At 63.1% G+C, this 56,753-nt stretch carries 51 protein-coding genes and 6 pseudogenes (1 of these 57 running past the window's edge); 33 read left to right on the top strand and 24 right to left on the bottom strand.

The features are described 5' to 3' along the window. The coding region (locus tag HV744_RS02000) for an ATP-binding protein (protein ID WP_246278912.1) at positions 1 to 199 on the top strand (199 nt) is incomplete at its 5' end. Between the two features lie 47 nt (positions 200 to 246). Here the strand turns inward: HV744_RS02000 and HV744_RS02005 are convergent. Next, on the bottom strand, positions 247 to 1,209 hold the full coding sequence (locus HV744_RS02005) for a LysR family transcriptional regulator (RefSeq protein ID WP_175147904.1): 963 nt from the start codon (positions 1,207 to 1,209) through the stop codon (positions 247 to 249). Between the two features lie 140 nt (positions 1,210 to 1,349). Here HV744_RS02005 and HV744_RS02010 point away from each other — a divergent pair, with 140 nt between their 5' ends. The 6 genes and pseudogenes from HV744_RS02010 to HV744_RS02035 all read left to right on the top strand — a co-directional run. Beyond that, entirely contained in the window at positions 1,350 to 2,645 is a 1,296-nt protein-coding gene (locus tag HV744_RS02010) for an MFS transporter (protein WP_175147905.1), read from the top strand. Positions 2,646 to 2,747: 102 nt separating this feature from the next. Beyond that, the gene (locus HV744_RS02015) at positions 2,748 to 4,256 is read left to right on the top strand and encodes a M81 family metallopeptidase (RefSeq protein ID WP_175147906.1); all 1,509 of its coding nucleotides are present in this window, start codon (positions 2,748 to 2,750) and stop codon (positions 4,254 to 4,256) included. A 137-nt stretch (positions 4,257 to 4,393) separates the two neighbouring features. Continuing rightward, a complete protein-coding gene (locus HV744_RS02020; protein WP_175147907.1) occupies positions 4,394 to 5,440 on the top strand; it encodes an alpha/beta fold hydrolase in 1,047 nt (348 codons plus the stop codon). A 279-nt stretch (positions 5,441 to 5,719) separates the two neighbouring features. After that, positions 5,720 to 6,064, top strand: coding sequence for a DUF4148 domain-containing protein (locus HV744_RS02025; RefSeq protein WP_175147908.1), 345 nt, complete (start codon positions 5,720 to 5,722; stop codon positions 6,062 to 6,064). Positions 6,065 to 6,146: 82 nt separating this feature from the next. Beyond that, positions 6,147 to 6,926 carry an alpha/beta fold hydrolase gene (locus HV744_RS02030; RefSeq protein WP_175147909.1) on the top strand — a complete coding sequence of 260 codons (780 nt, stop codon included), beginning with the start codon at positions 6,147 to 6,149 and terminating at the stop codon, positions 6,924 to 6,926. Positions 6,927 to 7,241: 315 nt separating this feature from the next. Further along, positions 7,242 to 7,453, top strand: a pseudogene (locus HV744_RS02035) (LysE family translocator); the annotation flags it as partial. A gap of 56 nt (positions 7,454 to 7,509) precedes the next feature. On the opposite strand, the gene HV744_RS02040 reads toward HV744_RS02035, so the two are convergent. The 8 genes and pseudogenes from HV744_RS02040 to HV744_RS02080 all read right to left on the bottom strand — a co-directional run bounded on the left by HV744_RS02040 (position 7,510) and on the right by HV744_RS02080 (position 12,350). Then, on the bottom strand, positions 7,510 to 7,881 hold the full coding sequence (locus HV744_RS02040) for a hypothetical protein (RefSeq protein WP_175147910.1): 372 nt from the start codon (positions 7,879 to 7,881) through the stop codon (positions 7,510 to 7,512). Positions 7,882 to 8,117: 236 nt separating this feature from the next. Then, entirely contained in the window at positions 8,118 to 8,360 is a 243-nt protein-coding gene (locus tag HV744_RS02045) for a hypothetical protein (protein WP_175147903.1), read from the bottom strand. A 181-nt stretch (positions 8,361 to 8,541) separates the two neighbouring features. Continuing rightward, positions 8,542 to 8,697 (bottom strand): DUF3309 family protein, encoded by a 156-nt coding sequence (locus HV744_RS02050; protein WP_168668593.1) that lies wholly within the window; start codon positions 8,695 to 8,697, stop codon positions 8,542 to 8,544. Positions 8,698 to 8,872: 175 nt separating this feature from the next. Then, positions 8,873 to 9,073, bottom strand: a pseudogene (locus tag HV744_RS02055) (MFS transporter); the annotation flags it as partial. 261 nt (positions 9,074 to 9,334) lie between these two features. Continuing rightward, positions 9,335 to 10,981: an MFS transporter gene (locus HV744_RS02065; RefSeq protein ID WP_175147911.1), complete on the bottom strand. Its 1,647-nt coding sequence runs from the start codon at positions 10,979 to 10,981 to the stop codon at positions 9,335 to 9,337. A gap of 7 nt (positions 10,982 to 10,988) precedes the next feature. Then, on the bottom strand, positions 10,989 to 11,273 hold the full coding sequence (locus HV744_RS02070) for a DUF3303 domain-containing protein (protein ID WP_175147912.1): 285 nt from the start codon (positions 11,271 to 11,273) through the stop codon (positions 10,989 to 10,991). Between the two features lie 305 nt (positions 11,274 to 11,578). Continuing rightward, positions 11,579 to 11,785, bottom strand: a complete 207-nt coding sequence (locus tag HV744_RS02075) for a hypothetical protein (protein ID WP_175147913.1) — start codon at positions 11,783 to 11,785, stop codon at positions 11,579 to 11,581. Between the two features lie 346 nt (positions 11,786 to 12,131). Continuing rightward, entirely contained in the window at positions 12,132 to 12,350 is a 219-nt protein-coding gene (locus HV744_RS02080; protein ID WP_175147914.1) for a hypothetical protein, read from the bottom strand. A 535-nt stretch (positions 12,351 to 12,885) separates the two neighbouring features. Here HV744_RS02080 and HV744_RS02085 point away from each other — a divergent pair. Beyond that, positions 12,886 to 14,979: a serine/threonine-protein kinase gene (locus tag HV744_RS02085; RefSeq protein ID WP_175147915.1), complete on the top strand. Its 2,094-nt coding sequence runs from the start codon at positions 12,886 to 12,888 to the stop codon at positions 14,977 to 14,979. A gap of 75 nt (positions 14,980 to 15,054) precedes the next feature. On the opposite strand, the gene HV744_RS38390 is transcribed toward HV744_RS02085, so the two are convergent. Together HV744_RS38390 and HV744_RS38395 are read right to left on the bottom strand one after the other, a co-directional pair. Beyond that, complete coding sequence (locus HV744_RS38390) at positions 15,055 to 16,149, bottom strand: formylglycine-generating enzyme family protein (protein WP_425497672.1); 1,095 nt, start codon at positions 16,147 to 16,149, stop codon at positions 15,055 to 15,057. Between the two features lie 150 nt (positions 16,150 to 16,299). Continuing rightward, positions 16,300 to 17,064 (bottom strand): annotated as a pseudogene (locus HV744_RS38395) (caspase family protein); the annotation flags it as partial. A gap of 392 nt (positions 17,065 to 17,456) precedes the next feature. Here HV744_RS38395 and HV744_RS02095 point away from each other — a divergent pair. The 9 genes from HV744_RS02095 (at position 17,457) to HV744_RS02135 (ending at position 30,269) form a co-directional block, all read left to right on the top strand. Next, positions 17,457 to 17,963 (top strand): DUF4399 domain-containing protein, encoded by a 507-nt coding sequence (locus HV744_RS02095; RefSeq protein WP_175147917.1) that lies wholly within the window; start codon positions 17,457 to 17,459, stop codon positions 17,961 to 17,963. A 46-nt stretch (positions 17,964 to 18,009) separates the two neighbouring features. Next, complete coding sequence (locus tag HV744_RS02100; RefSeq protein ID WP_175147918.1) at positions 18,010 to 18,447, top strand: DUF4399 domain-containing protein; 438 nt, start codon at positions 18,010 to 18,012, stop codon at positions 18,445 to 18,447. 291 nt (positions 18,448 to 18,738) lie between these two features. Then, complete coding sequence (locus HV744_RS02105) at positions 18,739 to 19,020, top strand: hypothetical protein (protein ID WP_175147919.1); 282 nt, start codon at positions 18,739 to 18,741, stop codon at positions 19,018 to 19,020. Positions 19,021 to 19,251: 231 nt separating this feature from the next. After that, positions 19,252 to 20,769 (top strand): efflux transporter outer membrane subunit, encoded by a 1,518-nt coding sequence (locus HV744_RS02110; RefSeq protein ID WP_425497666.1) that lies wholly within the window; start codon positions 19,252 to 19,254, stop codon positions 20,767 to 20,769. Between the two features lie 228 nt (positions 20,770 to 20,997). After that, positions 20,998 to 23,625 (top strand): FHA domain-containing protein, encoded by a 2,628-nt coding sequence (locus tag HV744_RS02115; RefSeq protein WP_175147920.1) that lies wholly within the window; start codon positions 20,998 to 21,000, stop codon positions 23,623 to 23,625. Further along, entirely contained in the window at positions 23,603 to 24,976 is a 1,374-nt protein-coding gene (locus tag HV744_RS02120; protein ID WP_175147921.1) for a beta-barrel domain-containing protein, read from the top strand. Before HV744_RS02115 ends, HV744_RS02120 begins: the two co-directional genes overlap by 23 nt. A gap of 37 nt (positions 24,977 to 25,013) precedes the next feature. Further along, the gene (locus tag HV744_RS02125; RefSeq protein ID WP_175147922.1) at positions 25,014 to 25,766 is read left to right on the top strand and encodes a peptidylprolyl isomerase; all 753 of its coding nucleotides are present in this window, start codon (positions 25,014 to 25,016) and stop codon (positions 25,764 to 25,766) included. An 82-nt stretch (positions 25,767 to 25,848) separates the two neighbouring features. Further along, positions 25,849 to 28,905, top strand: coding sequence for a peptidase domain-containing ABC transporter (locus HV744_RS02130; RefSeq protein ID WP_175147923.1), 3,057 nt, complete (start codon positions 25,849 to 25,851; stop codon positions 28,903 to 28,905). Next, positions 28,905 to 30,269 (top strand): sigma-54 interaction domain-containing protein, encoded by a 1,365-nt coding sequence (locus tag HV744_RS02135; protein WP_175148193.1) that lies wholly within the window; start codon positions 28,905 to 28,907, stop codon positions 30,267 to 30,269. Before HV744_RS02130 ends, HV744_RS02135 begins: the two co-directional genes overlap by 1 nt. A gap of 31 nt (positions 30,270 to 30,300) precedes the next feature. Here HV744_RS02135 and HV744_RS02140 read toward each other — a convergent pair whose 3' ends face one another. Together HV744_RS02140 and HV744_RS02145 are read right to left on the bottom strand one after the other, a co-directional pair. After that, the gene (locus HV744_RS02140) at positions 30,301 to 31,071 is read right to left on the bottom strand and encodes a PP2C family protein-serine/threonine phosphatase (protein WP_175147924.1); all 771 of its coding nucleotides are present in this window, start codon (positions 31,069 to 31,071) and stop codon (positions 30,301 to 30,303) included. Between the two features lie 5 nt (positions 31,072 to 31,076). Beyond that, positions 31,077 to 31,364: a hypothetical protein gene (locus tag HV744_RS02145; RefSeq protein ID WP_175147925.1), complete on the bottom strand. Its 288-nt coding sequence runs from the start codon at positions 31,362 to 31,364 to the stop codon at positions 31,077 to 31,079. 463 nt (positions 31,365 to 31,827) lie between these two features. Between HV744_RS02145 and HV744_RS02150 the strand changes: the two genes are divergently transcribed. Then, entirely contained in the window at positions 31,828 to 32,331 is a 504-nt protein-coding gene (locus tag HV744_RS02150; protein WP_175147926.1) for a lecithin retinol acyltransferase family protein, read from the top strand. Between the two features lie 55 nt (positions 32,332 to 32,386). Beyond that, positions 32,387 to 32,638 carry a hypothetical protein gene (locus HV744_RS02155; RefSeq protein WP_175147927.1) on the top strand — a complete coding sequence of 84 codons (252 nt, stop codon included), beginning with the start codon at positions 32,387 to 32,389 and terminating at the stop codon, positions 32,636 to 32,638. Here the strand turns inward: HV744_RS02155 and HV744_RS02160 are convergent. Then, positions 32,635 to 33,513, bottom strand: a complete 879-nt coding sequence (locus tag HV744_RS02160) for a LysR family transcriptional regulator (protein WP_175147928.1) — start codon at positions 33,511 to 33,513, stop codon at positions 32,635 to 32,637. The genes HV744_RS02155 and HV744_RS02160 overlap by 4 nt on opposite strands. 99 nt (positions 33,514 to 33,612) lie before the next feature. Here HV744_RS02160 and bla point away from each other — a divergent pair, with 99 nt between their 5' ends. The 5 genes and pseudogenes from bla to HV744_RS02185 all read left to right on the top strand — a co-directional run bounded on the left by bla (position 33,613) and on the right by HV744_RS02185 (position 38,234). Beyond that, the gene (bla, locus tag HV744_RS02165; RefSeq protein WP_175147929.1) at positions 33,613 to 34,548 is read left to right on the top strand and encodes a class A beta-lactamase; all 936 of its coding nucleotides are present in this window, start codon (positions 33,613 to 33,615) and stop codon (positions 34,546 to 34,548) included. Positions 34,549 to 34,828: 280 nt separating this feature from the next. Next, positions 34,829 to 35,320: a DUF4126 family protein gene (locus tag HV744_RS02170; RefSeq protein WP_175147930.1), complete on the top strand. Its 492-nt coding sequence runs from the start codon at positions 34,829 to 34,831 to the stop codon at positions 35,318 to 35,320. Between the two features lie 421 nt (positions 35,321 to 35,741). Beyond that, positions 35,742 to 36,473: pseudogene (locus tag HV744_RS38205) on the top strand (AMP-binding protein); the annotation flags it as partial. Between the two features lie 165 nt (positions 36,474 to 36,638). After that, positions 36,639 to 37,685: a squalene/phytoene synthase family protein gene (locus HV744_RS38210; RefSeq protein ID WP_175148194.1), complete on the top strand. Its 1,047-nt coding sequence runs from the start codon at positions 36,639 to 36,641 to the stop codon at positions 37,683 to 37,685. 300 nt (positions 37,686 to 37,985) lie between these two features. Further along, positions 37,986 to 38,234 carry a hypothetical protein gene (locus HV744_RS02185; protein ID WP_175147931.1) on the top strand — a complete coding sequence of 83 codons (249 nt, stop codon included), beginning with the start codon at positions 37,986 to 37,988 and terminating at the stop codon, positions 38,232 to 38,234. Positions 38,235 to 38,566: 332 nt separating this feature from the next. On the opposite strand, the gene HV744_RS02190 is transcribed toward HV744_RS02185, so the two are convergent. The 9 genes from HV744_RS02190 to HV744_RS02230 form a co-directional block, all read right to left on the bottom strand. Beyond that, the gene (locus tag HV744_RS02190; protein ID WP_175147932.1) at positions 38,567 to 38,884 is read right to left on the bottom strand and encodes a DUF4148 domain-containing protein; all 318 of its coding nucleotides are present in this window, start codon (positions 38,882 to 38,884) and stop codon (positions 38,567 to 38,569) included. A 233-nt stretch (positions 38,885 to 39,117) separates the two neighbouring features. Beyond that, entirely contained in the window at positions 39,118 to 40,641 is a 1,524-nt protein-coding gene (locus HV744_RS02195) for an alkaline phosphatase family protein (protein WP_175147933.1), read from the bottom strand. Positions 40,642 to 40,832: 191 nt separating this feature from the next. Then, entirely contained in the window at positions 40,833 to 41,525 is a 693-nt protein-coding gene (locus HV744_RS02200) for a hypothetical protein (protein ID WP_175147934.1), read from the bottom strand. Next, complete coding sequence (locus tag HV744_RS02205; RefSeq protein WP_175147935.1) at positions 41,525 to 41,881, bottom strand: glycosyl hydrolase 108 family protein; 357 nt, start codon at positions 41,879 to 41,881, stop codon at positions 41,525 to 41,527. Before HV744_RS02205 ends, HV744_RS02200 begins: the two co-directional genes overlap by 1 nt. Before the next feature lie 54 nt (positions 41,882 to 41,935). Next, entirely contained in the window at positions 41,936 to 43,423 is a 1,488-nt protein-coding gene (locus HV744_RS02210; RefSeq protein ID WP_175147936.1) for a tetratricopeptide repeat protein, read from the bottom strand. Positions 43,424 to 43,776: 353 nt separating this feature from the next. Next, positions 43,777 to 44,043 (bottom strand): hypothetical protein, encoded by a 267-nt coding sequence (locus HV744_RS02215; RefSeq protein ID WP_175147937.1) that lies wholly within the window; start codon positions 44,041 to 44,043, stop codon positions 43,777 to 43,779. A gap of 454 nt (positions 44,044 to 44,497) precedes the next feature. After that, the gene (locus tag HV744_RS02220) at positions 44,498 to 45,361 is read right to left on the bottom strand and encodes an ABC transporter permease (protein ID WP_175147938.1); all 864 of its coding nucleotides are present in this window, start codon (positions 45,359 to 45,361) and stop codon (positions 44,498 to 44,500) included. A 16-nt stretch (positions 45,362 to 45,377) separates the two neighbouring features. Next, on the bottom strand, positions 45,378 to 46,172 hold the full coding sequence (locus HV744_RS02225) for an ABC transporter ATP-binding protein (protein WP_007178237.1): 795 nt from the start codon (positions 46,170 to 46,172) through the stop codon (positions 45,378 to 45,380). Positions 46,173 to 46,212: 40 nt separating this feature from the next. After that, a complete protein-coding gene (locus tag HV744_RS02230) occupies positions 46,213 to 47,232 on the bottom strand; it encodes an ABC transporter substrate-binding protein (protein WP_175147939.1) in 1,020 nt (339 codons plus the stop codon). A 270-nt stretch (positions 47,233 to 47,502) separates the two neighbouring features. Here HV744_RS02230 and HV744_RS02235 point away from each other — a divergent pair, with 270 nt between their 5' ends. The 5 genes and pseudogenes from HV744_RS02235 to HV744_RS02255 all read left to right on the top strand — a co-directional run. Continuing rightward, complete coding sequence (locus tag HV744_RS02235) at positions 47,503 to 48,180, top strand: response regulator (RefSeq protein ID WP_175148195.1); 678 nt, start codon at positions 47,503 to 47,505, stop codon at positions 48,178 to 48,180. Continuing rightward, positions 48,170 to 49,564, top strand: a complete 1,395-nt coding sequence (locus tag HV744_RS02240) for a sensor histidine kinase (protein ID WP_175147940.1) — start codon at positions 48,170 to 48,172, stop codon at positions 49,562 to 49,564. The genes HV744_RS02235 and HV744_RS02240 overlap by 11 nt, the downstream gene beginning before the upstream one ends. A 153-nt stretch (positions 49,565 to 49,717) precedes the next feature. After that, positions 49,718 to 50,758 (top strand): ABC transporter substrate-binding protein, encoded by a 1,041-nt coding sequence (locus HV744_RS02245; protein ID WP_175147941.1) that lies wholly within the window; start codon positions 49,718 to 49,720, stop codon positions 50,756 to 50,758. Between the two features lie 64 nt (positions 50,759 to 50,822). Further along, positions 50,823 to 50,972, top strand: a pseudogene (locus HV744_RS02250) (sensor histidine kinase); the annotation flags it as partial. Beyond that, positions 50,967 to 51,095: pseudogene (locus tag HV744_RS02255) on the top strand (GlxA family transcriptional regulator); the annotation flags it as partial. The pseudogenes HV744_RS02250 and HV744_RS02255, both read left to right, overlap by 6 nt. A 38-nt stretch (positions 51,096 to 51,133) precedes the next feature. Here HV744_RS02255 and HV744_RS02260 read toward each other — a convergent pair. Then, positions 51,134 to 51,958, bottom strand: coding sequence for a DNA-binding transcriptional regulator (locus tag HV744_RS02260; RefSeq protein ID WP_175147942.1), 825 nt, complete (start codon positions 51,956 to 51,958; stop codon positions 51,134 to 51,136). A 246-nt stretch (positions 51,959 to 52,204) separates the two neighbouring features. On the opposite strand from HV744_RS02260, the gene HV744_RS02265 reads away from it, so the two are divergent. The 4 genes in view from HV744_RS02265 to HV744_RS02280 are tightly spaced (at most 24 nt apart) and all read left to right on the top strand, a layout consistent with a single transcriptional unit that may run on beyond the window. After that, the gene (locus tag HV744_RS02265; protein ID WP_175147943.1) at positions 52,205 to 54,064 is read left to right on the top strand and encodes a bifunctional 3-(3-hydroxy-phenyl)propionate/3-hydroxycinnamic acid hydroxylase; all 1,860 of its coding nucleotides are present in this window, start codon (positions 52,205 to 52,207) and stop codon (positions 54,062 to 54,064) included. Between the two features lies 1 nt (position 54,065). Next, positions 54,066 to 55,022, top strand: a complete 957-nt coding sequence (locus HV744_RS02270) for a 3-carboxyethylcatechol 2,3-dioxygenase (RefSeq protein ID WP_175147944.1) — start codon at positions 54,066 to 54,068, stop codon at positions 55,020 to 55,022. A gap of 18 nt (positions 55,023 to 55,040) precedes the next feature. Then, on the top strand, positions 55,041 to 55,850 hold the full coding sequence (locus HV744_RS02275; protein WP_175147945.1) for a fumarylacetoacetate hydrolase family protein: 810 nt from the start codon (positions 55,041 to 55,043) through the stop codon (positions 55,848 to 55,850). 24 nt (positions 55,851 to 55,874) lie between these two features. Next, positions 55,875 to 56,753, top strand: the 5' portion of a protein-coding gene (locus tag HV744_RS02280) for an acetaldehyde dehydrogenase (acetylating) (RefSeq protein ID WP_175147946.1). The gene runs 63 nt beyond the window's last position; only the first 879 of its 942 coding nucleotides appear in the window; the start codon lies at positions 55,875 to 55,877; its stop codon lies beyond the right edge, outside the window.

Here is a 56,753-nt window from a genome sequence, read left to right on the forward strand (position 1 = left end):
CATCCCGGCTGAATCGCTGGACGCGGTGTTCGAGCCGTTCTACCGGCTGGAGACATCGCGCAACCGGCATACGGGCGGGACGGGGCTCGGCCTCGCGATCGCACGGCAGCTCGCGCTGGCGATGGATGCGACGCTGACGCTGCATAACCGTGCGGGCGGTGGGCTGGAAGCGAGGCTGACGCTAAGGACGCTGAGTTAGATCGCGTATTGACTGGCCGGCTATAGCGCCACATCGCTTCCGGTCCCTCAACCCTTGCTTCGTTGACGCGTCCTCCTCTTGCGCGATTCCTCCGCTTTAACCGTCGAGAACATCGGCATGCGTTCCTGAATCCATTTGAGCAACTCCAGCGGACCCGGCGCAAGCGGTCTGTCGGCTTTGACCAGCACTCGCGCCTGCGCGCCTTCAAAAAGCGGATGGGCGATCGGCACCGTCGTCAGTTCGCCGCTCGCGAGTTCACGGTACGCCGCAAACTCGCCGATCAGCGTCATGAAGTTATCCGCCGTGACAAAACGCTTCAACGCGCTTAGCGAGTTCGTCGTCATGGTCGGGCGGATCGTGATGTTCTCGGCCAACTCCGCCATCTTCACGACATGGCCGATCCCAAATGTTGGCGGCATCAGCGCGAGCGGGTATGCGCGAAGATCGTCGAGGCTCGCCGGTCCTTTTCTTCTCGCCAGCGGATGATCGCTTCTCAACAGCAGCACCACGGGTTGAAGCGAACTCGCCCGATACTCGATGCGCGGATGAGGCGGCGGGTTGTACGCCAGCCCGATATGAGCGCGGCTTTCCGCGACTTCGTCCAGGATTGCATCGACCGCCAGCATGTCCATGCCGATGTCCAGGTTCGGATATTGGGCACAGAACGGCGCCAGCACGTCGTCGACCAGCGTATCGACATAACCCTCGCTGACGGCCAGTTGAATATGCCCTTGCTGAAGGCCTTTCAGCGCATGAAGCTGGTCTTCGAACTTCTCCTGCTGCGACCGGTAGCCTCGCCAGAACTCCAACAGATGTGCCGCGGCTTCCGTAGGCTGCACACCCCGCGCCTGACGCTCGAATAGCGTCGCCCCCAGTTCGTCTTCGAGCAACTTGATCTGCCGCGTGATCACGGACGGCGACGTATTGATGCTTTCCGCGGCGCCGCGAATGCTGCCGTGCGTTAGCACCTCGTTGAAATACCGAAGGCGTGTTTGATTGATCTCTCGCATTCCATCGCTCCCGTGCGGTTGTTGCGTTGCTCACAAGGCAACGATATGTGAACTTAGTTGCTCTTGCTATCAGTGTTTTGCCCTGCCACCATCAACTCAACCCTGATGGCAGGTCCAGTGAAGGGAACCGGGAGACAAGCATGTCAGCAATCCATCCATCGACAGCCGGCGATGCCGCCTCAGCGCTCTACAGCAAGCTCAACTGGCGGCTGCTGCCGTTTCTGGTCGCCTGCTACATGTTTGCTTATCTGGATCGCGTCAACGTCGGGTTCGCCAAAATCCAGATGCAAAGCGATCTGGGTTTCTCCGACGCGGCTTACGGCGTCGGCGCCGGCATCTTCTTTCTCGGCTATGTCCTTTTCGAAGTGCCGAGCAATCTGATGCTGCCGAGAATTGGCGCACGCTTGACGTTCAGCCGGATTCTCGTGCTTTGGGGCATCACGTCGGCCTGCATGCTGTTCGTCCAGAACGTGCCAACCTTTTACGCGATGCGCTTCCTGCTCGGCGTTTTCGAAGCGGGCTTTGCTCCGGGCATGATCTATTACCTGTCGTGCTGGTATGGGCCGGCTCGCATGGCGCGTGCGATTGCGCTCGTCTTCGTGGCCGGGCCGCTCGGCGGTATCGTCGGCGGTCCGACCTCGGCATGGCTGATGACGACGCTGTCCGGCGTGTGGGGTTTGGCCGGCTGGCAGTGGATGTTCCTGGTCGAGGGAATCCCGTGCGTTGCGCTTGGCCTGCTCACGCTGCGCGTTCTGTCCGATCGGCCCGCGGACGCGGGCTGGTTGAGCGACGACGAAAAGCTGCTGCTGCAGCGCGAAACCGCGCCGGCCCAACACCGCGCACATTCATTCAAGGACGTACTGCGCAGCCCGCGCGTCTATGTACTCGCCATCGCTTACTTCTGCCTCATTTTTCCGATCTATGCGATCAGCTTCTGGCTGCCGTCTCTGCTGAAAGACCAGGGTGTCAACGACACGATCCGGCTTGGCTGGTACGTCGCGATTCCTTATGTGGCGGCCGCGCTCGGCATGTACGTCGCGGGCCGCCGCTCGGACAGAGCGGGCGAGCGCCGCTACCACTGCGCGATTCCGGCGCTCGGCGCCGCGACCTGCCTGATCGCGACGATCTTCTCCGATGGAAATTTGACGCTGACGCTCGTCGCGATGACCGCGGCAACCGCATGTCTGTGGATGGCGTACACGGTCTTCTGGGCGATTCCTTCGCAGTTGGTCGAAGGAACCGCGGCGGCGGGTGGCATCGCACTGATCAACACGGTCGGATTGTCAGGCGGATTCTGGGGGCCGGCCGTTTTCGGCTGGACCAAGACGTGGACGGGAAACATGCACTTGGGTCTCGTCGTGATGGCGTGTACGGCGACGGTGTCGGCCATTCTGATACTGACCGGCAAGCTGACGCTCGAGAAGAAGCCGGCCTGAAAGATCGTGTCCCGGTCATTGCGTGTTGCCAGATGAAAACCAACGTGTGCTGAGTTCTAGAGCCGCGAGCTGTCTTTACCATTCTTGGAGAGAGTGAAGAACATGAAAATCCTGATCGCCGGTTTCCAGCATGAAACCAATACGTTCGCACCGACCAAAGCGTCTTATACGAGTTTCATTCAAGGGGAAGGCTTCCCGCCGTTGGCACGCGGCATCGATGTCATGGCGCTGCGCGACGTCAACGTGCCGATCGGTGGATTTATCCAGGTGGCGCAGGCGAATGGCCACGAGCTGATTCCGGTGATCTGGGCCGGCGCCAGCGCTTCCGCGCATGTCACGACCGATGCGTTCGAACGCATCGGCGGCGAGATTCTCGACGCTGTGGCGAAGGGTGGATTCGATGCGATCTATCTCGACTTGCACGGCGCGATGGTGACCGAGCAGTTCGACGATGGAGAGGGCGAGATTCTGGAACGGGTGCGCCGGATCGTCGGCGACCGGATGCCGGTGGTCGTTTCGCTGGATCTTCATGCGAACGTCACCGGACGAATGCTCAAGCATGCGAGCGCGCTGGTGGCCTACCGGACCTATCCGCACGTCGATATGGCCGAAACCGGCGAACGTGCCGCGCGGATTCTCGAGCGGCTGGTGGCCGAAGACCGTCCGTTGCATTGCGCGTTTCGCCGCGCGCCGTTCCTCATTCCGGTGAACGGCATGTGTACTCTGGTCGAGCCGGCAAGCGACATGTACGGAATGCTGGCGGCGCTCGAAGCAGATCCTGTGGTGTCGTTGTCGTTTGCACCGGGTTTCCCGGCAGCCGATTTCCCCGAGTGCGGGCCGACGCTCTGGGCGTATTCGTTCAGCAAGGATGCCGCCAATCGCGCGGCCGACGCATTGTTTTCGAAGCTGGTCGGCGACGAAGCGCGCTGGGACGTGCCGTTCCTGACGCCGGACGAAGCGGCGCTCGCGGCAATCGATTTGAGTCGCACGGCAGCGAAGCCGGTGATTGTCGCCGACACGCAGGACAACCCCGGCGTGGGCGGCGATTCGAACACGATGGGCATGGTTCGGGCTCTGCTGCGCAACGGCGCAACGGATGCGGCAGTGGGCGTGATCTGGGATGCGGATGCGGCGGCGGCCGCGCATCGCGCGGGCGTCGGCGCGCGCATTTCGGTGCCGTTGGGCGGCCGTTCCGGTGTGCAAGGCGATGCGCCGCTCGAAGCCGTCTTCGAGGTCGAACACCTGTCGGATGGACGCTTCCGTTTCGATGGTCCGATGCTCAATGGCATGCAGGGCGAGCTAGGCCAGGTCGCCTGCTTGCGAATCGAGGGTGTCAGGATTGCAGTAAGCTCCATCAAGATGCAGGTGTTCGATCGCAACCTGTTCCGCGTAGCGGGTATCGAACCCGAACGGATGAGAATCCTCGTGCTCAAGAGCTCGGTTCATTTTCGCGCGGACTTCGAAGCGATTGCCGACACGATCCTCGTGGCGAAAGCGCCGGGACCGATGGCCGCCGATCCGGTCGACTTGCGCTGGGAGCGTCTGCATCCGGACATTCGCGTGCGACCGATGGGGCCATCGTTCGAATCTTTCCGCACGGTTATCCTCTGACCTTAAAATCAGCCGGCCTGCACACAGCTTGATCGCGGCCGCGCGATCGTGCGGCCGCGAGAGGTTCGGGCCTCTATTTCTTTGTGCATCAGGAGCGTGTGCATTGCGTAGCGCTCCCATCGTTAAGGAGAATAGTCATGTCGGACCAGATCAATAGCCGGCGTCGCCGCTTGCTTGGGACAACGATTGCTGGTTTCAGTTTGCTGGAGTTGGGGCTAAGCGGACTCGCCCACGCGCAGTCCGCTGAAACGACGGGCGGCGCGAAGGCGGCGACGCGCGTCCCATCGTTCGGGACCATTCGGCAGATCAACGCCGGAACGCTCAGTATCGGCTATGCGGAAGCGGGCCCGCAGAATGGGCCGGTCGTGATTCTGCTGCACGGCTGGCCTTACGATATCCACGCCTTCGCTGAAGTCACGCCATTGCTGGTGGCTGCCGGCTATCGGGTGATCGTCCCGTATCTGCGTGGTTATGGTTCGACGCGCTTCCTGTCCGCGGATACGCCCCGCAATGGTCAGCAGGCGGTGGTCGCGGTCGACATCATCGCGTTGATGGACGCGTTGAAGATCGACAAGGCGGTGCTTGGCGGCTTCGACTGGGGCGGACGCACGGTGAACATCATTGCCGCGCTGTGGCCGGAACGATGCAAGGCGATGGTGTCGGTGAGCGGCTATCTGATCGGCAGTCAGGAAGCGAACCGGGCGCCGCTGCCGCCGAAGGCGGAACTGACGTGGTGGTATCAGTTCTATTTCGCCACGGAGCGCGGCCAGGCGGGTTATGACGCGAACCGTCACGACTTCAACAAGCTGATCTGGCATACCGCATCACCGAAATGGGATTTCGACGACGCGACGTTCGAACGCTCGGCACAGTCGTTCAACAATCCGGACCATGTTGCGGTGGTGATTCACAACTATCGCTGGCGTCTGGGTCTGGTCAAAGGCGAGCCGCAATACGACGAACTGGAAAAGCGTCTGGCGATGGCGCCGACCATCGGCGTGCCGACCATCACGCTCGAAGGCGACGCGAACGGCGCGGCGCATCCCGACCCGGCTGCCTACGCGAAGAAGTTCACCGGCAAGTATCAGCACCGGAATATCAGCGGCGGCATCGGACACAACCTGCCGCAAGAGGCGCCGAAGGCATTTGCCGACGCGATCATCGACGTCGCACGCCTCGCATAACGCGTCGGTCGGACACTGACGACAAACCAGCCGCTCTGAACTCCGGAGCGGCTTTTTTGTATCGCAATGTATCCGTGCCGTACGCAGACAAACAAGCTTGCATTAACGGGGTTCACGAAAACATTCCAGATACGTCGGCGGGTTTAAATATCTACACGCAAGGTTGATTCACAACAGTGCGTTTGAATCAGGCGGGACATGACGGCTCACATCCTCAACGACGTCGCGCTCCGCCCCAGCCCTTGAACTTTCAATGCCTTTGATATCTGGAGAAACCTCATGAAACTCGTTCAATCGCTCATCGTCGCCGCGCTTGTTGCCGTTCCCGTCGTCTCGTTCGCGCAGTCGCAAGAACATTCGCTGACCCGTGCCGAGGTGCGTGCGGAATTGGTCCAACTGCAGAAGGCCGGCTACAACCCCTCTAGCGACAATACGCAGTACCCGCAGAACATCGAGGCCGCGCTGGCGCGTGTCAATGCCGATAACGGTTCGGCCGCGGCGGCATATGGCGGCGTCGCGAAGAGCAACTCGGCCTCGGGTTCACGCACGCCGATGAGTCATGCGCAGGCGAGCGGATCGGAGTCGGACGTCATCGGCCTCGGCCCGATCTACGCGCATTCGTAATCGATGTGCCGCGCTGGCCGTCCGCGTGCTTTCACACGGACGGTCGATCCAACACTGTTTCCATCCTGTCGAGACATACACAATGACCACGTTTCTAAAGAAGTGCCTCGGGTCCGCATTGCTGCTTGGTGGACTGTTCACGCTGCAGGCTTCGCACGCCGCAGCGCCTCAGGATCTGAAGGGCAGGAATGTCGTGCTCGTGCATGGCGCATTCGCCGACGGTTCGAGCTGGGACAAAGTGATTCCGTTGCTCGAAGCGCGTGGACTTCATGTGGTTGCGGTACAGAATCCGTTGAGTTCGCTGGCCGATGATGTGTCGGCGACGAAACGTGTGATCGATCAACAGCAGGGTCCGGTCATTCTGGTCGGCCATTCGTGGGGCGGCGTCGTGGTCAGCGAGGCGGGCAACGACGACAAGGTCAAGAGTCTCGTCTACGTGGCGGCTTTCGCGCCCGACAGCGGCCAGTCCATCGCCGACATGACGAAGGGCATGCCGGCGCCCGTGTGGGCGAGCGAGTTGCGCAAGGACGACGCGGGTTACCTGACGCTCTCGACGAAAGCGGTACTCGACGATTTCGCTCAGGACCTGCCGTTGCCGGAGCAACGCGTGATTGCGGCGACGCAGGCGCCGTGGGCTTCCGGCTGCATCGACGAGAAGGTCACGAAGGCGGCGTGGCATGACAAGCCGTCGTACTTCGTGATTACCGGCAAGGATCGAATGATCGATCCGAATTTGCAGCAGACGATGGCCAGGAACATCGACGCGAAGGTGACGCGGATCAACGCGAGCCACGTTGCAATGGTCAGCCAGCCCAAGGCCGTCGCCGATGCGATCATCACAGCGGCGCGAGCTGCGCACTAACGCCGGACCTGCGAGGCGGACCGGCCGGGCCGCGGGCCTCGCGCCTCGCGGTCTTGCGCGGCCACAAGCTGCCATCCGGTGTCTCGCTGCCTTCACAGGAAGGCGGCACGCGGGCGAATTCCGGCGTCACCAGCGCCGCAACGCGCACTCGCCGGGCATGGACGCATGTTCCTAACCGATGCTTGCCAGCATGATCGTCCGCACTGCCGGGTTCTCGACCCGCGTGTGTAGCGGCGCCGCGCGTCGGCAATGCAGTAACCACTCGCCCGCCGATGTCGATCCAGCTGTACGTCTCTTTTCTGCTTGCTTCTCTAGTCCTCGTCTACTCACTGGTCCGCGAATCAGCAATATCTGTTGCTGGCCGCTACGTTTGCACTGGTGTTTGCGTTGGGCGTCGCGTCGACCGCGATTTTCTCGCACCGCTTGCGCACCGTTTTGCAACGGCCGAAGCCACTGCGCGTCGTGAATCGGCTGATGTGGGCAGTTTGCTGGTCGGCATGGGCGCGCTGATGGCGGCGGTACGCTGACTCAAACCGTCGCATACCGCCGAGTTGTTGCAGAAAAACTGAAAAGCGTGGCCTGATCACCCCGGTTTGGTCGGCGTCTTGATCGCGCTCTGTACCGCGACATTGCGATAGACGTCGCGGCAAAACTGCATGCTGTCGCTATGCGTACCGTTGATGGCGGCTGTGATATGCACCGTTCCCTCGACAGGTTGAGACAGCGTCGGATTGATGAGCGCGGCGTCGATGGCGAACGGATCGGTCGGCGACGCGCGCGTGATGCCGATGCCCTTGATCGTCACGGCGAGGCAGGGGTCGGGCACGCGCGGACCGTGGCTGGCGGCGACATTGAAATTGATGTTGAGCGTCCAGAAACCCTCGTGAATATTCTGATCAATGATGATGGCCTTCACCACATCCTGGTGCGACAGTGTGTACTCATTGTTTGCCATCGGTCCCTCCTTGCTCGTACGCGATCGTTGCGCACGTGTGCAGAAATGGCATTTTGCGGACTGCTGAGATTAGTTTTACCTGCTATTTTGCGCAGTGCAAGGAGAAAAGGCTCGTGCGCCGTTACGTCGACGCAAAGGCTCTGCGCTGACGCTCGAAGGCGACGCCCAGACGCTGGCGTCGCCTTTCGTGCAGCCTCTGATTAGGGCTGCATCACAGAAAAATGACCGTCACGGGATTAATGGAAAATAAGGTACAGGATGACCAGTACGATCAACGGGACACCGAGCAGCCAGCCAATCAGGTAAGGCATGATGTGATCTCCTTTCGTATCGAAGTTTGAATACGATGGTGATCGAGCATCCGGCGTGCCCAAGGCGATCACAGAGCTTTGCGGCATGCGTCCGTTGCGCCGCCGCTTCGCCCGCGCGGGCATAGGCTCGTAATCGACGCGACCCCGGTTGGCGCGTAACTTTTCCATCGCATGCTCCAGCGTGACAACGTGCGAGGTGAAAGTGCTTCGACCGTCGAGCGCGCCGACATGACAAGGCCGCCGGATATCGATGCAGCGAACTGCACCGATATCCGGCGGCCGGCCTGGCTTTAACCTCGGTTCGACTACCGCTTCGCCATCGCTATGGAATCGAGTCGGCTCAGGTTTCCTATATCACACCGGCAACCAGCAGCACGATCACCACGATCAGGACGACACCAAGTCCACCGGTAGGACCATAGCCCCACGAACGGCTGTGCGGCCACGACGGAAACGCACCGATGAGGAGAAGAATCAGCACGATCAGAAGAATAGTTCCCAACATATCAATGACCTCCGCTGGTTGAAAAGGACCTGCCTGCACACGACAGCCACACACCGACGCGCTTTGCCGCGCGCTGCTGCGACCGCGCGAAGACAGCATCGATGTCCCTGTCGAGCAACCCGCATGCCCAACGCGAAGAGTCGAACTGGAACCGTTCTAAATCGCCGTCAGCCGATCACGCCGACACCGCACGCGCCGCGCCGATACGCGAAACAACGAGATCGGCGATGAAAGCAATCCCCAGCGCCGCCGCGCCGCAGATGAAAATCAGCGCGTAATCGTTATGCGTATGGGAAAACAGAAACGAGTACCCATAGCCGCCGAGCGCCTGGAACAGCGCGAAGGCCGTCGTCGCGCGGCTCCATGCGGCCCGCTGAGGCGGTGGCAGAGCAGGCAAGCCGAGCAGCTTCAACGCCGGCGACACCGCGCCGCAAAGCAGCGCGTATTGCGGCATGACTCGCGCAAGAACGCGAATGCCGATCAGCGTGGCGAGCAGATGCGAGGCGGCGTCTTCCGCTGGAACGACCGCGGCGATTTCGCCGCTCCGCTGTGCCGCGACCAGGCCCCGGTGGAAAAACGCGCGGATTTCGCCGATCTCGGTGGCGACGGTTTCGCGGAATGCTTCGTCATCCGCCGCCTACAGCCCGCTGCGGTGTGGCGGGAGCGGCTTGTCGGGCGCTTGTCCGTCCGCCGCGGCGTCGGTTTCCAGATAGCCGACCTGCACCGGCGGCACGAACCACGCGAGGCAGAGCCCGACCAGCGCGGCGGCGCCCGCGACCAGAATGCCGATGTGGATCGACTGCACGAGCGCTTCGCGCGCGGAATGCATCATCGCGTCGCCGGCTTGGCCGGCACTCACCAGACGGTTGATCAGCGCGGCCTGTTCCGCGCGGTCCACCAGCAGTTCGGGACTGGCGAATGATTTGAACCACTGCGTCGCCTGATACGAATCGAGCGAGCGATGCACGCCGCGCGAGTAGAGATGGCCGAGCAGCGCGCCAGTCATCACGGTGCCGAGCATCCCGCCGAAGGTACGCAGCGATTGGAGCAGCGCGGTGGCCGCGCCGACGTGATCGCGTGTGGCGATCTGTTGCGAACAGACGGTCAGGCTGGTGGCGACCAGACCGAGTCCGAGCCCGCTCATGGCCATGCATGACAGCCACACCAGATGCGGTTCCGTGCCGCGCAGCACGACCACGCTCAGGCACGCGAGCGCGGACAGCGCAAAACCGACATACATGATGCCGTTGGCGCGCTTGATCCGTGTGACGATACGATTGTTGATCACGCTGCCGACGGTCGTGCCGAGCAGCAGCGGCGTGATCAGCATGCCGGAGTCGTGCGCGGACATCGCGTAGCCGCCTTGAAACAGCAGCGGCACATAGAACACCAGCGAAAACAGCGCGAAGCCGCCGAGCACCGACATCGCGAAGAGCGCGGCCAGCTTGCGGTTCATCAGCATGTCCACCGGCACGATCGGATCGCCGACGCGCCGCTCCCAGAGCCAGAGTATCGACGTGCAACTGGCCACCAGCACGGCTAACGCGATGGTCGTCCGATCGACGCCGCGTCTCGGAAACTCTTCGATCAGCACCTGCACCGCGCCGAACGTGAGTGCGAGCACGCCCGCGCCGAGCCAGTCGAGCCGCACGGGGCCCTTGCGCCGCAGATGGTGCAGTGGCGGCAGAAAGCGCAGCACGAACAGCAACGAGACGACGCCGATCGGCACGTTGACGAAGAACACCAGCCGCCAGCCGCCGTATTGCGTCAGCATGCCGCCGAGCGTCGGCCCCACCATATTGGCGACGCCGAACGAGGACGTGACGAACACCAGCCAGCGCAGCCGCAGTCTTGGACTGGGGAACAGATCGGCGACGGTGGCGAACACCGTGCCGATCAGAATGCCGCCGCCGATCCCTTGCAGGCCGCGCGAAATCACCAGCGCAAGCATGCTGCCGGCGAGTCCGCACAACACCGACGCACCGGTGAACAACAGGATCGCGGCGATCAGAAACGGCTTGCGGCCGAACAGATCGCCGAGCCGCCCGAAAATCGGAATCGTGATGACGGAGGCCAGCATGTACGCGGTGGCGACCCACGCGTACAGGTCGAAGCCTCTCAAGTCCGCGACGATGCGCGGCAACGCGGTGCCGACGATGGTTTGATCCAGCGCCACCAGCATCGCGACGAAGGCGATGCCGAGCATGGCCAGCAGCGATTCGCGAAACGGCAGCAATTGTCCGCTGGGTGTGCTTGGATCAGGCTTGACGACCCCAGCCGTCATAGCAGGCTTATTGGCGGGCCGCCTGATATTTTCCGACCGCGGCGCCCAGGTCTTCGTCGGTCATTGCCGGGAAGACGCTCATCGTCAGCAGGTCGCCCCAATCGAGCGTCAGCGCCGCCATGGCCTGCGGGTCGTCCGACTCGACGATCGCAACGCCGTGCAGTCCGCCGATTGCATGCCAGCGCCCCAGCAATTTGACACCCTCTGGCGTCTGGCCGCCCGTTTTCATGAAGCGTTCGATGACGGCATTCTCAGCGGTCGGCAGACCGCTCCACTGCACGATGAATTTCATTGCGCGTCTCCAATCCGAATTGGCGATGCTGGCTCGTGGCGCGCCGCGATCGTCGCTTGTGGTGTGCGATGCGTCGATTGCCGCGCGTCGCGAGCACTGCTGCGCCATCGAGCTGTCCGGATAGCGTGAACTATTGGCCGGACGGCAGGTATAAAACCACGTGGCGTCCTAAGCATCATAGGTGAGCGCGTGGCGCACGGCGTCGCCGCGAGCGGACATTCACCAGGCCAATTGAACCGGCACCCCTTTCGCGGGGAATACGTGAATGGGGCGCCGCGTTTCCAATTGCGGACATCTCGCGCGTCCTACAAATAGGGCCCACTAATGCGGCCTTCGAAGATGGCTGTGTTGATGTCCCAGTCGTCGACGTGGCCCGCGGCGCCATTGTCCACGGTGACGGCCACGGAACGGCCGCCGCGCAGTGCCTTCATCTGTTCGGCGGTGAGCGTCACTTCGTCATGTGCGTGATCCGCGCGACGCGGCAGGTCTTTGACAGCGACAGTGGATTTCATGGCAAACCTCTTTGCAGTAGGCGAGCGCGCACGGTGCGGCGCTCAGCTGTGCTTTTGCAAGGGATATGCCAATGCGCGCGGGACTTGCGCAGAAAAACCGCGGGTGGTCGTGACGCAAGTGCTGGCAAGGATGTGTGCCGCAAGTTGGCCGGAGATCACGCGCGATCCGCTTAAAGCCGGACTGACGTGTTCGGGCCGGCCCCACGAATTGCGTTCGAATGGTTGGGTGGCGGCGCAGCTTCAGGCGACACGAGCGGTGACACAGGCGACGATGCAAACGATGACCCAAACGCAAACGGCACGCGTGTCTGGCGCGTGCCGTTGCAATGACTATCCGGATTCGGCTCTAACCGCGTTGCCGGTTGCGCAGCATGGCCGCATCGGCGATCGCCCGATGGGCGGCGGGAAAGCCGGGCGGATATTCGACGACGCGCGCCGAAACCGGCACCAGCGGCGCGGCCATACTCGAGCGTACCCCGACGCGCGCGCCGCCGACAATGGCGGCCATCGCCTGGCGGTCGAGTTCGACGCTGTCGGCCAGGTCCTTGATGATGAGCTTTGGCATGGCGGCTCCAGAAAAGAAATCGGGCGGCCGGCCCATCAACTGGTCCGGCCGCCGCTCGTGTGTGTCGATCTGTGTGCAGAGGTCTCGTCGCACTATCAGTATAGGAAATCTGTTCGCAGCTTGCCTGTCTGTGACGACGTGGCGGCAGTCGAGGAACCCCTGTTCCCGCGCTCGAGTATTTCTAATGCACGGTCTGCGCCACTTCTATTCAAGGTTCCTGATAAAGTTGATGCAGACTTGCCACACAAGGCTTGCGCGTCTCGCCGGGAGATTGGCGGCGCAGTAACGGTGCGCTTCATCGGTGCGCGAGCGGTTGCGTATGCCCGACACGCGAGCGCATGCGGTTGGACGCCGCGCGACACCCGCACGCCGCGTACGCCGTACCCGGCGCGGGCCAATCCTGGTTTGCGAAAGCGCGGGCCGGGAGCTAGTATCGAAGCGGCACATGTAACTGGTTACGACAAGATTTCTATCAGCCCGCGTGGCTTCGGTCGCATGCGATCCGGCCCAACGGCAGCGGCGGCGCTTCGCACAAATGGCTAGCCTTGCGCGTGTGATTCACGACTTTCAGACCGGCGAGCTCTCCCGTGACGAGTTCGTCGCTCAACTCGACAGTACGTTGACGACCGAAGGACTCGGTCCCGCGCAGCTGCTGGAGATGCTCGGCGCCGCGCATCGTAAAACGCCGTTGCCCGACGATCTCTACGTGGAAGTGCGGCGGCGCATCGAGCAGTTGCGCGTGTCGAACGTGGCGGCGGGTGGCGAGGAAACCGGCATCCAGACCACGGTGGAGATTCCATCGGTGCGCTCCGCAAGCGCGGGTAACGCGGGCAGTGCGGGCGACGCCGCCAACGCGGAAAATGCCGCCGGACACGATCAGATCAAAGGCACCGGCGACACGCTGAACAACCGTTTCGTCCTCGAGGAATGTCTCGGCGTCGGCGGCATGGGCACGGTCTACAAGGCGCTCGATCTGCGCAAGCTCGAGGCGTCGGATCGCAAGCCGTATCTCGCGATCAAGGTGCTCAACGTCCAGTTTCGCGGCAATCCGAATTCGCTCGTCGCACTGCAACGCGAGGCGCGCAAGGCGCAGGTGCTCGCGCATCGCAACATCATCACGGTGTACGACTTCGACCGCGACGGGCCGATCGTCTATCTGACGATGGAGTACCTGAGCGGCAAGCCGCTCAGCCAGCTGCTGCGCACACCTGGCTATCAGGGCATGCCGGTGCGCGCGGCGCTGCCGATCGTGCGCGGCATGAGCGCCGCGCTCGCGTACGCGCATGAGCGCGGCTTCGTCCATTGCGACTTCAAGCCCGCCAACGTGTTTCTGACCACCAATGCCGAAGTGAAAGTGATCGACTTCGGCATTGCGCGCGTGTTCCAGCGGCCGGAAGAGGAGAGCGACGCGACCGTCTTCGATCCGGGCAGCCTCGGTGCGTTGACGCCCGCGTATGCGAGTCCGGAGATGATCGAGCATCGCGAGCCGGACCCGCGCGACGATATCTATGCGCTCGGCTGCATCACCTACGAGTTGCTGACCGGTCACCATCCGTTCGATCGCCTGTCGGCGACCCAGGCGCGCAACGCGGACTTCAAGGCGCAGCGGCCGCCGAATCTCGATGCGAGGCAGTGGCGCGCGTTGCGGGCCGCGCTGTCGTTCGATCGCAGCACGCGCATGCCGAGCGTGGTGCGCTTCATCGCCGAGTTCGACAACGAGGCGCGCGCGGAGAAGTCGGGCACGTTGGCGAAGGTCGGGCTCGCGAGTTTTGCCGTGGTGTGCGCGGCGGCGGTCGGCGTGTTCGTGCTGAGGTCGGCGCCGACCCGGCAGGGCGGCGGGCCGACGGAGGTAGGCGCTTCGCAGCCGTTGGCGGATCGGGCGAATGGAGCGTCGACACCCATCGCAACATCACCCCCGCCACCCTCCAGGCCACCTTCAGCGCCCAAACCCGCACTGACGCTGGCCGCGATCACACCCGTGCTGGCGCAAGTGCCGTGTTCGGCGCTATCCGCTGCCGTGCAGGATCACTCGTTGACGGTGCGCGGCTTCGTTTCGCAGCACTACGGCGCGGGGCGTCTGAAGGATACGCTGGCGGCGCTGCCAGGCGTCGATACGCTGACGCTCGAAGTCGAGCCGCTCGCCGACGACAAGTGCGACACCGTCAAGGCGCTCGCGCCGTATTGGGTTCGCAACTGGCAAGCCGGCCGAGTGGCGGCTTTGCATGTGCGGCCGCCCGGCGGTCAGCTGAGCGAGGGTGACCCGTTGGTGGTCGACGTGACCACGCCGGGCCACGACTCCTATGTGAATCTCGACTACTACCAGCTCGACGGCAGTGTCGTGCATATGGTGCCGAGCCCGCGCGCGAAGGACAATCAGGCGCCGCCGAACTATGCGGCCACGATCGGCAGCGCCGGCGACTGGATCATTTCAAAGCCGTTCGGAGCGGAGATGGTGGTGCTGCTGATTACACCCGCGCCGCTATTCGACAAGCTGCGTCCGGAAAGCGAATCGCGCGCCGACTATCTGCACGCGCTCGACACGCGGCTTGCGCAAATCCGCGGCAAATACGGTCAGGATCGCATCGTCGCCGATTTCGCGCCGATCACCACGAAGCCACGCGCGCCTTGAGCGAACGCAGTGCCTGGCTTGCAAAGCCTGGTTAGGGCTGTATGAGTCGATCCTGAACCGGCTGCGAAGCGTGCATCACTTGAGATCTTTGACGACCCGAAAGCCATCCTGCGATTGGCGTACGCCCGCGCTGTACTTGAAGCGCGTTGCGGTGAGCATGTAGCTTGCGCCTTCGCGCCATGAGCCGCCCCGGATCACACGCATTTCGCAGCCAGGGCTGTCCCATGCGTGGCCGTCGATGGGCGCGCCCTGGTAGTTGTTGTGCCAGCAGTCGGCGGTCCATTCCCACACGCTGCCGTTCATGTCGTACAGGCCGAGCGGATTCGGCGCGAACGAACCGACTGATTCCGGCCCTTCCTTGTGCCACGGATCGCCGCAGTCCTTGCAATTGGCGTTGCCCTTGCGCATCTGCTCGCCCCACCAGTAGGCGGTCGTGGTGCCGCCTCGGTCCGCGTATTCCCATTCCGCTTCGGTGGGCAGGCGGTATGGCTTTCCGGTGACTTTGCTGAGCCATTGCACGTACTGCTGCGCGTCGTCCCAACTCAGGTCGCGCGCCGGTGCGGCCTTGTTGGTATTGCTTTCCGGCGTCAGCTTTTGACAGGCGTTGGCGGCGACGCACGCGTTCCATTGCTCGACCGTCACCTCATATTTGCCGATCGCGAACGGTGCGCCGATGCTCACGTGATGGACCGGCTTTTCGGATGGATCGTCGGTGCTGCTGCCCATCGCGAACGAGCCAGCAGGCACGGGGACCATGATCGGGCAGGTGGCGCAGTCGCGATTTTCACCGGCGCTGGGTGGGTGCGTGACGGCGGGCTTTGGTGCGACTGCCGCGGCGGGCGGGGCAGCGGGTGCCGCAGCGCCTGGCGCCGGCGTCGGCACCGCGTGCGGGTGCTCTTGCGCGGGCGCGCTGGCTGGCGCGGCGGGTCGTGCGGCTTGCTGCGCGGGTGCCACCGGTGGCGGTGCAGCCGCCGCAGGCGCGCTCGCCGTCGCGGCCGCCCGCAGACGATCGATGCGCGCATGAGCGAGCGTCGCAAAGCGCCCGTTCGGATAGGCCTTCAGATACGCCTCGTAATCGGCCGGGTAGTTGCTGTCCTTGATCGAATTCCAGAACGTGATTTCGTATTGCTCGCTGCTGTCTTTCGGAAGGATGCCTCTGCTGTGCAGCATGACGACCGGATCGTCGTGGACGGCCCACGCGAGCGACGCAGTCGGGTCACGATTAGCGGCTCCGCTCAGGCGAGAGGACGGAGAAAGCGGCGCAGCAATCCACGGTTGTTGCTCATCGCCGGTCGCCTCGCGAACTTGCGCGGCGACACGCTGAAACAGGCTGTCCAGCGTTTGCGACGGCGCGCTCTTCAGCGCGTGCAGCAGTGCGTTGGTGTAAACGCCATGGCGCGCGCCATCCGCGGCAAAGCCACCGGGTGCGGCTGCATAGGCGATCACGGTGCCGGCTGACGGCGCTGGCGAATCTGTCGTCGCGTCAGGCGAGAACGGATCGTTCAGGCACGTATCGAGGATCACGAGATCGAGTCGGCCAGCACGCGGCGCGCGCATTGCCTGCAACACGGCCTTCAAATCGACGCCGCTGCTCACCAGCGACGCCGGCAAGCGTGCATCGAGTCCGGCGGGCATGAGCAGCGTCTGCCGGCCAATTTGCATCCCGTGTCCTGCGAAATAGAAGAGACCGACGCCGCTCGCGCCCAAACGCTGATGGAATTCGCCGATCGCCTGCTGCATGTCTTGCGGCGTCGCATTCGTGCGCGTGATGACGTCGAAGCCGAGTGCGCGGAGCGTGTCGCCCATTGCTTCGGCGTCGCGCGGCGCGTTATTGCGGAGCGGGTCCGTGAGATTGCCATACGCGCCGTTGCCGATCACGAGCGCGATACGTGGAGAAAGCGCGCGTGGAGAGAGCGCGTCGCCGCGTGATGGCGTGAATGGCGAGATCACGGCCCCCGTCACAGCCGCCGCATTCGTACCCGTTGCAGGAGTCGCAGTGGTCGCATGAGTCGCGCCCCGCTGCGCGTCTTCACGTTGCGCCGCGGCACAAGCACTGCCCCATGGCGCCTGGATTGCCCCGGCCATGCACACCAGCAGGAATATTCGCCACACTTTCACTTCCTGTTTGTAGCGGACAGAACTTAGGCATTCGAGCACCGCGCCGCTCGCAACATTCGCTGGAGCAATTCGGGCGAAGCATCGATGCCGCTATCGAACATCCATCTGCAACCTGTTAATAACGATAGCACGCGCTTTGCGCGTCACAACTGTCCGTGTCTCCTCAATGCGTCATACGGTTAACGAGCGTCGCGTATCTTTTTGGCAAGTTACGTCCTAAGCTAATTCACAAAGTAACGCCGCACAGTCGTTTTAAGTAGGCGGCCGTCCCGTCACTCGCGCCCGCGATATCCAGCCGGAACGTTCGGCCTGCCTTGCGCGGCCGAGGCGGCCACGACCACTCTTCGGGAGAGTGCGCTATGCGAAGAAGAACCCTCACCCCCGTTGCTTTCGACAGCCGTCATCGAGCGAATGCGCGCTTCGGCGCGTTGCGCACGGCCGTGTGCGCGACGCTGTTCGTGGTGCTCGGCAGCATGGCGCCGGCCGGCTCCGCGCTGGCTGCACAGACGGCATCGCCGCCTGGCGCCGAGGAATACATCATCTGGCCGCCCGATGGCGCGGTGATTCACGGCGGCAAGCTGTGGGTGCGCATGGGCCTGCGCAACATGGGCGTGTGCCCGAAGGGCGTCGCGTTTCCGAACACCGGCCATCACCATCTGCTGATCGACACCGACCTGCCGCCGCTCGACCAGGAGATTCCATCGGATCGCAATCACCTGCACTTCGGCGCGGGTGAAACGGACGCGCGTATCGAGTTGCCGCCGGGCCAGCACACGTTGCAGCTGATTCTCGGCGACCACAACCACGTGCCGCACGTGCCGCCCGTGTACTCGAAAAAGATCACCATTACCGTGAAAAAAGACTAGCGCGATCCGTGAGTGCAAAGCGGGTCCGTCAGGACGGAGAGATCTCATGTACAAGATCATTGCGGTCGCGGCGCTTGTGACATCGGCGGCATTGGCGGGCGCGCCGGAATTCGCCATGGCCGGCACGACACCGGCGCCGCCCGGCGCGTATGCCTATATCGGCTATCCGAACGATGGCCAGGTGGTGGCCGCCAACAAGCCCTTCAAGGTGTGGTTCGGTTTGCGCTTCATGGGCGTGGCGCCGAAAGGCGTCAAGTATCCGAATACCGGCCACCACCATCTTCTGATCGACACCGACTTGCCGCCGATGGACCAGGAAATTCCGTCGGACCGCAACCATCTGCACTTCGGCGCGGGCGAAACGGAGACCACGATTCAATTGCCGCCGGGCAAGCACACGCTGCAGCTGTTGATGGGCGACGACATGCATATTCCGCACAATCCGCCGGTGTACTCGAAGAAGATCACGGTCATTGCGCGCTGAGAGCGCGCGCGTCGCACACCTCGCACATCGCGCGGGTCGGTGTCACGATGCAGCCAACAACTTCACGCCGTCTGTTGGCTGCAATCCACCATCCCCAGCTTGCCGTCGCTTCGCTGTCATTGCGGAGCGCACGATAGATCATCCGCAAGGCCCTTTATCTACAGCGTTTCTGGATCTCTCTCAGGATCGGAAAGCAATCCTGGCACAGCCCATGCGTTAGTGACACTCGAGCAGACAAGTTGCTCGAACCAACCACAAGACTGTGCAGGTTTTCTTCCCAGGAGATTGACCATGAACACGCTGACTCTCAAAGACCTGTCCGTCACCGAACAACTCGACAGCAAGGTCATGCGCACCGTGCGCGGCGGCGCCGGTAACGACTTTATGCCCCCGCTGTACTTCAACTTCATGCCGATGTATGCGCCGAACAACAGCAGGACCGTCTACGCGAGTCAGCTGATCAGCACGACGATGAACATTCAGAACGGCAACAACACAGCGTTCGTCACGGGTGCCACGAACACGTTCAACCCGCATGTGAGCTCGAGCAATAACATCTACATGCCCAACTGAGCGGCGCAGACCAACGCGGAGGCCCGACAGCCTCCGCGGGCTCCCCCCGCATTGGCTGGTTACTCAAAAAGATTTCCAATTCGATCGTTCTTGTCACGCACCTCCTCGCGTCACCGCCCGATCCCCGCGCCGACCTTCTTGCCCCGCTTCGATGGTGAAGCCGCGCAGGAGATGCTTTACTTAAAGGTGCGTCCTCTTCGTGCAGCGAATTGGGTGTCATCGGAGACAATCGTGTCAGCGTTGCTTGATTCATGGGTCCGTCAGCGCTTTTTCTTCACGGCATCGGCGCAGCACGGCGGCGCAATTCAGCCGGCACACGCGAGCGCCCGGCGTCACGTCGGCGCTGCGATGCGCGGCGTCTGCGCGGCCACGGTATGCGCGCTGTCGCTGTGCGCGTGCGTCGACGTCAGCATGCCCGACTACAAGCGCCCCGACACGCCCGCCAAAGCGTCGTGGTCGGATCAGAAAGGCGCGAGCGTGTCGGCTGCCGCGACCATCGAGCCCGATTGGTGGAAAGGCTTCCACGATCCGTATCTGGACGCGCTGATCGCCAAAGCGATTGGCGGCAACTTCGACATCCGGGTGCTGGCCGCGCGTATCGAAGTCGCCCGCACGCAGATCAGCGAAGCCAAAGCGGGTGCGTTGCCGACCATGGATCTCGGCGCCGGCGCCGATTTCGAAAAGACCACGGGTCAGACCTTCTCCAAGCAGTACAACGTCGCGGCCCAGGTGAACTGGGACATCGATATCTGGGGCAAAGTCGAAAAAGGCGTGCAGGCGCAAAAGGCCGAATTTCACGCCAGCGAAGCGGATTGGCGCGCCGGATATCTCGAACTGGTGGCGAACGTCTCCAGCACCTACTTCCAGATTCTGCAATTCGACGATCAGATCGATCAGCAGCAGAAAACGCTCGTCACGAACCAACAGATCCTCACGATCTACGACGGCCAGCGCCGCAGCGGCCTCATCCCGCAAACGCAGGTGCTGCGCCAGCAGGCGGAAATCAACCGCCTGACGAATCAGTTGCTCGAACTGCGCCGCTCGCGCGCGCTCGCCAATAACGCGCTGTGTACGCTGATCGGCGTGCCCGCAGGCGAGTTTCAATTGCCCCAGGGCCATTTGCAGGAGCGCGTGCAACTGCCGGTGGTGCCGGAAGGCTTGCCCGCGCAACTGCTCGCGCGGCGTCCCGACGTGGTGGCGGCGGAGTTCCGAGTGCTGGAGGCCTACAACCTCGTCGGCCAGGCCAAGCTTGCTCAATTGCCGACCATCAGCCTGACCGCGCACGCCGGCACCGCGAGTTTCGCGCTGACCGACCTGCTGAAATCGTTCACGTACGGCTTCATGCCGAGTATCAACATTCCGTTGCTCGATCCCGGCGTGCGGGCGCACGTGCAGGTGACCAAGGCGCAATCGACGGTGGCCGAGCAGCAGTATCGCGTGGCCGTGATGGGCGCGTTCGAGGAAGTGGAGAACGCGCTGGTCAATCTGAGTTCACACAAGGCGCAGCGCGTGGAACTGCAACAGCAGGTGGCGCGCCTGCAAATCGTCGCCGATCAGATTCAATCGCAATTGCGCCTTGGGGTGGTGTCGCAACTGGAAGTTTTCGAAACTGAACGGACCTTGCTTGAAGCGCAGCTGGATCTGCTCGCCAACCATCAACTGATTCTGTCCGACACGGTGTTCCTCTATAAGGCGCTGGGCGGCGGCTGGCCGAGCGTCGACGTACAGGCGGAAGTAAAGGAGCACTGAGCTAATCCGCAAGGTGGCGCGCAGCGGGGGTATTTCGGCTGTAGATGATGCGTTGCCTGCCTTCATGACCGATGATCTGAAAATTGACACTCGCCATGCGTGACTTACAATCCTTAAGGAGCCTGCTTTTACGCGGCTCATCACAACAATATCGTTCCGCCGTCGTCGTTCGTCCCGTTGCCGTTGCGCGCTCGTCGCAACGGGTAAACGCTTAGTGATCCAGATAAAATGGCCACCGGCGAAGCTCCGATTGCTGAGATACGCACGACAGTGGACGCTGCCTTCGACGTGGTGTTGTCACCGGTTGCGTCCGCGCAACGTCCGGCGCTCGACGCGATCCGGATCGTCGACAACCTGTTCGCAATCGGGCGCAGCGAAGCGCCGTTCACCGATTACCCCGCCGAACGGATCGCGCGTCTGTCGCGCCGTCATGCGCGCATTTTCACGGAGCACGGCGCAGTCTATGTCGCCGACCTCGGCAGCAAGAACGGCACGGCGCTGAACGGCGTCGCGGTGCGGCAAACGCCGGCGCGCGTGCGGGCCGGCGACGAACTGTGCTTCGGCGGCGAGCTGTGCTACCGGGTGAGCATCGAGCCGCGCGCGCGTATCGTGGCGGCCGCCAGCGCACCGTCCGCGCCGGGCCTGTTGCTGGTGCCGCAGCGCGACGACCTTGGCTTGCAGCCGATCGAGGTGAAGGCATTTCCGTTTCTCGTCAGCAAGGCGGACGACGTCTTTTCGCGCTACAAGGAGCGCTATCCGCATCAGGTCAATTACATCTCGCGGCGCCACGCGCACATCTTTCTGAAGGGCGGCGAGCTCTATGTCGAGGATCTCGGCAGCACCAACGGGACCTTCGTCGGCGGCAAGCGCCTGGATGAATCCGCACTGCCGCTGGCGGACGGCGACGTCGTTGCATTTGGCGGCGACCACTTCGTCTACAGGGTGTCGCTGCAGAACCCCCAGGACGTCGAGCCCACCGTGACCCAGCTATTCCTCAATCCAGCCGTCGACGATGCGGCCGATGCCGACAAGACCACGTTCGTGGGCGCCGCGCATTCGTTCCTCGATATCTTTTGCGTCGACCCGGCGCTACAACGCGAAGACGAAGTCAACGAAGCGGCGTCGCGCGTCTCAGCGCACGCGAAGCGGGATGCGCAGGGCGGGGCCGCGCGAGCGGCACATGTCGGCAAAGCGGCGAGCGGCACGAGCGCCGCGCATGGCGCGAGCACCACCGGCGGCGCGCGTGCCGCGAGCGGCTCCGGCAGCGCGACCGCCGCGAAGGGCAAACCGCAACGCTGGCGGCTGATTGTGAGCGAACTCGGCAAGACCTTGTCGGACGGCGACCGCCCGAACGTGAGACGTATCGCGGGATGGGGCGGCGCGGGCGTCGCCGTACTGGCGGCGCTCGCGGTGACGCTTTACCTGCATGGTTCGTCGGAGCGCGAGTTGAAGAACCTGCTGGCGAGCGGCGATTACACCAGCGCGGTTACGGCGGCCAAGGGCTATCTGGCGAGTCATCCGGCGGACACGAAAGTCAGCGCGCTCGCCAGCGAAGCGCTGCTGAAGGCGAAACTCCCTGGCTGGCTGAGCGCGTTGGAAAAAGCGCAATTCGATCAGGCCGATGCGCTGCTCAACGAGATGAGATCGTTGAGTGCGAATAATGCGGACGCCACGTCCCTCGTCGGCGAATTGCAGTGGGTGGGCGATCTGGAACGCTTCGTGGCGGCGCGCGGCGGCGTGGATGCGCCGATCCGCATGTACGCGGACGAGTCGACCATCAACAACCTGCTGCAACGCTGGGACGACGACGCGAAGAATCATCAGCGCGCGCTCGACCGGATCGCGTCATACGTGCCGGTGTTTGCCGAGCCGTATGCTCAGGCGCTGAGTCATCTGCGCAAACTGGAAAGCGACGATTCGGTGTACGTCGCCGCGATCGACCGGCTCAACGGCGTGATTCGCACCGAACTGGCACGCGACAAACCCGACGCGCTGCCGCCCGTGCTCGACGATTACGCGCAGCGCTACCCGCGTCTCTCAGGCCTCGATCGGGTGCGCGAGGATTTGCGTCAGTACACCAACTTGCTGAATGCCGCGCTCAGCCGTCAACTGACGCCATTGCTCGCGATGCTGAAGTCGGTGCGCTTTAGCACTCCGCCGTTTCAGGCGCAGTTCCAGCAACTGGCGGCGAGCCGTTTGCCTTCCGCGGACGTGATTCAACGTCACGACGCGGTGAGCGCGGCCTGGCTGCGCGGCGACGCGCAGCAGGCGCTGGCCGGTTTGCAGGCGATGCCTGCCGGCCCGTGGTCCGACGTGCTCGCAGCAGAGGCGGCGCACAAGAAGGCGCTGCTCGACCAGTACACCGATTTGCAGAAGACCCGCGGCAGCAAGGATTATGACCAGCGCCTGCTGTCGTTCTACGCGAGTCTCGACCCGCAGGCGGACGCGTGGTTCGCGCAGTCGATCCAGAAAGACGTCGCCGCGCTGCACGATAAAGCGCTGGCGCGCGCGCAAGACTTGTTGCTGCGCGCCCAGAGCCTGTGGAAACAATATCGCGCGAGTGGTTCGATCGGCGGCACGCAACGGCTTGAAGCAGGCATCTCGCCGGGCTTTCGCAGCGAGGCGCGTCTGCTGTCCGATGCGCAGGCGTCCGCGCAACAGGGCATGCGCATCTATACGCAACTGAAGGCCGACCATCCCGCCGACTTCGACCGCCTGCTCGCGGATATCGAAGCAGAAACCAATTTGCAGCGCCGTTCGCTGACGGAGTTGCGCATGGTGTTGGACCCGGGACTGCTGAAGGCGAAGCTGGCGTTGATCGGAGGCGAGCAGAGTGAAGCGCGACAATCACCCTAGACCGTTGTCGGAAGCGCTGGAGGATCACAGCGCAGAAGGCATCGCGATCCTGACCGCCGAGCCGGTGCGGCTTGCGCGCGCGCTGATCTGGGCGATGGTCGCGCTGGTGGTGGCCGGCTTGCTGTGGTCGTTCGTCGGTCGCGCGGATGTGATCGTCAGCGCGCAAGGAACCTTGTCGCCGGAATCGGAGGTGCGCCGCATTTATGCACCGATCGACGGCGAGCTGGCGGACCTCTATATCGCCGAGGGCCAGCCGGTGTCGAAAGGCGACGTGCTGGCGCGGCTGAATGCGCGCGGCGCGATCGAGGCGGCGAGCAATGCGCTGCAAGCGCAACTCAAACTCGAAGACGCCGAGCGCGACTGGAAGCAGTTCCCGCAGAAGAAGGCGCTAATGGAGCGCAAGGCCGCCGCGCTGAAGGCGCAGATGGAAGTCGAATCACGTCTGCACGAAAACCGCGTCTCTGAAGGCACCACCAAGCTCGCCGAAGGACAGAAGGCCGAACTCGACGAAGCGCGCAGCGTCCTCGACAACGCGCGCCGCACGCGCGAGGCGGCGCGTCAGGAACTGGACCGCTACTCGAAGCTGTTCGCGCAGCCGGGTGGTGGCGGCATCGCCGAATTGCAGGTCGAGCAGAAGCGGACTGCCGCGCTGGAAGCGGACAACGCATACCGGGTCGCGCAATCGAAGCTCGCGGAACTGGACTTCCGCCTGAGTCATGAATACGCGCAGGCGAATGCGCAACTCGAAACCAGCGGCCAGCAGACCACTGACCTGCAGCTTCAATACGACTCGGCGGTGCGCGATATCACCGACGCGGAAGACAAGCTGCGGCTGCAATTGCAGACCGCACGCCTCGTGTCCGAAGCCGCTGCGCGAATCCGCTTCGAGAACATCGACAAAGACAATTTCCTGCTGATCCTCGCGCCGGTCTCGGGCGTCATCACCGACGTGACGTCGACACAGCGCGGCGACAAGATTCAGGCGAATGCGCCGCTCGGCGGTATCGCGCCGAAAGATGCGCGGCCGGTGCTGAAGATCGAAATCGCCGAACACGATCGTGCTTTTCTGCACGAAGGCCTGCCGGTCAAGCTGAAATTCAATGCGTTTCCGTACCAGCGCTACGGGCTGATCAACGGCACGCTCGCCTATATTTCGCCGGCCACCAAACCGTCGCTGCAGGACAAGCAGCCGGTCTACGAGGGCCGCGTCACGCTCGACAAAAACTACTACCAGATCGCCGACACCCGTTACCCGTTGCGCTACGGCATGACGGCGAGCGCGGAGATCGTGGTGCGCGAGCGGCGCCTGATCGATCTGGGTCTCGACCCGTTCAGGCAGGTGGCGGGTTGAGCGTGCCGATCACACGTCAATTAAAGGAGTCGATGAGATGACCGCGATAGTGCGTATCGATGATGAAGTCGTGGACGTGGCCGAGTTCGTTCGTCTTCTGAAACTGACTGGCCAGTTCGAGAGCCTGATCGAGCAGATCGTGCGCGACAAGCTCACGGTGCATGCGGCGAAGAAGCAGGGCATTGCCGTGAGCGCCGACGAGATCCAGCAGCGCGCCGATCAGTTCCGCCGCGTGCGCGGTCTGCATCGCGCGACGGATATGAACCAGTACCTCGACGCACTCCACGTGAGTCTCGACGAATTCGAGGCGTTCATTACCGACGGGCTGTATCAGGAGAAGATGCTCGAAGAGGTCGGCAACGAGGCCGCGATCCGCGACTACTTCGCGCTGAATTCGCCGAAGTTCGACGCGATCGAGGTGAGCCATATCGTGCTCGACAGCGAGGGCAAGGCGAAGGAAATGATTTCGTATCTGCACGACGACCCCGACAGTTTCGCCGACATGGCGCGTGAGCATTCGATCGCGGATACGCGCGAAGCGGGCGGCGTGATCGGCAAGGTGCTGCGCGGCTCGTTGAAGCCGGATATTGAAGCGAAGATTTTCAATGCGGCGGTAGGCGACCTGCTGGGGCCGTTTCCGTCGGCGGATCGCTCGTGCTTCGAGATTTTCGCGGTAACCGCCAAGTATCCGGCGACGCTCGACGCAGATGTGGCCGCCGAAGTCAGGCGGCTGCTGCGCGAGAGCTGGCTGATTGCGCGCGCGCAGGAGCACGTGATCGAAGCGCACTAGCCGGGCCACGTCCTTCGCACCGTAGCGAAGCCACCTAACTCAATACACCGCAAAGACCAGTCGAATCGAGGTCCGCAAGCCCATGGATGCACCCCAGACCGCGCCGTCCGCCGCCGAGTTTCTCGCCTCGGTGGAAATTCTCTCGCCGTTCTCGCGCGACGAGATCGAACGTCTTGCCGACTACGCGCAAGCACGCTTCTATTCGTTCGGCGAAACAGTCTGCTCGACGGGCGAGGTGGCCGACGGACTGTATGTGGTGCGCTCGGGCTCGGTACGCATCTTCACCGAGGAGCACGGCAAGGAAACCAGCATGGGCGTGCGCAAGTCGGGCGAGATCTTCGCGGACATCGCGATGTTGCGCACGTATGTTCACGAAGCGTCGGTGCGGTCGTCGGCGAAAACCGAGTTGCTGTTCATTCCGCGCGCCGCGATCGAACCGGTGATGGCCGGCAACCAGGCCGCGTTGGCGTTCGTTGCGAGCTATGTGGCGATCAGTTCGGCCGGTGGCTTCGTTGCGCAGTTGTTCGATCTGCGCGGCAAACTGAACAAGGAGGAACTCGAGGAGTATGTGCGCAGCGTCGGCGTGAAACGGGTCGCCGCGGGCAAGGAGATTCTCAGGCAGGACGGACGCGACGACCGGCGGCTCTACGTGGTGCGGCAAGGCGAAGTGCGCATCGTCCGGCACGAGGAAGGCCACGACTACACGCTTGCGACGCTCGGCGAAGGCGAGATATTCGGCGAGAAAGCGTGTTTGATGCGCCAGGAGCAGATGGCGTCGGTGGTGGCGACCACCGACACGCGGCTGCTGGTGATTCCGGAGCGCACGGTTCACTTCATCCTCGAACGCAATCCGAAGCTGCGCGAAGTGCTCGACGAGCGGATTCGTTACGGCGACCGCGAATTGCAGCGGCAAAAACGGCTCGAACAGCGCCGCAAGTTGCCGCTGATGCTCGACTTGCAGAGCAAGCCCGAGTTCGGCGAGAAAGTCATCAAGCGCTTTGCGCTGGTCGAACAGGCCGAGGAGATGGATTGCGGCGCCGCCTGCCTCGCGATGGTGTGCCGTCACTACAGCATTCCGATGACGCTCGGCAAATTGCGCGAGCTCGCCAACGTCACGACCCAGGGCGCGACCCTCGACAGCCTCGCGCGCGCGGGCGAGTCGCTCGGATTCACGGCGCGGGGCGTGCAATGCACGTACGATGCGTTGCGCGGCTTCGACCTGCCGTTCATCGTGCATTGGGAGGGCTACCACTACGTCGTGGTGTACGGACTCTCGAAGGAATACGTGTGGGTGGCGGACCCGGCGCTCGGCTTCAGGAAATTGACCGTTGAAGATTTCGAGCGCGGCTGGAGCGGCACTTGCCTGATGTTCACCGGCGGCGCGGATCTGCTGCAGATGTCGGCCGCGCGTTCGCCGTGGATTCGCTTTGTCGGCTACCTGAAGCCGTACAAGAAGATACTTGGCCATCTGTTTCTCGCGACCTTCGTGATTCAGGTGCTGGGGGTGATCCCGCCGCTGATCATCCAGAATATTCTCGACGGCGTGATCGTGCATCAGAACGTTAGCCTGCTGCAACTGCTGATAGGCGGGCTGATCATCGCCAACGTGTTTTCGCAATTGATGTCGACGATCCGCGCGTATCTCGCGAATTTCATGGTACGCAACATGGACTTTGCGATGATGTCGCAATTCTTCAAGCACACCATGTCGCTGCCGTTCTCGTTCTTCGCGAAGCGCAAGACCGGCGATATATTCGCGCGCTTCCAGGAGAACCAGACGATCCGGGCGTTCCTCACCGAGTCCACCGTCACCACCACGTTGAACCTGCTGATGGTGTTTATCTACTTCACGATCATGTTCGTCTACAACGTGAAGATGACGCTGGTGTTGATCGCGTTCGTGATTCCGATCATGGCGCTGACCGTGCTGGCCACACCGAAGATCAAGGCCTATGCGCGCGAAGTGTTCACTGCGTCGACCGATTCGAAGTCGTTTCTGATGGAAGCGCTCGCCGGCGTGGAGACCATCAAGGGCATGGGCATCGAGCGGCCGGTCCGTCTGCGTTGGGAAAAGAAGTACGCGAAGGCGCTCGAACTGCAGTATCGCGCGCACGCGTTCAATATTCTCGTTAGCCTGGGCAGTCAGTTGCTGAATGCCGCGACGACGATCGCGATTCTCTGGGTCGGCGCGAATCTGGTGCTGGCGCGCGAAATGACGATCGGCCAGTTGATCGCGTTCAATGCGTTCATGGGGAGCGTGTTGGGGCCGCTGATGGGACTCGTCGGTTTATGGAGCATGTTGAACGACGCAGGCGTGGCGATGGAACGGCTCGGCGACGTGCTCGATATCAAACCCGAACAGAAGCCGCAGGATTTGCCGTCGCGCGTAATGCTGCCGGAACTGCAAGGCGATATCAGCCTCAACGGCGTTTATTTCCGTTACGGCGAGAACGACTCGGAGTACGTGCTCGAAAACATCAGCTTCGACATCAAGGCCGGTGAAATGGTGGCGGTCGTCGGGCGCAGCGGCTCGGGCAAGACCACGCTCGCGAAGCTGCTGGTCGGCTTCTATGCGCCGACCGAGGGCAAGATGACCATCGACGGCTATGACCTCGGCGTGGTCGATAAAACCTATTACCGCGCGCAGATCGGCTACGTGATGCAGAGCAATCTGCTGTTCTCCGGCACGATTGCGGAGAACATCGCGAGCGGCGACGACGCGCCCGACCGGCGCCGTATCGAAGAGGTCGCGAAGATGGCCGACGCGCACGCGTTCATCAGCAAGATGCCGCTCGGCTATGAACAGATTGTCGGCGAGCGCGGGGTCGGTTTGTCCGGCGGACAGATCCAGCGTTTGTGCATTGCACGCGCGCTGTATCACGACCCGCGTCTGCTCGTATTCGACGAAGCGACCTCGGCACTCGATTCGCAATCGGAAAGCAATATCCTCGGCAACATGGAACATATTCTGAAGGGCCGCACGGCGGTGATCATCGCGCATCGGCTCAGCACCATCATGCGGGCGGACAAGATTCTCGTGCTATATGAAGGGGCGATTGTCGAACAGGGCCGTCACGATGAACTGATCCAGCGTGGCGGGATGTATTACCAGCTGGTCCAGAAACAGTTGAGTGCATGATGATGAAGATACTCGACCAGATTGAAGAGGCCAGTCCTGCGATTTCCTATGCGGGCTTGATCGAGCGGATCGAGATTTTGCGCTCGACGTTGCGCTGGTCGTCGCGGCTGGAGCGCGCGGATATCGACAAGCTGCTCAGGCAGGCCACCTCGTTGCGCGACGAGGTGATGCAGCTCTCGCACAAGGAGCGCTTCGTGCAAGCGGCGGTGGCCGCCGAGCCGCAAGCGCCCGCCGATCAATCGCGCGGCGCGCGCAGGAAGGCGCTGCTCGAACGCAGCTTCATTTTCGAAGGGACGTTCGGCGACAATCCGCGTCTGCTGGAGTCGCTTGAAATCGCCGAGAAGGCGGCGCCGACCGACTTGCCGGTGTTGATCGACGGTGAAAGCGGCACCGGCAAGGAATTGATGGCGAAGGTGATCCACGCGAACGGCTCACGTTCTGACAAGCCGTTTATCTCCGTGAACTGCGGCGCGATTCCGGACAATCTGCTGGAGTCGGAATTGTTCGGGCATCGCAAGGGCGCGTTCACCGGGGCATCGAATGATCGCAAGGGGAAATTCGAAAGCGCGCATACGGGTACGATCTTTCTCGACGAGATCGGCGAGTTGCCGCTCGCCGGTCAGGTGAAACTGCTGCGCGTGCTGGAAGCGCACGAGATTCAACGTGTGGGCTCCGACGAAACGATTGCCGTCGATACCCGCATCGTCGCGGCGACCAACCGCAATCTGCGGCAACTCAGCGAAGAGGGCAAGTTCCGCGAAGACCTGTTCTACCGGCTCAGCGTGATTCACGTGACGCTGCCGCCGTTGCGTGAGCGCCGCGATGAAATCCCGCTGCTGATCTCATGGTTCGGCGACGAGGCGGCCGGCACGTTGAAGCGCAGGCCCGTCAGATTGACGCCGCGATTGCGGGACTTTCTGCTGAACTATGCGTATCCGGGCAATATCCGCGAGTTGCGCAACGTGATGTATCGCGTGTCGTGTCTGGCCGGCGATATGGCGGATGTCGATCATCTGCCGCTCGACATACGGCCGGCGGCGCCGGGCTCGGCGGCTGCGGCGAGCGGCGCGAGCGCGACCGGTCAGGAGCCGATCAGCGTGGCGAATCTGATGTCGCTGAGCGACGCGAAGCGGGCCGCCAGCGACGACGCCGAGAAGGCGTTTCTGGAGCGCGGTCTTCGCGAGGTGAGCGGCACCGTCGCGGAACTCGCGAGGCGTATCGACATGAACCGCTCGCATCTGCAGATGCTGCTGAAGAAGCACGGTCTGCATTCGAAGGACTTCCGCAACCGCAATGCACCGGCTTCCGCGAGCAGGAACGGCGCGGACGAACGCGAGCAGGACGAGGAAGACAGTGAGACGTGACCTGGAGGCCGCGCCGTATTCAGGCGCAGCCTCAAGGCGACGGGTTCAACAGGGTTTTGTCAGACGCATCTGGGTCTTCGGCCTGCACCACCACCGCGGTGATGTTGTCGCGGCCACCGCGCGCAAGCGCCAGCTCCACCAGTTCCTCGGAGACGTTCTCGCGCTCCGCCGAGGTCAGCACCGCGACTATTTCGTCATCGCTCAGCTCGTTGCTCAGGCCGTCGCTGCATAGCAGGAAGACGTCGCCGTCGGCGACTTCGATCGCGTCGTCGTCGAGTTCGAGCACGTCCGTGGCGCCCACCGCGCGCGTGATCATATGCTGCGCCGGATGATGCCGCGCCTCTTCGTCGGTCAGCACGCCGAGCGATTTGAGCTGCTCCACCTGGCTGTGATCGCGCGTGAGTTGCCGCAACTGTCCTTCGCGATACAGATAGATGCGGCTGTCGCCCGCCCACAGATAACCGCAGAAGCGATCGCAAGCCAGCAGCACGACGACCGTGCTGCCGATGCGCTGCACCTGGCGGCGCGCGGCTTCGTCGCGCAGTTGACGGTTGGCGGTCTGCAGCCGCGTGCGCGCGTCGGCGATCAGCGTTTTCAGGCTGACCGGCGATGCGAGCCGGCTCAGTGCGTCGATGACCAGGCGGCTCGCGAGGTCACCGACCGCGTGCCCGCCCATGCCGTCGGCGACGGCCCAGCGGCCGGGCTCGGGCTGGTCGAGGCAGGCATCTTCGTTGATTTCGCGGACGCGTCCGACGTCGGAACGCGCGGACGACGTCCAGCGAAATTGGCTGGCACAGGTCACAACGTCTACACCGTATCGTTTCTACTGCGTGCGTCGGGAGACACCGTGATGTTCGAGTTCGCACCGGTGTTGCGGACATCGACCGACTGGAACTGGTTGATCATCTGGTTAGCATAGAAGTTGTTGGACACCTCGTACAGATTGACGACGGGTCCAATGCTCGGCGTGTCGCGCACATACGGCTGAATCCAGCCGTACACCCATGGTGCGCCACCGCCGCCGCGTATTGCCGCCATAGCTTTACGGTCGAGCGCGAGGTTCAGCGTGAGGTCGTTCACTGTGATGCAGGACATGACGTTCTCCGGTTGGCCGCGCAGGTCACGCGCGCGGTTTGAAAGGATCTGGACGTGATGGCGCAAGTGCCATGCCAATTTTCGGCGTCGTCCTTTCTTTTGTCGTAACGCCTTGATTACACGGCGATTCCGTGCTCTTGCTCGCGCAGGGCAGGGGCGCGCGTGCGCTCATAGGTCGGCTTGCAGCCAACAAGCTCGGACCCAGACCGGTGTGAGACCCAACACATTCAACCGGCTTCAGCAGGCTCTTCACTACCCGGACAACCGGCGCTCGCCGCGGCCCCGGAATGAGCGCCGCGCGCCAACACATTGGCGTGAATTCTGTCGGCTCACGGCTGACACTCGCTTCGTCCAAACTCCCCGCGTTAGAGCTGAAAGCCCTGCAAATAAAGGCTTTCGCGTGCATGGCCCGGATGATGCGAAAGATCTCGCAACAGTGTTGGAAATCGAAACGAGGCCAGCCATGAACACCAACCCTCTTCAGACGAGCAGCGAAGGCAGCGAAACACGCCAAGCCGCAGCGTCCACCATCGACCTGCCGATCGGCGCGCATCTCGTCGCGCAACGGCGCGGTTACGAACATCACGGCATTTATGTGGGCAATGGCCGCGTGGTTCATTACTCGGGCTTTGCGGGTTCCGCGCATCGCGGCCCGGTCGAGGAAGTGGAGTTGGACCGTTTCGCCGCCGGCCATCCGCTGTCGGTCCGCCCGACCCCGAGCGCCCGCTTCGTCGGGGCCGAAGCCGTGCGCCGCGCGCGCTCCCGTCTCGGCGAAAACCACTACCGCCTGCTGACCAACAACTGCGAGCACTTCTGTGCATGGTGCCTGCTCGGCGAAAGCCGCAGCGAACAAGTGCATTGCTGCTTGCGCCATCCGCGCGCCGGCGTGCATGCGCTGGTGTGTCTGGTAAAGGCCTTTGTCGAAAGCGGTGCGAAGGGCGGCGCAGTTGCCGCGCAACTGGCGTGAATACGCAGCACGGAATTCAGCGATTCAGAACGTGACAGGATTCAAGGAGAGCATCATGGTTGCCGCAGAAAAGACTTTGCACTGGGCCGTCGACAAATGGCTCGCACCCACCCCGTCGATGCCCGCGCGCGTCGTGCAGTTTTGCCACCGCGCATCGCATCAACGCTATGTCTGCGTTGAGGCATTGCGTCCGGGTGGTTTGCTGTCGATCTTCTTCTTTCGTCACGACGATGGTTCGTGGAACGTGTTTCCGCCGCAAGCCGAGCGGCCCGCGATGAATGGTCATCGCCGCGCCGCGATCTGCTAGTCCGGCGTGTGTTGTCCCGCTTCCTTGACGATCCATTGACTGAACAGCAGCATCGCCGGTGTCATCGGCTTGCCCTTCAGGCAAGTCAGCCAGTAACTGCCGGCGTGAACCTCCACGTCGAACGGGCGCACCACGCGCCCCGTGTTGATCTCGTGATCGAACATCAGCGCCGGCGCGAGCGCGATACCCGCGCCCTGCATCGCCGCTTCCACCATCAGCCGTGACGAATCGAACACCGGCCCGCGAACCGGGCGCGGCGCAATGCCGGCTGCGCTGAACCAGTTCATCCAGTCGTCGGCGCGATACGAACGCAGTAACGTTGCGTCGGCGAGATCGTCGGGCTTCGACAGACGCGCGGCGATTTCCGGCGTGCACAGCAGCGCGAGCGGCGCGTCGAGCAGCCGGGTGGCGAGCGAACCGGGCCACGTGCCGTCGCCGAAGCGGATCGCGAAGTCGAGCCCTTCGGTGGCGAGATCGACCAGGTTGTTGTTGGTCAGCAGCCGCAGCTCGACGAACGGATGCGCGTCGCGAAACGACTTGAGCCGCGGCATCAGCCAGCCCACCGCGAACGTGCCGACCACGCCGACCGTCAACACCTCGTGAAAGTGGCCGCCTTCGAATTGCTTGAGCACCGCTTCGATACGATCGAACGCGTCGGTCAGGACCGGGCGCAGCGCGAGGCCTTCGTCGGTCATCGCGAGGCCGCGCGGCAGGCGCTTGAAGAGCGCGGTGCCCAGCCGCTCCTCCAGGGTTCGGACCTGCTGGCTGACGGCGGCCTGGGTAACGTTCAGTTCGAGGGCGGCGCGCGTGAAGCTCAGGTGTCGAGCGGACGATTCGAAGGCACGCAGCGCGTTCAGCGGAAGATGCGGTCTCATGGCAAAAGCATAAGATTTTCTTGTGGGTCGTCTAACTTATCATCGTTTGTCAGCGGCTGCTGGAGAACCGATAGTTGCGGCTTCACACAAGGAGCGGCGATGATCTCAAGACGGAAGTTCGCGGGTGCGATGCTGGGCGTTTCGATAGCTGGGGTTGCGCTTTGCAGCACCGGCGCGTTGGGCAAGGTCGTGAAGACGGGCGCGATGACGCGCGGACGTGAGCTGGCCAACGCGGACGCGATCCATGAGCGGCTCACGCAGATCGAGGCGGAAAGCGGCGGCCGGCTGGGGGTGTCGATCGTCGACACGACGTCCAGCTTGCATGCCGGCTTGCGCGCGGACGAGCGCTTCCCGATGTGCAGCACCTTCAAACTGCTGGCGGCGGGCGCCGTACTGACCCGCGTGGATCGCGGCCAGGAAGACTTGCAGCGGCGCGTCGTGTTCTCCGCCAGCGAGCTCGTGCCGAATTCGCCGGGCACCCGCCGGCATACCCGCGAACTTACCGGCGACGCGGGCATGAGCATCGCCGAGTTGTGCAAGGCGGCGCTCACGCTCAGCGACAACACGGCGGCCAATCTGCTGCTCGCGAGCATCGGCGGTCCGGCGGCGGTGACCGCGTTCGCTCGCAGTCTCGGCGACGGCATCACGCGTCTGGACCGCATCGAGCCGACGTTGAACGAAGCGATTCCCGGCGATCCGCGCGATACCACCACGCCCAACGCGATGCTCGGCAATCTGCGCGAGCTTGTGCTGGGTGACCATCTGTCGACGGCGTCTGGGGCACAACTGCTGGCGTGGCTCGCAGCCAACGAAACCGGCGGCGCGCGGCTGCGCGCCAGGTTGCCGGAAGGCTGGGGTGTCGGCGATAAAACCGGCACCGGCGATCACGGCACCGCCAACGACGTGGCGATTCTGTGGCCGCCCGGACGCGGTCCGGTGCTGGTGGCCGTCTATCTGACCGAAACGGACGGCGACGCGGCGCGCAGCAATGCGGCGATTGCGAACGTCGGCGCGCTGGTGGCCGCGTCGATCTGACGGCCGCGCGTATCCGGCACGCACGAGCATATCGGCACGCATGAATCGAAGTGGGGCCGCCGCTTGCAGTGGCCATCGCCCGCGTTTCGCCAGTTGAATTGTGCAACACTAGGGCCACACCGAAAGGGGGCAACCGCGCCGGCAACTGCGGATCGCCTCGATGGATGCGGTGAGAAGTTGACTGTCCAGGTGAAATGCTCGACACATTCTGCCGACGTTCGTCCAGGTAAGCCGTCGGCTTGTCCAACCGTGCATCATTGCCCTCGATTCGGAGTCCAATATGTCCGTGTATGTCCTGGCATTGCTTATCGGTGTCGTCGCCGGCCTTCGCGCGATGACCGCTCCCGCCGCCGTCAGCTGGGCGGCGCATCTCGGATGGTTGCCGCTGCAAGGCACGCCGCTCGCGTTTCTCGGCTTCACTGCCACGCCATACGTCTTCACCTTGCTGGCGGTCGTCGAACTGATTACGGATCAACTGCCGGAAACGCCTAGCCGCAAAGTGCCGCTGCAATTCGGCGCGCGCATTGTGGCGGGTGCGTTGAGTGGCGCGGCGATCAGTGGTGCGCATGGCGGGCTGGCGGGGGGCTGGATTGTCGGGGTGCTCGGCGCGGTGGTCGGCGCGGCAGGGGCGGTGGTCGGCACGTTGGGCGGTGCGAAAGTGCGCAGCACCTTGGCGCGTACGTTTGGACGGGATGCGCCGGCGGCGCTGATCGAAGACGTGGTGGCGGTTGTCGGGGCTGCGTTGATTGTGGTGTCGCTGCACGGATTCTGATGGCGTTGCGTTGATGCGAGGCAGCGAGGCGCTTGACGCGTCTCGCTGCATTTGCTGATTAGCTGGCCTGTGCGATACGCGAAGCGACAGGCGGTTGCCTGGCAGAGGTAGCAGAGGTAGCAGAGGTGGCTGAGATAGCAGAGATGGCAGAGATGGCAGGCGCAGCGGTTGCGGGAACCAGCTTGCCTTGCGCCAGCAAGCCCAGCGTCGTCACCACCAGAATGCCGATAATCACATTCGCCGCGTAGGCACCTTTCCAAGGAGACAGGCTTTGCATTCCGAGCCGACACAATCGGATACCCCCGCTGCGCCGACGCAGTACCGGGCGACGACGATCGGCGCTTCGTCGTTGCGCATGCGGCGGCAGGGCGATACGTGGTATCTGCACGCGTCCGAAGCGCTCGGCGAGCATCCGCAGCGGATGACGCAGCGGCTCGAAAGCGGCGCGCAAGCGCATCCCGAGCGCTGGCTGGCGGCACGTCGCGGCAGCGATGGTCAATGGATCGGCCTGAGCTACGCGAGCGCGTTGCAAAGCGCACGCGCGATCGGCCAGGCTTTGCTCGCGCGCAATCTGTCCGCCGAGCGGCCGGTCGCGATTCTGTCGGGCAACGATCTCGACCATCTGCAACTCGCGCTCGGCGCAATGTGGGCCGGCATTCCTTACGCGGCGATTTCGCCGGCTTACGCGCTGGCGTCCGGCGATTACGGCAAGCTGTGCCATACGATCGACCTGCTCACGCCGGGTCTGGTTTTCGCGAGCGCTTACGATAAGTTCGCCACGGCGATCGACGCCGTCGTGCCGGCCGATGTCGAAGTCGTGACCGCCACGTTGCCGCGTGAGCCGCACACCGCGCGCAGTGTGAACTCATTCAGCGATCTGCTGCGCACCACGCCGACCACGGTCGACGCCGTTCACGCGGCGGTGAGCCCGGACGCGATCGCCAAATTTCTGTTCACGTCGGGTTCGACCAAACTGCCGAAGGCGGTGCCGACCACGCACCGCATGCTGTGCAGCAACCAGCAGATGCTGCTCGAAACCTTCCCCGAGTTCGCGCAGGAACCGCCGGTGCTGGTCGACTGGCTGCCCTGGAACCACACGTTCGGCGGCAGTCATAACGTGGGCATCGCGCTCTACAACGGCGGCACGCTTTATATCGACGACGGCAAGCCGGTCAACGGCAAGTTCGGCGAGACGCTGCACAACTTGTTGCTGGGGCAGCGCGGAATCGCTGGCGCATGCCGGAGCGCCAGGCCGTATACAATTCGGCAGCGCCTGATTTTTGCCCGAATTTTGCCCTATACCGACCAGATCCAATCCATGCCGAATCCGACCCGGGCCTTCCTTCTTGGCCCGCTCCTGAAAGGCGTTTCACGCTCCTTCTATCTCACGCTGCGCGTGCTGCCGGTCGGGATGCGCGATCCGATCGGCCTCGCGTACCTGCTGGCGCGCGCGGCCGATACGATTGCCGACACCTCGCTGATTTCGCCCGAGCAGCGCCTCGCGTTGTTGCTGTCGCTGCGCGATCAGGTGAACGGCGCAACGGACGACGGCGCGCTGTTGCGGCGCATGGCCGACGAAGTGGCGGGTCAGCAGATCCAGTCGGATGAGAAGGTTTTGCTCGAATCGCTCGGCCCCGCGCTCGACGTGTTGGCGCAACTGAGCGAAGCGGATCGCAAGGCCGTGCGCGAGATCGTATCGACGCTGACCGAGGGCATGGAGTTCGATCTGCGCACCTTCCCCGATGAACGTTCCGGCCAGATCGCGGCGCTGCGCGAGTACGACGATCTCGATCGCTACACGTATCTGGTGGCGGGCTGCGTCGGCGAATTCTGGACCACGATGACCTACGCGCACATGCCGGGCACACTGAAGGAGCGGCCCGACACGATGGCGCACCGGGGTGTGCGTTTCGGCAAGGCGCTGCAGATGACCAATGTGCTGCGCGATTGCGGCAAGGATTTGCGGATCGGCCGCTGCTATCTTCCGCAGAGCATGCTCGATCGACATGGCCTGAGCGCGCGAGACCTGCTGCTGCCGGCCAATTCGCTGCGCGCGCGGCCGCTGATGGTCGAGCTTCTACGCAAGACGCTCGATCATTTTCGCGAGGCTTTGGACTACACGCTGGCGATTCCGGCGTTTTCCGTGCGCTTGCGGCTCGCGTGTCTGTGGCCGATTCTGATCGGCCTGGAGACGCTGTTGCTGCTGGTGGATAACGACGCGTGGCTCGATTCGCAGAAGGTTTCCAAGGTGCGGCGCAATAGGGTGTATCAGATCATTGCGTCGTCGCTGCTGCTGGTGCCCTCGAACGGACTGGTGTGCAACGCAATCGAAAAGCGGATCAGGGAGATCGAAGCGCGCTTTTGAACATAGTGCCGTGGCAGTTGCATCAATAGAAAAAGCGATCTCGTAGTGGTTGCGAAAAGACATATAAGATGTGCACCCAACTAATCATTGAAAAATGAATTGTGCATATGTCGCCCACTACGAGGCGTGTGAAGTTTTCCGCCTGCGCGCTTGGCTTTATTACCCCGCGGAACCACGTCGCGGATCGCAGGGCAGTAGTACCCGACTTAATCTGCATCATTGAATAGCGATCAATCGGGAAAGCCCTAGGACCGTGCATCTCCGGTTCGCGTTAGTCTCTTTTAAAAGAGGAGGCGACCCATGAGACAGGCGTTCAATATTGCCGTGGTGCTGTTGCTCGGCTATCTGATGGCGGATAGGGCGTTGATGCGTGCGCAAGCCGGAGAGATAGGGACGATAACGTGTCACCAGGGCGCGGAACTGGTCAAATCGAACGCGTTGAAGAAGGGGTTTGGCGACGTGGGGGCCAGCAGTCAGGGCGAGAACTTCCTGTCGAGCTGTCTCGTCACCGGCCGTGGTCAAGTGGGCGATCTGGTTGCGCGCGATTGACGCTGTCGCCGGGTTTAACGACTGAATCAGACAGCTAGCCGGCCACTGTCGAGGTCGTTGCGATGCCGACGAAGGCGCCGGATAAAGGGCGCTGAATCGAAACGCCGCAAAAAAGCGCCCAGACCATGAAGGTCCGGGCGAAGTCATCGGGAGCCCGATGACGGAGGTAACGAATACACAACTGGCCCGCGATCGGGAATACCCGGCCGCGGGCCAGTTCATTTGAATCAGGGCGCGCGTCTCATGGACGCGCTGAGCGGCAGTTCGGCGCGCCACTTGCGGTGCCTATCGCCGAGCAGCTAATTGCCGCTTAATGGCGGCCTATTGCCCGCTTACTGGCCGAAGTAGATCGACTTCGCACCGCTCGCCGGAACCGTATGGCCCGATTGCGACGAGCCGCTCACCACACCGCCGAAGCTGCTTGCTGCCGCTTGTGCAGTACCGTTTTGCGCGTCGACGCGAGCTTGCGCGGCCTGGATGTCAGCCGGATAGTGCGGGTCGGCGTGACCCGGTTGATAGCCGGCCTTTTCGAGTTGGACCAGTTCGGCGCGCACCTGGGCGCGGGTCACCGGCTGGTTGGACTGCGCAAACGAAGCAACAGGAGCGGCCAGCACAGCGGCGATAACAACAGCTTGAATGAGCGATTTCATGATGAACTACCTCCAGTTCGGTTTTTGTCTTGCTGCGAACGATCTCGTTCGTAGTCAGTGATTACATTATGATTTTGCGACCTGGAGAGAGTAATCCCCGATTCAGGTATTGTTTGTTGCGGAATTTGAGACAAACAGGCGGAACTTTCGCCTGATGAAGGTTTGCGGCCCAACCCAATCCCCACGGCGTTGATGTGGCACTGTTCGGGAAACGCCGCCCCGGCGAATGTTGGCTAGCCTTGCCGCGTCGGCGGGACCGCGTCTTTGAGTGGCACGCGTGCGGCATCGTGAACGGATTGCGACAGGCGCGTGAAGGCCTCGCTGGTGCGCGCATCGCGTTGGTCTTTCGCTTGATAGAAGTCCTTGCTGAGCCACTGTCCGAAACTCATCAGCGCCGAACCCAACGCGCTTTTGACGCGAACCCACGCATTCTCGGTACGGACAAGCTGTGCAGCCGACTCGACGACATTCGTTGCCAATCGATCCAGTTCCGCGTGCAGATAATCGGCGAAATGGTGCAGGCCATGCTGATTGCCGTTGCAAAACTTCTTTTCCAGTTCCACATGTTCCGAGATCAACGATTGATTGGTCACGCGGATAAAGGCCGGCGTATCGGTGCGCGCCACGCCCGTGGAGCGAACCGCCAGACCGACGCTTGCCGCGGCCCGCGTGCGATTGCCGAGCGGCGGGAGTTGCCACTTGTCGCAGAGGTATTTCAGCAGGCTGCAATGATCGAATTGCGCGTGGCACACGCCGGCATCGCACCACGGTGACACCAGAATGGCGGGCACGCGCACGCCGAGCTGGGTGAAGTCGAAGTTCGCGGTGTGTTCGTCTGGCGCGACCGCGTTTGAAGGCGGCACGACGTGGTCGTAAAAGCCACCATGTTCATCGTAAAGGATGACTAACAACGTACGTTCCCACAGTGCCGGATTGGAGCGCAGCGCGTTGTAGGTATCCGCGATCAGCTTCTCCGCCTTCATGATGTTGTGAGGCGGATGATCGTCGTTCTGCGCTTCGCCGAAGTATTTCGGCTCGATGAGCACGAACTGCGGGAAAGCGTCGGCGGGACCGGCCGCGTCGCGGAAGAACGTGTCGAACAGCTGATAGTTGGCGAGATTCTCCGCCCGACGCTGATTCTTCAATAGCAGCGATGCGGGAAAGTCGTAGAAGTAGATCTTCCACGTTTTCTGTGCGGCATTCAGACGGTCGAAAATCGTGTCCTGGTCCTGCTCGGTGTACCACGTCGGATTCAGCGCATCGAGTCCGGCGGGCATCTCGACCTGGCCTTTCGACGTACCCGTGAGTGCGAAATAACGGTTCGGCCAGGTTGGACCCGGCAATGGCGCAAACCATTTGTCGCACACGGTGAATTGCGCGCCCAGCGTGTGCAGCGCGGGCAGGAAGCCGCGTGGGTAATAACCCATGATGTCTTGCCGCGCGGCGAGGCTGCTGTTGGGGTAGTCGTTCGCGAAGGATCGAACGAAACCGCTGTTGTCCGCCGCGATCTGAGCCAGCACGGCTTTGTGCCCGTGATCCGGATCGAGCTTCATCTGCCGCTCGCGCGTCTCACGAGGGAAGAACGTGTGGCCTTTGCCGTCGTCGTTGGATTTCGCTGCCGCGTTGCGTACGCCATCCAGGCCATCGTGCACGGCGTCCAGGCAGCCGAGCATTTGATCGAACGAGTGGTTCTCCATCAGCAGCAGGACAACGTGGTCGATCGGGTCTTTCTGCGCGCCGTCGTGAACATCACTCATCTTCATCGCTCCAATGATGGATTGGATGGATTTTGTGTGCGTACCGCCGTGTCAGTCCGACCGTTTGAACTTGCCGGCGTTGCAAAAGTAGCGCAAAACGCGCTGCGGCGAAAGAGTGCTGTTGCGAACCGACGATGCACGCGGCGAGCCGTTATTGCGTCGCGTGCATTGTGTGAGTGACGAACGGCCCGTCAGTTGCCGGAGAATATCGGACCCTGTCCGCCCGGCGCGAACGGCTGAAGTACTTCGTGCGGCAACGAGGGCGCCGCGGGTTGCGTACGCGCTGTCGGTGGCGTTGCCGGTTCCCGCAGCGTGACCGCGCCATCCGGCGTAATCGGCGCGCTTGGCTTGGCGAGCAGTTCGGTTTTTCGCATCGATCCAACCGATGTGCCGAAGTAGTAGCCGATGATGCTGATCCACGCCGTGCCCAGCGCGCCGACGATCACGTTGACGAGATCCTTGTTGGTCCCCGGCAAAGGCTGCAACGCCATGAGCAGCAGAATGCCGAAGAAGCCCGTGGTGACGGCCATCGCGAGTACTTTGGGCACCCAGTCGCGGTTGACGGTCCCCATCGTGCCCGCGTTGGCCCGGTCGTCGGTTTCGATGCGCGCCATTTCGTATTCGTGCGCGAGTCTCACCTGGGCGGCGGTGACCATCAGTTGCTGCAGCTGCAGCGAGTTCGCGCTTTCCGCCTGCCTGATTTTCTCTAGCGCGCCGGGGTCGTTCAACGCGGGCTCGACAAAGGCCGGGTCGCTCGGCGTGCCGAGCGCATGCGAGATGATCGCCGCGGCGGCTATCACGCCCAGCCCGACCGGACTGCCTACGAGCCCGGCGAGAAGCGGGGCGGTGCTGCCGATGTTTGCCGCAACTTTTGACCAGTCCATTATGCTGCTCCAAGAAGAAGATTTGCGGCCATTCTTTCGGTCCATCCGCGGCTGAAGTGTGTCCACGTATGCAGGTTGCGCAGATACCGCAGCCGATAGGCGACGAAGCGCATGACGAACTTCATCGAGTCCGCGCTTTTGACTGCGTCCAGGGTGTCCGGGCCGAACTTGCCATCTTCTTTCGCACCGGACGCCTTCTGCATCCACAGCACGACCAGGCCGCCGTTGTAGCCCTGACTGCGCGCGACGCGCGCCGTCACGCCCCACATCGTTTCGCCACCCGGATCGGCCGGATTGAAGCAGTAACCGCCTTCGTTTCCGATCAGAGCCTTGAATGCGTCTTCGAAGCTGTCCATCGACTATCTCCTCTGCGGCTGTATGTACGACTTGAACACCGGATGCTTGCACGGTTAAGCCTTCGGCATCGCGGTCGATCCGGCTTCGCGTGGTGCTTCAAGTGAGGCTTGAAACGGAAGTGCTGCGGGCGGATTCGAAACGGGTTTGACTCGCGCACCGGGCTTCGGCGCGTCGGGCTTCGGCGTATCGGGGCCGCCGTCGTCCTGAACCGCGTCGGCGAGCCGCGCCAGATGACTTTCGCGGGCGGACAATGTGCCCTCGTCGAGCTGCAACGCTTGCGCGTATTTGCGCGAGGCGTCACGCAGATCGCCTTTGCGATCGAGTGCGCGGCCCCATTCCGCGTACGACGGCGCCAGATCGGGGCGCAACGCGACAGCACGGGAGAGCTTTTCGATCGCCTCGTCGTATCTGCCGACGCTGACGAGCGCCTCGCCCCAGTCGTGCAGATTGTCGACGGAGTCCGGTTTCATTCTGTCAGCCTGTTTGAAGGCGTCGAGTGCTTCGGGATAACGATTTGCATGCAGCAGCACGTCGCCGAGCAGACGCAGATTCTCAGCCGACTTCGATTTCTCGCTCGCTCCGGCGCGCAATGCGTCGAGTGCGTCGTCGATGCGATGCTGCTGTTCGAGGGCAATCCCAAGACTTGCGCGCAGCACCGCCGAATGCTTGTACACGGTCAGCGCTTCACGGGTTTGCTGTTCCGCCTCTTTCGATAGCCCCTGATTGGCGAGCAGCCACGCTTTGCCGGCGAGCGCCCATTCGCCTTGCTCGGACGCGGGCAGTGCCAGCACTTCGTCATAGATCGCGACGATCTCGTTGTAATCGCAGTGCGCCAGCGAACATTTGGTCTTCTGGACCTGCGTATAGAGATGACTGGCGAGAATGTTCGGCTCGGCGAGACGCATGGCCTTGACCGCGATCTCATGCACGAACTTATCCAGATCGCGTCCCTCGAACGGCACCGTGCTCTCGCGCGAGTTGAACGGACCGCCTTCTATCTGCACATGAGCAACATACGAATCCACGCTGTCGTTCACTTTGGTGATGCCGACATGCACGACCACGTCCGTGCGCTTGAGGACGCCCTTGATGAAGCGGACCGTCGACGCGTAAGACATCTCCTGACCGGGAATCTGAATGTCCGGTTGCGCGTCGTTGTCGGTCAACGTGTCGTGGGGAATGGAATCGGCATCCTGACCGATCACCCGCATCGAGGACATGATCCGCTCGGCGAGGAAATTCGACGTGTAGCCGCGCTCCGTTAGCGACTGCGGCGTTTCGACCGGCGGCACCAGCAATTGCCGCGTGAGCACGCCATGCAGTACGAGGCAGAAGAAGCCGATGGCGAGCAGCACGACGAGCCACGGAAAAACATACGGCCACAGTTCCTTGGGACAACGGCCGATGAACCACGCGGTGCGCAACCCGAGCGGCACGAACCCCGCGCAATGGCGACGCCTGCGGCGACTCGCGGCGTTGCCCTGACGGAACGGCCGGCTTCGCCAATTCATGGGCCGGTTTTGACTCTGCGCACTCGACATGACACACCTCGTTTCAATCGACGTTGGCAACTGCACGACTGGGGTGGCAGCTTGACACGCATCGACCGTGCCATTGCGCGCCGGCCCTTATGCGACGGGCGTGCAGGCTTTTACGGGCAGGGCAAGTGCGGAAGAAGTGTTGCGCGCGGGCCAACGGATGCTGGCCAGAAGTTTTCCGGCAACAGACACAGCGTGGAGGAAAGCCCCACGGCGGAGACGGCAAAAGCGCGATCAGGAAAATCGGCTTCGAGTAGACGCCGCATTCGCTTCGTACTGGGAGAACGAAGCAAGTGCGGCGTTATTCATGCGACGCCGCGGATAGCCGACGCATCCGGCCATCGCGGCGTGACCTGTCAGTTGCCGCCTTTGAACAGTTCCTGTAAGCGCGCTGCTTCGCCGTTCTTCTGCGATTGCTCGAGCTGCTGATAGACTTCAGCCCGCGTCAATCCCTGCGCATGCGCGGGGCCTCCCGACATCGACATGGTCGAGGGCTGGCCGCCGACCGCGTCGGCTGCTGTCGGCTGAGCCTGCGCGGTAGTCGGCGCACTGGCGTCCTGGGCGTGCGCTTGCCAGGCGAACGCGCAAACGAGTCCGCCTGCGATGATCAAGGCCTTCTTCATGTCCATCTCCTTCAAACCTTCGGCGCCGCGCGCGCGACACCTCATTACGAAAGTCCCGTCAGGCTGGTCGGCAAAACGGCCGGGCGACCTGGCGTGACACGGGGCGCGGACGATCACCGGCTTCCTTGTCGAATGCCGGGCAGCGCACCAGAGAGATGCGGCATCGAACGGATTCGGATAGCAAGGAAAGGTGCGTGCTGAGGCTTCGCTGTCCGGAGACGTACAGGGAGCCGGTTTGTCTGCGCCATGTGAGGGAGACGGCGAGGTGGCAGTCAAATTAAAGTATTAATCAGCCATCCTGAATGGGTGTATGGCGGAAATTGGAAAGATGCAGGTGGCGTCTCGATGTTGCCTTACTTACCTCTTTCACGCTGCATAAAAAAATGCCGTTCAGTCATTGACTGAACGGCATTGAACTCTGTCGCCGTGTACTACACGGCCCGCCACGGCTCGCTTAAACCGCTGCCGGCCGCCACTTCAACAGGCGCTGTTCGATTGCGGTCAACAGATAGTCGGCAGCTAGTGCGACCACAGCCAACACAATCATCGCCGCGAACACGCCGCTCGCATTGAAGGCGCCTTGCGCGGTGGAGATCAACAGGCCGATACCTTGCTTCGAGCCGAGAAACTCGCCGACCACCGCACCGACCAGCGCGAATCCGAAGCTCACATGCAGGCTGGCGAGAATCCAGCTCAGTGCCGATGGAATCACCACTGAAGTCGTCACCTGACGGCGCGACGCGCCGAGAATCTGCGCATTCGCGATCATGTAGCGATCGGCTTCACGCACACCCTGGAAAGCGTTGGCGAACACGACGAAGAACACCATCACGACCGCCAGCGCCACCTTCGACGCCATCCCGAGACCCAGCGCAATCACGAACACCGAGCCGAGCACCACGCGCGGGATCGAGTTGGCGATCTTGATGTAGAGGCTGAATACATCAGACAACAACTTGTTGCGGCCGAGCACGATGCCGCAGAAGATGCCGGCCACGGAACCGATAATGAAGCCGAGTCCGGTTTCTTCGAGCGTGACCCACACCTGCGTGAGCAGCGGACCTTGCGAGGTGCCGTTCACGAACCAGTCGACAATCTGATCGAAAATCGCGGTCGGCATGGAGAAGAAGAACGGATCGATCCACTTCAGGCGCGCGGACAATTCCCATCCGCCGAGTACGACCACCAGCACGAGAATGCGCAGCGTGATCACCAGCGCATGACGTTGCCGGATGCGTTTTTGCGCGACGCGTTCGACATGGGCGAGCGACGCGGTGTCGATGCCCGACGGCATCATCTGTTGAGAGGTAGTAGACATGTTTGCCGTTCCTTGATTAACCGATCTGCACTTCTTCGCGCAGGTCGTGCCAGATGTCGCGCGAGATTTCGATGAAACGCGGGTCGTAGCGAACCTCCGACGTGACGCGCGGACGCGGCAGATCGATTTCGTACACCTTCTTCAGCGTTGCGGGGCGCGCGGTCAGCACGAACACGCGGTCGGCGAGCGCAATCGCTTCTTCGAGATCGTGCGTGACGAACACCACCGAGCCGGCGCCGCCCCACAATTGCAGCAGTTCGTCCTGCATCAACGTGCGCGTTTGCATGTCGAGCGCCGAGAAGGGCTCGTCCATCAGCAGAATTTCCGGCTTGTTGATGAAGGTCTGCGCGAGCGCGACGCGCTTGCGCATGCCGCCGGACAGTTGATGCGGATAGTGCTTGCCGAACTTGTCGAGGCCCACGCGGCGCAGCCATTCGTTGGCTTCGTCGTACGCGGCCGATTTCGACCGGCCGCGATACAGCGGGCCGGCGGCCACGTTGTCGAGCACCGAGCGCCACGGGAACACGGCATCGGCCTGGAACACGAAGCCGATGCGTGGGTCGATGCCATCCACCGGCGCACCCATCACGCGCACTTCGCCAGTGGTGGGCTTCAACAAGCCGGTGATCATGCTGAGGGTGGTGGATTTGCCGCAACCCGTCGGGCCGACTACCGCGACGAATTCGCCGCGCGCCACCGACATGCTGAAGTCGCGCAACGCGATCGTCGCCTTGCCGTCCGGAGAAATGAAACGGCACGACACGTTGCGCATCTCGATCGCTGGCGTATCGCGTGACATAGGTTGATTCATCGGCTGGTGCCTCGCTGTTCTCGTGATGTTGAAGATGACGTTACTTCGCCGCGGTCTTGACCGGCGCCGACACGTAGTCGTTGGTGTAGGTCTTGGCGAGATCGATGTGCTTGCCCTTCACCGAAGGATTGAACGCCGACAGTACTTTCAGCACGGTATCCGGGCCGTCGACGGGCATCTTGCCGTCCTTCGTGAACATCGGCAGCGACGCCTTCAGCGCGCCGACGTACAGGTCCTTGTTGTTGCCGTAGTAGTCCTTCGGCATCTTCGCGGCGATCTCTTCCGCGCTATGCGCCGATATGAAGTTCAGCGTTCTGGCGAAAGCGTGCGAGAGCTTCGCGGCATCGTCCTTGTGCGACTCGGCCCATGCGCGCTGCACGTAGAAGCTCGAAGCCGGATACGTGCCGCCGAGCGCGGCGCGCGTGCCTTCCAGCGTGCGCATGTCGACCAGTACCTTGGCGTCGCCGGTCTTCAGCAGTTGCGAGACGGTCGGCTCGGTCGTCATGCCCGCGTCGATACGGTTCTGCTTGATGGCCGCGATAAAGCTGTTGTCCGCGCCCACCGGCAGCAGCGTGTATTGCGTCGACGGCACGCCCGCGCGTTGCGCGAGGTATTGCGTGAGGAAGCTCGTCGACGAGCCGAGCCCGGTCACGCCGAGGGTCTTGCCCTTCGAATCGGCCATGCCTTTGAACGTGTCGGCCGCTTTGGTGGAGACCATTTCCACTTCACCCGGCACCTGGCCGAAGATCACCAGCGCCTGCACTTCCTTGCCCTTGCTCTGCAGATCGATCGTGTGGTCGTAGAAGCCCACCACGCCTTGCACCGCGCCCGCGAGCAGCTCGTTTTCCGCGTCGACGCCCGCCGGTTGCGAGAGGATCTCGACGTCGAGGCCTTCGTCCTTGAAGTAGCCGAGCTGTTCGGTGAGCTTGGCCGGCAGATAGATGATCTTGGTGGCGCCGCCTACCATGATGGTGAGCTTTTCGGCGTGAGCGGCGGCTGAAGCGGCAGCAAGAGTGAACGCAACACCTGACACAGCGACAATCTGGCGCAAGGTACGCATGAAGCAGTCTCCTTAGGTTTGGTCGCCGCGGCTATGGCGTGCGGCGCTTTCTGGGTGAATGACGGCGATTATAAAAATCGGAAACCTTCTGGCAGCTTTCGGGGAGGCGGGCAAATCATGGGTGTTAACCCGCAACCTCGCCGCAACTTCGTTGAAACCCCAGCGCAGCCGTGCCGCAGGCGCGCAAACGTATGCCGCAAACCACACGTGAAGCGCGCAAACCCCTTGTTTTACGGCACAATCGACGGCCTGACTTTTGCCGTTCCCGCCATGAAGCTGCTGCTGATCGAAGACAATCCCACGCTGGCGCACTGGCTCGCGAAAATGCTGGAGCGGGAGGCGTTCGCGCTCGACGCGGTGCAGGACGGCGACGCGGCCGACGGCCTGCTGCGCACCAATCACTACGACGTGATCCTGCTCGACCTGAATCTGCCGAAGCTGTCGGGCAAGAACGTGCTGCGCCGCTTGCGTCAGCGCGGCGACGCAACGCCGGTGCTGATTCTGACGGCGAGCGGCTCGATCGACGAAAAGGTCGAGCTGCTCGGCGCCGGTGCGGACGACTACCTGGTCAAGCCATTCGAAGTGCGCGAGCTGATCGCGCGGATCAAGGTGGCGATCCGCCGCCAGTCGCCGTCGAAGGCGAGCGAGGTGGTGTGCGGTGATCTTGCGTTCGACATCGACACACGCCAGTTCACGCTGAAGGGCGCACCGCTGAACGTCACGCCGCGCGAGCGTTCGGTGCTCGAAGCGCTGATCCTGCGCCTGGGCAAAACGGTGACGAAGCCCGCGCTGGTCGATGCGATCTTCACGCTCGCGGACGAGCCGAGCGAGGACGCGGTCGAAATCTACATCTCGCGTTTGCGCAAGAAACTCGACGGCAGCTCGGCGGCGATCGTCACGCTGCGCGGGCTCGGCTATCTGCTGCGCAAGAAAGACGATGACCAATAGCCTGCGGATGCGCCTGCTGTGGTGGCTGCTGGTGCCGCTCGCGTTATATGTGTTCGTGACCGGCAAGGCCGAATACGACAACGCGCGGCGTACGGCGGATCTGGTGCAGGACAATCAGCTGATCTCGTCGGCGCGGATGATCGCCGGTGAAGTTGAATGGATGGACGGCTTTTTGCGCGTCGACGTGCCGCCCGCCGCGCTCGAGGTGTTCGTGTCGCCGTATCGCGACCAGGTGTTCTACAGCGTGCGCGTCGACGACGGACGGCTGCTCGCGGGCACGCCGGATTTCCCGCCGCGTGCGCTGCAGGCGCCGGACACGCCGGACCATTACGACACCGTGCTGCAAGGCCAGCCGGTGCGCGCGGTCGGCCTCGTGCGGCTGATGTACGACAGTGGCGCGACGCGCCGCGTGCGGGTCACGGTCGGCAAAACGGTGCGTTCGCGCGACGCCATGGCTCAGCAATTGTGGCAGCCGCAACTGGTGCGGCAGCTCGAAATGATCGCGCTCGCGGTCGCGCTGGTGTGCATCGGACTGACGTTCGAATTGCGGCCGCTGATCAAAGTGAAAGAGGAAGTTGCCGACCGCGACCCGATGCAGCTCGAACCGATTCGCGTCGAACATCTGCACACCGAATTGCGGCCGATCGTCGAAGCGATCAATCAGTGCATCGCGCGGCTCGGCGTGCAGGTGGCCGCGCAACGGCGTTTCATCGCCGACGCCGCGCACCAGTTGCGCACGCCGCTCACGCTGCTCGGCACGCAGTTGCAGTTCGCGCGGCAGCAGGACGGCCTGAATCCCGCGCTCGACGAAGCGCTTGCCGCGATGCATCGGAGCAATCGTTCGATGGTCGGGCTAACCAACAAGCTACTGTTGCTGGCGCAGGCCGAAGCCGCCGACAACACGCAGCTCGCCGTGGAAACCGTGGACCTGGTGCCGTTGGCGATGGAAGTCGTGGAGGACCTCGCGCTGCTCGCCCAGGCTCGCAACATCGATCTGGGCGCCGAACTGAACGGCGCCGCGCCGGTGGCCGGGCATCGCGGGATGCTGCAGGCGCTGATCGCCAATCTCGCGGAGAACGCGATTCGCTACACCGACAGCGGCGGCCACGTCACGGTGGCGGTCAATGCCGACGCCGCTACCGTCACCGTGAGCGTGCTCGACGACGGCCCCGGCATTCCGGCCGAATCGCGCAGCCGGGTGTTCGAACCGTTCTTCCGGGCGTCGACGGATACGGAGGGCACCGGCCTGGGGCTCGCCATCGTGCGTGAGATTGCCGACGCCCATCACGGCGAGATCAGCCTCAAAGCGGGCGAGGGCGGCAAGGGCGTGCACATCGGCGTGTCGTTTCCGCGTGCCAGCGCGCAGCGGCCTCAGATGCCCTAGGTCCGCCGCGCTAGAAATTACTCGGGACAAACCCGCAATCAGAACGAGAAACGCAGCGGCGAAAGCTTGGAGAAGGACTCACGCCGCTGGAATTTGGGGAGGCGATCCCTCGGGCGCCCGCCGCGGATGCGGAGCACAACGGAGACACCCACAATGAACCGTCCCTTGACGCGCCTGTCGTGCGCCGTCCATGCCGTTGTCGCGGCAGTGCTCACGCTCGGCCTGTTCGCGCGACCGGCGGTGCCGGTCCGGGCGGCCGCGCCCGAGAAAGTCGTCATCATGGTGGGCGGCATCACCAAGTTCGTCTATCTGCCGGCGCGCCTGGCCGAGCAGCTTGGCTACTTCAAGGAGGAAGGGCTCGACGTCGAGCTGCAGTCGCAACCGGCGGGCGTCGACGCGGAAACCGAATTGCTCGCGGGCGCGGTGCAAGGCGTGGTGGGCTTCTACGACCACACGATCACTCTGCAAGCAAAGGGCAAGGAAGTGCAGGCGATCGTGGTGTTCGGCCACGTGCCGGGCGAAGTGGTGATGGTGGCGCCCAAGGCCGCCGATTCGATCAGAAGCATGGCTGACGTCAAGGGTAGAACGCTCGGTGTGACCGGGCTCGGGTCGTCGACGAGCTTTCTCACGCAGTACCTCGCGCAACGCGCGGGCGTGCCGTCCACGCAATACACACTGCTGCCCGTCGGTGCGGACAACAGCTTTATCGCGGCGCTCAAACAAGGGCGCATCGACGCCGGCATGACGACCGAGCCGACCGTCTCGCAACTGCTGAAGACCGGCGGCGCCAGGGTGCTGGTCGACATGCGCAATGTCGACGGCACGCGCGCCGCGCTCGGCGGCACGTATCCCGCCGCGAGCCTGTATATGCAGAGCACGTGGCTCGACAAGCATCCTCAGGAAGCCGCCAAACTCGCGCGCGCCTTCGTCAAGACGCTGCAATACCTGCATACGCACAGCGCCGAAGAAATCGCCGCACACATGCCGAAGGACTACATCGGCAACGACAAGGCGCTCTATGTGAGCGCGCTGAAGGCGTCGCTGCCGATTTACACGGTCGACGGCAAGATGCCCGCCGATGGACCGCCGACGGTGCTCAATGTGCTATCGGGTTTCAATCCGTCGGTGCAGGGGCGTCACATCGACTTGTCGCGGACCTTCACCAATCAGTTTGTCAATGACGTGAAGCCTTGAGAGGAAGCCGGCCGCGCGGCCCGATCGATGCGCGCCAGCCTGCAGAAGAGAGGATCGACGCATCGTGTTCACAGGCAGCTTGCGCGGACGCTTGCTATGGTGGCTCCTGCTGCCGCTGGCGGCGTTCGTTTCTATTTCCGGCGTGATTTCGTACCGCTTTGCGCAGACCACGGCCGACCTGGTGCAGGACAACGCATTGCTTTCGTCGATGAGGCGAGCGATCCTGCTGATGGAGCAGCACATTGGGCAGCCGCTCAGCTTGAGCGAACTGGCGCATCGACTGGAGATGTCCGTGCGGCAAATCGAGCGTGCGAATTCGGGCGCCAACCCACCCGCCACTCATCACGGCTCACCCACCCCGACCCTCGAGCGCGGCTAGCGCGTCCCTCGCGCTTTGCCTGTGCTCCCCGCGGACGCCTCTGCTTCCAGTCCCTCGATCATCTCGCGCGCAGCAGTCTGAAGCTCGGGCACGAAGCGCCGTTTCGCTTCCGCGAGCGTGACCGCGCGTGAAAGAAACACCACGTTCAGACTCGCCAACACGCGCTGCTCGGACACGATCGCAACAGCCACCGCGCCGATCTTGCTTTGCGCGGACCAGTCGCCGTGATTGGAGCCGAAGCCATCTGTGCGCACCCGCCGCACGAGGCTGCGGATGAACGCGTCGTTCGACGCGAGCGCTTTCTGTTCTTCGCCGCCCGCGCCTGAGCGCAGCAAGTCGAGAATGTCCGCGCGCTCACCATCGGAACACATCGCGAAGTACACGCGCCCGGCCGCGGTGAGCAGAATCGGCAACCGGCGCCCGACCATCGAACGGTGAAACGACAACGTGCTGAAACGGTGGGTCGTCTCGCGGATGATCATCGCATCGCCGTCCGGCGTCGTCAGATCCGAAGGCCATGCAACCCGCTGGAGCAGCCGCCCCATGATCGGTGGCGCGATCGTCGCGATTCGTTCGTCGTCCGTAAAACCTTCGCTCAATGCCCGCACCTTGAGCGTCAAGCGGAAACTGTCGTCCGACGCGCTGCGTCGCACAAAGCCTTCCTCCATCAGCGTTTCCAGCAGCCGCCGCGCGGTGGTGCGATGCAGGCCCGTCAGATCGCTGATCTGCTGGCTCGTGGCGCGGCCGCTATCCATCGAGTTGAGCGCCTGCAACACCTGCAGCCCGCGCGACAGACCTCTCACATTGGTGTATTGGGTCACCGGAAAATCCTATTTAAATCAACTATGTGCATTCTATGCACAATTTCCACAATTTGTTGAGCGAGCAGGGGAGCAGTCCTAGACTGCGAACAAATCAAACGATTCATGGAGACGCAACATGTTGTCCGTCCGCGAGTTTCTCGCTGCGGCCACGAGCGGTTCCCGCTCGCCGCGCTCCCTGACCATTTCGATCCAGTTCGTTATCTGAAGCGAAGGCGGTTTGCGCCGCGCGAGAAAGGAGACAGCATGCCCCCACCTCTTGATCCGGTGGCCGCTCAAGGTCATAGCGAGACCGTATCCACGGACGTGGCGATTATCGGCGCCGGCCCGGTCGGTTTGATGATCGCCAACTATCTCGGTCTGCAGGGCGTGCGCGTCGTGCTGGTAGAGAAGCTCGAACAGATTATCGACTATCCGCGCGCAATCGGTCTCGACGACGAAGCGCTGCGCGTGTTCCAGTCAGTCGGCCTCGCCGACGCGTTGTTGCCCCACACCACTCCCGACCACTGGATGCGTTTCGTCACGCGCACGGGTCATTGCTTCGCGTCGATCGAACCGCGTACCGACGAATTCGGCTGGTCGCGCCGTAACGCGTTCATTCAACCGCTCGCCGACCGCGTACTGTACGAAGGTCTGCGGCGCTTTGCGCATGTCGAGGTGCTGTTCGGCAGCAGCGTCAGCGCATTCACGCAGGACCAGAGCGGCGTCACGATCGGGACGGAAGACCAGCAAGGCGGCCGCCGCACGATTCGCGCGTCGTATATGGTCGGCGCCGACGGCGGCAACAGCTTGGTGCGGCGCGTGCTCAACGTGCCGTTCGAAGGGCGGACCAAGCCGAATCAATGGATCGTCGTCGACGTGCGCAACGATCCGATCGGCTCGCCGCATGTGTACATGCATTGCGATCCGCAGCGGCCGTATGTGTCGGCTGCGTTGCCGCACGGCATCCGCCGCTTCGAATTCATGGTGATGCCGGGCGAAACCGAAGAAGAACTGTCGAAGCCGGAGAACATGGCCGCGCTGATCCGCAAGGTCGTGGCCGACCCGGAGCAGGTCGACTACATCCGCAAGCGCGTCTATACGCACAATGCGCGGCTTGCCAGCAGCTTCCGCGTGGACCGCGTGCTGCTCGCCGGCGACGCCGCGCACATCATGCCGGTATGGCAAGGCCAGGGTTACAACAGCGGCATTCGCGACGCGAGCAACCTCGGCTGGAAGCTCGCGATGGTGGTCAAGGGTCTCGCCGGCGACGCGCTGCTCGATACGTACACCGCGGAGCGCCGCGCGCATGCCCGCTCGATGATCCATCTGTCGGAGGTGGCCGGCGACATCTTCGCGCCGACGAGCCGCTTCGGCATCAAGTTCCGCGACGCTTTCGTGCGCACGTTCAACCTGTTCCCCGCGGTCAAGCGCTACTTCGTCGAAATGCGTTTCAAGCCGATGCCGCGCTATGAAACCGGCGTGGTGCTGCTCGCGCGCAGCGAGCGCAAGCATGGCTGGCTCGCGCGCGTGCTGGAAGGCTCGGGCCATTCGGCGCCGGGACGTCTGCTCGGGCTGATGAGCGAGAAGCGCGAGTCGCGGCTGGGTCGCCTCGCGTATGGCTTCGATCCGAATTGCCGTTCGCCGGTCGGCCGCATGTTCGTTCAGCCGCGCGTGCGTACCGTGAATGGCGAAGTCGTGCGTCTCGACGATGTGCTCGGCAACCGCTTTGCGATCCTCGGCTGGGGCGCCGATCCGACCTTCGGCCTCACGCCGGCGGCACGCGAAATCTGGCAGCGGCTGGGCGGCTGTTTCGTGGTCGCGAAGCCGGATACGCAACTCTCTTTCCATGACGACGTGCCCGCCGACGTGATCGCGATCGGCGACGTGAACGGCCGCCTGAAAGACTGGTTTTCGCGCGTGCCGGAGTCGGTCGTGTTGCTGCGCCCCGATCGTTTCGTCGCGGGCATGTGCACGCCGCAGCAGGTCTCGTCGCATATCGGCGAGCTTGCAGCGAAGCTGAATCTCAAGGCGGCCGGGTGGCAGAGCGCCACCGTCAACGTCGCTGCTGTCAACGAAACGATCGTGACGCGCGACAGCGTTGTGGCCGTCGCAACCGGAGCCTGATATGCCGATGTTACTCGAATGCCTGTCGCACTCGCCGCTTACCGGCTATTACGATCCCGCGCCGGAAGTGGTCGCCGAAGTGGCGCGGATTCACGCGGCGGCGCGTGCGCGCGTCGCCGAATTCGACCCTGAACTGGTCGTCGTGTTCGCGCCGGATCACTACAACGGTTTCTTCTACGACGTGATGCCGCCGTTCTGCATTGGCGCGTCGGCCAGCGCGATCGGCGATTTCAAGAGCCTTGCCGGACCGCTCGACGTGCCCGCCGATACCGCGCTCGAACTCGCCAAAGCCGTGCTGGCGAGCGACGTCGACGTCGCGGTGTCATACCGGATGCAGGTCGATCACGGTTGCGCGCAAGCGCTGGAGCTTCTCACGGGCAGCCTCGATCGTTATCCGGTCGTGCCCGTGTTCATCAACTCGGTGGCGCCGCCGATGGCCTCGTGCCGCCGTGCGCGCCTGCTCGGCGACGCGCTGGGCCGCGCACTCGCGCGCATGGATAAGCGTGTGCTGGTAATCGGCTCCGGCGGCATCTCGCACGAGCCGCCGGTGCCGGAACTGGCCGGCGCCAGTGACGAAGTCGCCGAGCGGCTGATCGCCGGCCGCAATCCTTCGGCCGAATCGCGGGCGGCGCGCCAGGCGCGCACGGTCGCGGCGGCGCGTGCCTTCACCGCGGGCGACAGCCATTTGCATCCGCTCAATCCTGAGTGGGACCGGGCGTTCCTGAAGCTGCTCGAAGACGGCGAACTGAAGGCGCTCGACGGCCTGACCGACTCCGCGATCACGCGCGCGGCCGGCAAATCCGCTCACGAGATTCGCACGTGGGTCGCGGCATTCGCCGCGCTGAACGCAGGCGGGCCGTATCGCGCGACGCTTGACTACTACCGGGCGATCCCCGAATGGATTGCGGGGTTTGGCGCAATGCACGCGCGTCCTGTCGCCGCAAACGCCAACGCCTAACCGAACCAGGAAATCGCTATGAACACTCTCAGCAATGTGGAAGCGCTGGCCCTGCGGCTGCGCGAATCCGAACGCACGCGTCTGACGATTTCGCCGCTGCGCGAAGACGCGCGCTTCGCCGATCTGAACAATGCCGCCGACGCCGAGCAACTCGCCTACGCGGTCCAGCAGCTCAACGTCGCGGCACGCGTGGCGGCGGGCGAGCGCATCGTCGGCCGCAAGATCGGGCTGACGTCGCCGGCGGTGCAGCGCCAGATCGGCGTCGATCAACCGGATTTCGGCGCGCTGTTCGCGTCGATGGCGTATGGCGACAACCAGCCGATTCCGCTCGGCGAACTGATCCAGCCGAAGGTCGAAGCTGAGATCGCGCTGGTGCTCGAACACGATCTCGTGCACGAGCGTCACACCTACGCCGACCTGATCCGCGCGACCGCCTACGCGGTCGCGGCGATCGAAGTGGTGGACAGCCGCATCGAAGGCTGGAATATCCGCTTCGTCGATACGGTGGCGGACAACGCGTCGAGCGCGCGCTTCGTGCTCGGCAGCCGGCCGGTGCCGCTGCGCGACGTCGATCTGGCCGCCTGCGCGATGACGTTGTCGAACGACGCCGACGTGCTGTCGCGCGGCAACGGCTCCGCGTGTCTCGGCAATCCGCTGAACGCGGCCGTGTGGCTCGCGGACCGCATGGTCCAGCTCGGCACGCCGTTGCGCGCCGGCGATGTCCTGCTGACCGGCGCACTCGGCCCGATGGTCGCGGTCACGCAACCGGGCACCTTCACCGCGCAGATCGACGGTCTCGGCAGCGTCCGTGCGACTTTTTCCGCATAAGCAAGCACTCGATTGAGGACTGAAATGGCAAGCGAAAAACTCAAGGCCGCGATCATCGGCTCGGGCAATATCGGCACCGATCTGATGATCAAGATCCTGCGTCACGGCAAGCACCTGGAAGTGGCGGCGATGGTCGGCATCGACGCCGCCTCCGACGGCCTCGCCCGCGCCGCGCGCCTCGGCGTGGCGACCACGCACGAAGGCGTCGAAGGTCTGACGCGTCTGCCGGTATTCGACGAAATCGACTTCGTGTTCGACGCGACGTCGGCGGGCGCGCATGTGAAGAACGACGCGTTCCTGCGCGCGCTGAAGCCCGGCATCCGTCTGATCGACCTGACGCCCGCGGCGATCGGGCCGTACTGCGTGCCGGTCGTCAATCTCGACGCACAGCTCGACGCGCTCAACGTGAACATGGTGACCTGCGGCGGCCAGGCGACGATCCCGATGGTCGCGGCCGTGTCGCGCGTGGCGAGGGTGCACTACGCGGAAATCGTCGCGGCGATCAGCAGCAGGTCGGCTGGTCCCGGCACGCGCGCGAACATCGACGAGTTCACCGAGACGACCTCCAAGGCGATCGAAGTGGTGGGCGGCGCGGCAAAAGGCAAGGCGATCATCGTGCTGAATCCGGCAGAGCCGCCGGTGATGATGCGCGACACCGTCTACGTGCTCTCCGAACTCGTCGACCGCGCGCAGGTGGAAGCGTCGATCGAAGCGATGGCCGCGGCCGTGCATGCGTATGTGCCGGGCTACCGTCTGAAGCAGAAGGTGCAGTTCGACGAGATCAGCGCCGCTGCGCCGCTGAATATTCCGGGCCTCGGCAAGTTCAGCGGTTTGAAGACCTCGGTGTTCATCGAGGTGGAAGGCGCCGCGCATTACCTGCCTGCGTACGCGGGCAATCTCGAC

It is taken from the genome of Paraburkholderia ultramafica, assembly GCF_902859915.1.
Classification (GTDB): Bacteria; Pseudomonadota; Gammaproteobacteria; order Burkholderiales; family Burkholderiaceae; genus Paraburkholderia; species Paraburkholderia ultramafica.

Excerpts from the sequence above, each read along its gene's own strand:
- HV744_RS02075 (WP_175147913.1), bottom strand. The coding sequence starts at position 11,785 with ATGAAATCCACTGTCGCTGTCAAAGACCTGCCGCGTCGCGCGGATCAC.
- HV744_RS02135 (WP_175148193.1), top strand. The coding sequence starts at position 28,905 with ATGATGAAGATACTCGACCAGATTGAAGAGGCCAGTCCTGCGATTTCC.
- HV744_RS02085 (WP_175147915.1), top strand. The coding sequence starts at position 12,886 with ATGGCTAGCCTTGCGCGTGTGATTCACGACTTTCAGACCGGCGAGCTC.
- HV744_RS02145 (WP_175147925.1), bottom strand. The coding sequence starts at position 31,364 with ATGTCCTGCATCACAGTGAACGACCTCACGCTGAACCTCGCGCTCGAC.
- HV744_RS02270 (WP_175147944.1), top strand. The coding sequence starts at position 54,066 with ATGCCGATGTTACTCGAATGCCTGTCGCACTCGCCGCTTACCGGCTAT.
- HV744_RS02185 (WP_175147931.1), top strand. The coding sequence starts at position 37,986 with ATGAGACAGGCGTTCAATATTGCCGTGGTGCTGTTGCTCGGCTATCTG.
- bla (WP_175147929.1), top strand. The coding sequence starts at position 33,613 with ATGATCTCAAGACGGAAGTTCGCGGGTGCGATGCTGGGCGTTTCGATA.
- HV744_RS02105 (WP_175147919.1), top strand. The coding sequence starts at position 18,739 with ATGAACACGCTGACTCTCAAAGACCTGTCCGTCACCGAACAACTCGAC.
- HV744_RS02190 (WP_175147932.1), bottom strand. The coding sequence starts at position 38,884 with ATGAAATCGCTCATTCAAGCTGTTGTTATCGCCGCTGTGCTGGCCGCT.
- HV744_RS02210 (WP_175147936.1), bottom strand. The coding sequence starts at position 43,423 with ATGTCGAGTGCGCAGAGTCAAAACCGGCCCATGAATTGGCGAAGCCGG.
- HV744_RS02125 (WP_175147922.1), top strand. The coding sequence starts at position 25,014 with ATGACCGCGATAGTGCGTATCGATGATGAAGTCGTGGACGTGGCCGAG.
- HV744_RS02005 (WP_175147904.1), bottom strand. The coding sequence starts at position 1,209 with ATGCGAGAGATCAATCAAACACGCCTTCGGTATTTCAACGAGGTGCTA.
- HV744_RS38210 (WP_175148194.1), top strand. The coding sequence starts at position 36,639 with ATGCCGAATCCGACCCGGGCCTTCCTTCTTGGCCCGCTCCTGAAAGGC.
- HV744_RS02080 (WP_175147914.1), bottom strand. The coding sequence starts at position 12,350 with ATGCCAAAGCTCATCATCAAGGACCTGGCCGACAGCGTCGAACTCGAC.
- HV744_RS02150 (WP_175147926.1), top strand. The coding sequence starts at position 31,828 with ATGAACACCAACCCTCTTCAGACGAGCAGCGAAGGCAGCGAAACACGC.
- HV744_RS02010 (WP_175147905.1), top strand. The coding sequence starts at position 1,350 with ATGTCAGCAATCCATCCATCGACAGCCGGCGATGCCGCCTCAGCGCTC.
- HV744_RS02095 (WP_175147917.1), top strand. The coding sequence starts at position 17,457 with ATGCGAAGAAGAACCCTCACCCCCGTTGCTTTCGACAGCCGTCATCGA.
- HV744_RS02230 (WP_175147939.1), bottom strand. The coding sequence starts at position 47,232 with ATGCGTACCTTGCGCCAGATTGTCGCTGTGTCAGGTGTTGCGTTCACT.
- HV744_RS02170 (WP_175147930.1), top strand. The coding sequence starts at position 34,829 with ATGTCCGTGTATGTCCTGGCATTGCTTATCGGTGTCGTCGCCGGCCTT.
- HV744_RS02235 (WP_175148195.1), top strand. The coding sequence starts at position 47,503 with ATGAAGCTGCTGCTGATCGAAGACAATCCCACGCTGGCGCACTGGCTC.
- HV744_RS02040 (WP_175147910.1), bottom strand. The coding sequence starts at position 7,881 with ATGGCAAACAATGAGTACACACTGTCGCACCAGGATGTGGTGAAGGCC.
- HV744_RS02050 (WP_168668593.1), bottom strand. The coding sequence starts at position 8,697 with ATGTTGGGAACTATTCTTCTGATCGTGCTGATTCTTCTCCTCATCGGT.
- HV744_RS02205 (WP_175147935.1), bottom strand. The coding sequence starts at position 41,881 with ATGGACAGCTTCGAAGACGCATTCAAGGCTCTGATCGGAAACGAAGGC.
- HV744_RS02115 (WP_175147920.1), top strand. The coding sequence starts at position 20,998 with ATGGCCACCGGCGAAGCTCCGATTGCTGAGATACGCACGACAGTGGAC.
- HV744_RS02200 (WP_175147934.1), bottom strand. The coding sequence starts at position 41,525 with ATGGACTGGTCAAAAGTTGCGGCAAACATCGGCAGCACCGCCCCGCTT.
- HV744_RS02015 (WP_175147906.1), top strand. The coding sequence starts at position 2,748 with ATGAAAATCCTGATCGCCGGTTTCCAGCATGAAACCAATACGTTCGCA.
- HV744_RS02025 (WP_175147908.1), top strand. The coding sequence starts at position 5,720 with ATGAAACTCGTTCAATCGCTCATCGTCGCCGCGCTTGTTGCCGTTCCC.
- HV744_RS02220 (WP_175147938.1), bottom strand. The coding sequence starts at position 45,361 with ATGTCTACTACCTCTCAACAGATGATGCCGTCGGGCATCGACACCGCG.
- HV744_RS02225 (WP_007178237.1), bottom strand. The coding sequence starts at position 46,172 with ATGAATCAACCTATGTCACGCGATACGCCAGCGATCGAGATGCGCAAC.
- HV744_RS02030 (WP_175147909.1), top strand. The coding sequence starts at position 6,147 with ATGACCACGTTTCTAAAGAAGTGCCTCGGGTCCGCATTGCTGCTTGGT.
- HV744_RS02245 (WP_175147941.1), top strand. The coding sequence starts at position 49,718 with ATGAACCGTCCCTTGACGCGCCTGTCGTGCGCCGTCCATGCCGTTGTC.
- HV744_RS02195 (WP_175147933.1), bottom strand. The coding sequence starts at position 40,641 with ATGAGTGATGTTCACGACGGCGCGCAGAAAGACCCGATCGACCACGTT.
- HV744_RS02045 (WP_175147903.1), bottom strand. The coding sequence starts at position 8,360 with ATGGAAAAGTTACGCGCCAACCGGGGTCGCGTCGATTACGAGCCTATG.
- HV744_RS02100 (WP_175147918.1), top strand. The coding sequence starts at position 18,010 with ATGTACAAGATCATTGCGGTCGCGGCGCTTGTGACATCGGCGGCATTG.
- HV744_RS02020 (WP_175147907.1), top strand. The coding sequence starts at position 4,394 with ATGTCGGACCAGATCAATAGCCGGCGTCGCCGCTTGCTTGGGACAACG.
- HV744_RS02070 (WP_175147912.1), bottom strand. The coding sequence starts at position 11,273 with ATGAAATTCATCGTGCAGTGGAGCGGTCTGCCGACCGCTGAGAATGCC.
- HV744_RS02160 (WP_175147928.1), bottom strand. The coding sequence starts at position 33,513 with ATGAGACCGCATCTTCCGCTGAACGCGCTGCGTGCCTTCGAATCGTCC.
- HV744_RS02130 (WP_175147923.1), top strand. The coding sequence starts at position 25,849 with ATGGATGCACCCCAGACCGCGCCGTCCGCCGCCGAGTTTCTCGCCTCG.
- HV744_RS02065 (WP_175147911.1), bottom strand. The coding sequence starts at position 10,981 with ATGACGGCTGGGGTCGTCAAGCCTGATCCAAGCACACCCAGCGGACAA.
- HV744_RS02155 (WP_175147927.1), top strand. The coding sequence starts at position 32,387 with ATGGTTGCCGCAGAAAAGACTTTGCACTGGGCCGTCGACAAATGGCTC.
- HV744_RS02215 (WP_175147937.1), bottom strand. The coding sequence starts at position 44,043 with ATGAAGAAGGCCTTGATCATCGCAGGCGGACTCGTTTGCGCGTTCGCC.
- HV744_RS02240 (WP_175147940.1), top strand. The coding sequence starts at position 48,170 with ATGACCAATAGCCTGCGGATGCGCCTGCTGTGGTGGCTGCTGGTGCCG.
- HV744_RS38390 (WP_425497672.1), bottom strand. The coding sequence starts at position 16,149 with ATGCTGCACAGCAGAGGCATCCTTCCGAAAGACAGCAGCGAGCAATAC.
- HV744_RS02275 (WP_175147945.1), top strand. The coding sequence starts at position 55,041 with ATGAACACTCTCAGCAATGTGGAAGCGCTGGCCCTGCGGCTGCGCGAA.
- HV744_RS02265 (WP_175147943.1), top strand. The coding sequence starts at position 52,205 with ATGCCCCCACCTCTTGATCCGGTGGCCGCTCAAGGTCATAGCGAGACC.